General features: G+C 69.0%; 53 protein-coding genes and 2 pseudogenes (2 of these 55 running past the window's edge). 28 read left to right on the forward strand and 27 right to left on the reverse strand.

Annotated elements, in window-relative coordinates:
* Positions 1 to 735 carry the 5' portion of a UDP-N-acetylmuramate dehydrogenase gene (locus QJS31_RS15745; protein WP_282781641.1) on the reverse strand. 477 nt of this gene lie to the left of the window's left edge, so only the first 735 of its 1,212 coding nucleotides appear in the window; the start codon lies at positions 733 to 735; the stop codon falls past the left edge of the window.
* Positions 736 to 803: 68 nt separating this feature from the next.
* On the opposite strand from QJS31_RS15745, the gene QJS31_RS15750 reads away from it, so the two are divergent.
* The 3 genes from QJS31_RS15750 to QJS31_RS15760 are packed head-to-tail and all read left to right on the forward strand — an operon-like array spanning position 804 to position 2,603.
* The gene (locus tag QJS31_RS15750; protein WP_282781624.1) at positions 804 to 1,289 is read left to right on the forward strand and encodes a DUF2505 domain-containing protein; all 486 of its coding nucleotides are present in this window, start codon (positions 804 to 806) and stop codon (positions 1,287 to 1,289) included.
* A gap of 31 nt (positions 1,290 to 1,320) precedes the next feature.
* A complete protein-coding gene (locus QJS31_RS15755; RefSeq protein ID WP_282781627.1) occupies positions 1,321 to 1,836 on the forward strand; it encodes a DUF2505 domain-containing protein in 516 nt (171 codons plus the stop codon).
* Positions 1,806 to 2,603 carry a class I SAM-dependent methyltransferase gene (locus QJS31_RS15760; RefSeq protein ID WP_282781629.1) on the forward strand — a complete coding sequence of 266 codons (798 nt, stop codon included), beginning with the start codon at positions 1,806 to 1,808 and terminating at the stop codon, positions 2,601 to 2,603. The genes QJS31_RS15755 and QJS31_RS15760 overlap by 31 nt, the downstream gene beginning before the upstream one ends.
* A gap of 211 nt (positions 2,604 to 2,814) precedes the next feature.
* Here the strand turns inward: QJS31_RS15760 and QJS31_RS15765 are convergent, their stop codons facing one another.
* On the reverse strand, positions 2,815 to 4,320 hold the full coding sequence (locus QJS31_RS15765; RefSeq protein WP_282781631.1) for a hypothetical protein: 1,506 nt from the start codon (positions 4,318 to 4,320) through the stop codon (positions 2,815 to 2,817).
* A gap of 102 nt (positions 4,321 to 4,422) precedes the next feature.
* Positions 4,423 to 5,025, reverse strand: coding sequence for a hypothetical protein (locus tag QJS31_RS15770; RefSeq protein ID WP_143983707.1), 603 nt, complete (start codon positions 5,023 to 5,025; stop codon positions 4,423 to 4,425).
* A gap of 112 nt (positions 5,026 to 5,137) precedes the next feature.
* On the opposite strand from QJS31_RS15770, the gene QJS31_RS37375 reads away from it, so the two are divergent.
* A complete protein-coding gene (locus QJS31_RS37375; protein WP_372341682.1) occupies positions 5,138 to 6,679 on the forward strand; it encodes an LmeA family phospholipid-binding protein in 1,542 nt (513 codons plus the stop codon).
* A 341-nt stretch (positions 6,680 to 7,020) separates the two neighbouring features.
* Here the strand turns inward: QJS31_RS37375 and deoC are convergent, their stop codons facing one another.
* Positions 7,021 to 7,680 (reverse strand): deoxyribose-phosphate aldolase, encoded by a 660-nt coding sequence (gene deoC / locus QJS31_RS15780; protein ID WP_282781632.1) that lies wholly within the window; start codon positions 7,678 to 7,680, stop codon positions 7,021 to 7,023.
* A gap of 71 nt (positions 7,681 to 7,751) precedes the next feature.
* Between deoC and QJS31_RS15785 the strand changes: the two genes are divergently transcribed.
* Both QJS31_RS15785 and purU read left to right on the forward strand, forming a co-directional pair.
* Positions 7,752 to 8,312: a GNAT family N-acetyltransferase gene (locus tag QJS31_RS15785; protein ID WP_282781633.1), complete on the forward strand. Its 561-nt coding sequence runs from the start codon at positions 7,752 to 7,754 to the stop codon at positions 8,310 to 8,312.
* A 58-nt stretch (positions 8,313 to 8,370) separates the two neighbouring features.
* Positions 8,371 to 9,258, forward strand: coding sequence for a formyltetrahydrofolate deformylase (gene purU / locus QJS31_RS15790; RefSeq protein ID WP_282781634.1), 888 nt, complete (start codon positions 8,371 to 8,373; stop codon positions 9,256 to 9,258).
* Between the two features lie 165 nt (positions 9,259 to 9,423).
* Here the strand turns inward: purU and QJS31_RS15795 are convergent, their stop codons facing one another.
* From QJS31_RS15795 to QJS31_RS15820, 6 genes are all read right to left on the reverse strand, one after another.
* Positions 9,424 to 10,437: an alpha/beta fold hydrolase gene (locus tag QJS31_RS15795; RefSeq protein WP_282781636.1), complete on the reverse strand. Its 1,014-nt coding sequence runs from the start codon at positions 10,435 to 10,437 to the stop codon at positions 9,424 to 9,426.
* Between the two features lie 246 nt (positions 10,438 to 10,683).
* The gene (locus QJS31_RS15800; protein ID WP_306357022.1) at positions 10,684 to 11,706 is read right to left on the reverse strand and encodes an alpha/beta fold hydrolase; all 1,023 of its coding nucleotides are present in this window, start codon (positions 11,704 to 11,706) and stop codon (positions 10,684 to 10,686) included.
* Between the two features lie 139 nt (positions 11,707 to 11,845).
* Positions 11,846 to 12,142, reverse strand: coding sequence for a DUF2516 family protein (locus QJS31_RS15805; RefSeq protein ID WP_029926177.1), 297 nt, complete (start codon positions 12,140 to 12,142; stop codon positions 11,846 to 11,848).
* 606 nt (positions 12,143 to 12,748) lie between these two features.
* Complete coding sequence (locus tag QJS31_RS15810) at positions 12,749 to 13,408, reverse strand: heparin-binding hemagglutinin (RefSeq protein ID WP_306357023.1); 660 nt, start codon at positions 13,406 to 13,408, stop codon at positions 12,749 to 12,751.
* A complete protein-coding gene (locus QJS31_RS15815) occupies positions 13,405 to 13,944 on the reverse strand; it encodes a helix-turn-helix domain-containing protein (protein WP_282780609.1) in 540 nt (179 codons plus the stop codon). The genes QJS31_RS15810 and QJS31_RS15815 overlap by 4 nt, the downstream gene beginning before the upstream one ends.
* Positions 13,945 to 14,069: 125 nt before the next feature.
* Positions 14,070 to 15,323 carry a DUF445 domain-containing protein gene (locus QJS31_RS15820; protein ID WP_029926183.1) on the reverse strand — a complete coding sequence of 418 codons (1,254 nt, stop codon included), beginning with the start codon at positions 15,321 to 15,323 and terminating at the stop codon, positions 14,070 to 14,072.
* A 236-nt stretch (positions 15,324 to 15,559) separates the two neighbouring features.
* Here QJS31_RS15820 and QJS31_RS15825 point away from each other — a divergent pair, with 236 nt between their 5' ends.
* The 7 genes from QJS31_RS15825 to QJS31_RS15855 all read left to right on the forward strand — a co-directional run bounded on the left by QJS31_RS15825 (position 15,560) and on the right by QJS31_RS15855 (position 22,601).
* A complete protein-coding gene (locus QJS31_RS15825; protein WP_051037801.1) occupies positions 15,560 to 16,252 on the forward strand; it encodes a TetR/AcrR family transcriptional regulator in 693 nt (230 codons plus the stop codon).
* A 211-nt stretch (positions 16,253 to 16,463) separates the two neighbouring features.
* Positions 16,464 to 17,909 (forward strand): AarF/ABC1/UbiB kinase family protein, encoded by a 1,446-nt coding sequence (locus QJS31_RS15830; RefSeq protein WP_282780611.1) that lies wholly within the window; start codon positions 16,464 to 16,466, stop codon positions 17,907 to 17,909.
* A gap of 22 nt (positions 17,910 to 17,931) precedes the next feature.
* A complete protein-coding gene (locus QJS31_RS15835) occupies positions 17,932 to 19,173 on the forward strand; it encodes a trans-acting enoyl reductase family protein (protein WP_282780613.1) in 1,242 nt (413 codons plus the stop codon).
* 271 nt (positions 19,174 to 19,444) lie between these two features.
* Positions 19,445 to 20,140, forward strand: a complete 696-nt coding sequence (locus tag QJS31_RS15840; protein ID WP_282780616.1) for an ESX secretion-associated protein EspG — start codon at positions 19,445 to 19,447, stop codon at positions 20,138 to 20,140.
* Between the two features lie 98 nt (positions 20,141 to 20,238).
* Entirely contained in the window at positions 20,239 to 21,090 is an 852-nt protein-coding gene (locus tag QJS31_RS15845; protein ID WP_306357024.1) for a polyphosphate kinase 2 family protein, read from the forward strand.
* Positions 21,091 to 21,249: 159 nt separating this feature from the next.
* Positions 21,250 to 22,035, forward strand: a complete 786-nt coding sequence (locus QJS31_RS15850; RefSeq protein WP_306357025.1) for a thioredoxin domain-containing protein — start codon at positions 21,250 to 21,252, stop codon at positions 22,033 to 22,035.
* On the forward strand, positions 22,032 to 22,601 hold the full coding sequence (locus QJS31_RS15855) for a vitamin K epoxide reductase family protein (RefSeq protein WP_306357026.1): 570 nt from the start codon (positions 22,032 to 22,034) through the stop codon (positions 22,599 to 22,601). The genes QJS31_RS15850 and QJS31_RS15855 overlap by 4 nt, the downstream gene beginning before the upstream one ends.
* On the opposite strand, the gene QJS31_RS15860 is transcribed toward QJS31_RS15855, so the two are convergent.
* A complete protein-coding gene (locus tag QJS31_RS15860; RefSeq protein WP_306357054.1) occupies positions 22,598 to 23,692 on the reverse strand; it encodes a S1C family serine protease in 1,095 nt (364 codons plus the stop codon). The genes QJS31_RS15855 and QJS31_RS15860 overlap by 4 nt on opposite strands.
* 128 nt (positions 23,693 to 23,820) lie before the next feature.
* Here QJS31_RS15860 and QJS31_RS15865 point away from each other — a divergent pair, with 128 nt between their 5' ends.
* The 3 genes from QJS31_RS15865 (at position 23,821) to QJS31_RS15875 (ending at position 26,504) form a co-directional block, all read left to right on the forward strand.
* Positions 23,821 to 24,873: an NAD(P)-dependent alcohol dehydrogenase gene (locus QJS31_RS15865; RefSeq protein ID WP_282780626.1), complete on the forward strand. Its 1,053-nt coding sequence runs from the start codon at positions 23,821 to 23,823 to the stop codon at positions 24,871 to 24,873.
* Between the two features lie 74 nt (positions 24,874 to 24,947).
* Positions 24,948 to 26,159 (forward strand): AI-2E family transporter, encoded by a 1,212-nt coding sequence (locus QJS31_RS15870; protein ID WP_306357027.1) that lies wholly within the window; start codon positions 24,948 to 24,950, stop codon positions 26,157 to 26,159.
* 129 nt (positions 26,160 to 26,288) lie between these two features.
* Positions 26,289 to 26,504, forward strand: a complete 216-nt coding sequence (locus QJS31_RS15875; protein ID WP_029926201.1) for a hypothetical protein — start codon at positions 26,289 to 26,291, stop codon at positions 26,502 to 26,504.
* A gap of 132 nt (positions 26,505 to 26,636) precedes the next feature.
* On the opposite strand, the gene QJS31_RS15880 is transcribed toward QJS31_RS15875, so the two are convergent.
* The 6 genes from QJS31_RS15880 to QJS31_RS15905 all read right to left on the reverse strand — a co-directional run bounded on the left by QJS31_RS15880 (position 26,637) and on the right by QJS31_RS15905 (position 33,292).
* Entirely contained in the window at positions 26,637 to 26,837 is a 201-nt protein-coding gene (locus QJS31_RS15880) for an antitoxin (protein ID WP_282780631.1), read from the reverse strand.
* Between the two features lie 184 nt (positions 26,838 to 27,021).
* Positions 27,022 to 29,340 carry a 5-methyltetrahydropteroyltriglutamate--homocysteine S-methyltransferase gene (gene metE / locus QJS31_RS15885; protein WP_306357028.1) on the reverse strand — a complete coding sequence of 773 codons (2,319 nt, stop codon included), beginning with the start codon at positions 29,338 to 29,340 and terminating at the stop codon, positions 27,022 to 27,024.
* Between the two features lie 209 nt (positions 29,341 to 29,549).
* Complete coding sequence (locus tag QJS31_RS15890) at positions 29,550 to 30,422, reverse strand: 3-hydroxybutyryl-CoA dehydrogenase (RefSeq protein WP_306357029.1); 873 nt, start codon at positions 30,420 to 30,422, stop codon at positions 29,550 to 29,552.
* A 451-nt stretch (positions 30,423 to 30,873) separates the two neighbouring features.
* On the reverse strand, positions 30,874 to 32,163 hold the full coding sequence (aceA, locus tag QJS31_RS15895; RefSeq protein WP_282782638.1) for an isocitrate lyase: 1,290 nt from the start codon (positions 32,161 to 32,163) through the stop codon (positions 30,874 to 30,876).
* Positions 32,164 to 32,654: 491 nt separating this feature from the next.
* Complete coding sequence (locus QJS31_RS15900; protein ID WP_143983692.1) at positions 32,655 to 32,888, reverse strand: hypothetical protein; 234 nt, start codon at positions 32,886 to 32,888, stop codon at positions 32,655 to 32,657.
* Positions 32,888 to 33,292 (reverse strand): hypothetical protein, encoded by a 405-nt coding sequence (locus QJS31_RS15905; RefSeq protein ID WP_306357030.1) that lies wholly within the window; start codon positions 33,290 to 33,292, stop codon positions 32,888 to 32,890. Before QJS31_RS15905 ends, QJS31_RS15900 begins: the two co-directional genes overlap by 1 nt.
* A gap of 217 nt (positions 33,293 to 33,509) precedes the next feature.
* Between QJS31_RS15905 and QJS31_RS15910 the strand changes: the two genes are divergently transcribed.
* A complete protein-coding gene (locus tag QJS31_RS15910) occupies positions 33,510 to 36,143 on the forward strand; it encodes a tetratricopeptide repeat protein (RefSeq protein ID WP_306357031.1) in 2,634 nt (877 codons plus the stop codon).
* A gap of 42 nt (positions 36,144 to 36,185) precedes the next feature.
* Here the strand turns inward: QJS31_RS15910 and uraH are convergent, their stop codons facing one another.
* The gene (gene uraH / locus QJS31_RS15915; RefSeq protein ID WP_282782642.1) at positions 36,186 to 36,533 is read right to left on the reverse strand and encodes a hydroxyisourate hydrolase; all 348 of its coding nucleotides are present in this window, start codon (positions 36,531 to 36,533) and stop codon (positions 36,186 to 36,188) included.
* Positions 36,528 to 37,124: pseudogene (uraD, locus tag QJS31_RS15920) on the reverse strand (2-oxo-4-hydroxy-4-carboxy-5-ureidoimidazoline decarboxylase); the annotation flags it as partial. The pseudogene uraD and the gene uraH, both read right to left, overlap by 6 nt.
* Between uraD and QJS31_RS15925 the strand changes: the two are divergent.
* Positions 37,099 to 38,157 (forward strand): NTP transferase domain-containing protein, encoded by a 1,059-nt coding sequence (locus tag QJS31_RS15925; RefSeq protein ID WP_306357032.1) that lies wholly within the window; start codon positions 37,099 to 37,101, stop codon positions 38,155 to 38,157. The pseudogene uraD and the gene QJS31_RS15925 overlap by 26 nt on opposite strands.
* A gap of 2 nt (positions 38,158 to 38,159) precedes the next feature.
* Positions 38,160 to 39,200: an XdhC family protein gene (locus QJS31_RS15930; RefSeq protein ID WP_282782628.1), complete on the forward strand. Its 1,041-nt coding sequence runs from the start codon at positions 38,160 to 38,162 to the stop codon at positions 39,198 to 39,200.
* Here QJS31_RS15930 and QJS31_RS15935 read toward each other — a convergent pair.
* The 7 genes from QJS31_RS15935 to QJS31_RS15965 all read right to left on the reverse strand — a co-directional run bounded on the left by QJS31_RS15935 (position 39,193) and on the right by QJS31_RS15965 (position 45,859).
* A complete protein-coding gene (locus QJS31_RS15935) occupies positions 39,193 to 40,293 on the reverse strand; it encodes an ABC transporter substrate-binding protein (protein WP_372341680.1) in 1,101 nt (366 codons plus the stop codon). The genes QJS31_RS15930 and QJS31_RS15935 overlap by 8 nt on opposite strands.
* 66 nt (positions 40,294 to 40,359) lie before the next feature.
* A complete protein-coding gene (locus QJS31_RS15940) occupies positions 40,360 to 41,199 on the reverse strand; it encodes an ABC transporter permease (RefSeq protein WP_306357033.1) in 840 nt (279 codons plus the stop codon).
* Positions 41,196 to 41,957, reverse strand: a complete 762-nt coding sequence (locus QJS31_RS15945) for an ABC transporter permease (protein ID WP_282782624.1) — start codon at positions 41,955 to 41,957, stop codon at positions 41,196 to 41,198. Before QJS31_RS15945 ends, QJS31_RS15940 begins: the two co-directional genes overlap by 4 nt.
* Complete coding sequence (locus QJS31_RS15950; RefSeq protein WP_282782622.1) at positions 41,954 to 42,760, reverse strand: ABC transporter ATP-binding protein; 807 nt, start codon at positions 42,758 to 42,760, stop codon at positions 41,954 to 41,956. The genes QJS31_RS15945 and QJS31_RS15950 overlap by 4 nt, the downstream gene beginning before the upstream one ends.
* Before the next feature lie 78 nt (positions 42,761 to 42,838).
* Positions 42,839 to 43,243 (reverse strand): hypothetical protein, encoded by a 405-nt coding sequence (locus tag QJS31_RS15955; protein ID WP_282782620.1) that lies wholly within the window; start codon positions 43,241 to 43,243, stop codon positions 42,839 to 42,841.
* 428 nt (positions 43,244 to 43,671) lie between these two features.
* The gene (locus QJS31_RS15960) at positions 43,672 to 44,613 is read right to left on the reverse strand and encodes a hexose kinase (protein ID WP_306357034.1); all 942 of its coding nucleotides are present in this window, start codon (positions 44,611 to 44,613) and stop codon (positions 43,672 to 43,674) included.
* A gap of 79 nt (positions 44,614 to 44,692) precedes the next feature.
* A complete protein-coding gene (locus QJS31_RS15965) occupies positions 44,693 to 45,859 on the reverse strand; it encodes an N-acetylglucosamine-6-phosphate deacetylase (RefSeq protein ID WP_244961487.1) in 1,167 nt (388 codons plus the stop codon).
* Positions 45,860 to 46,406: 547 nt separating this feature from the next.
* Between QJS31_RS15965 and QJS31_RS15970 the strand changes: the two genes are divergently transcribed.
* Entirely contained in the window at positions 46,407 to 46,847 is a 441-nt protein-coding gene (locus QJS31_RS15970; RefSeq protein WP_282786247.1) for a DUF4254 domain-containing protein, read from the forward strand.
* 473 nt (positions 46,848 to 47,320) lie between these two features.
* Here QJS31_RS15970 and QJS31_RS15975 read toward each other — a convergent pair whose 3' ends face one another.
* Positions 47,321 to 48,886 carry an ATP-dependent DNA ligase gene (locus QJS31_RS15975; protein WP_306357035.1) on the reverse strand — a complete coding sequence of 522 codons (1,566 nt, stop codon included), beginning with the start codon at positions 48,884 to 48,886 and terminating at the stop codon, positions 47,321 to 47,323.
* A 93-nt stretch (positions 48,887 to 48,979) separates the two neighbouring features.
* On the opposite strand from QJS31_RS15975, the gene ramB reads away from it, so the two are divergent.
* The 8 genes and pseudogenes from ramB to QJS31_RS16015 all read left to right on the forward strand — a co-directional run.
* On the forward strand, positions 48,980 to 50,389 hold the full coding sequence (gene ramB / locus QJS31_RS15980; protein ID WP_282776885.1) for an acetate metabolism transcriptional regulator RamB: 1,410 nt from the start codon (positions 48,980 to 48,982) through the stop codon (positions 50,387 to 50,389).
* A 218-nt stretch (positions 50,390 to 50,607) separates the two neighbouring features.
* Positions 50,608 to 51,888 (forward strand): urea ABC transporter substrate-binding protein, encoded by a 1,281-nt coding sequence (urtA, locus tag QJS31_RS15985; RefSeq protein WP_282776884.1) that lies wholly within the window; start codon positions 50,608 to 50,610, stop codon positions 51,886 to 51,888.
* A gap of 75 nt (positions 51,889 to 51,963) precedes the next feature.
* Complete coding sequence (gene urtB / locus QJS31_RS15990) at positions 51,964 to 52,848, forward strand: urea ABC transporter permease subunit UrtB (protein WP_282776883.1); 885 nt, start codon at positions 51,964 to 51,966, stop codon at positions 52,846 to 52,848.
* A complete protein-coding gene (gene urtC / locus QJS31_RS15995; RefSeq protein ID WP_282776881.1) occupies positions 52,845 to 54,035 on the forward strand; it encodes an urea ABC transporter permease subunit UrtC in 1,191 nt (396 codons plus the stop codon). Before urtB ends, urtC begins: the two co-directional genes overlap by 4 nt.
* Positions 54,032 to 54,853 carry an urea ABC transporter ATP-binding protein UrtD gene (urtD, locus tag QJS31_RS16000; RefSeq protein ID WP_306357036.1) on the forward strand — a complete coding sequence of 274 codons (822 nt, stop codon included), beginning with the start codon at positions 54,032 to 54,034 and terminating at the stop codon, positions 54,851 to 54,853. The genes urtC and urtD overlap by 4 nt, the downstream gene beginning before the upstream one ends.
* Complete coding sequence (gene urtE / locus QJS31_RS16005) at positions 54,853 to 55,545, forward strand: urea ABC transporter ATP-binding subunit UrtE (protein WP_282776877.1); 693 nt, start codon at positions 54,853 to 54,855, stop codon at positions 55,543 to 55,545. The genes urtD and urtE overlap by 1 nt, the downstream gene beginning before the upstream one ends.
* A 13-nt stretch (positions 55,546 to 55,558) precedes the next feature.
* A pseudogene (locus QJS31_RS16010) lies at positions 55,559 to 55,858 on the forward strand (GntR family transcriptional regulator); the annotation flags it as partial.
* 105 nt (positions 55,859 to 55,963) lie between these two features.
* A protein-coding gene (locus QJS31_RS16015) for an FCD domain-containing protein (RefSeq protein ID WP_372341799.1) crosses the window boundary here: on the forward strand, positions 55,964 to 56,811 show its 5' portion. Its footprint extends 22 nt past the window's final position; the window shows 848 of its 870 coding nt (coding positions 1–848); it begins with the start codon at positions 55,964 to 55,966; its stop codon lies beyond the right edge, outside the window.

The raw sequence follows: 56,811 nt of genomic DNA on the forward strand, positions 1-56,811 counted from the left end.
CTCGCGATAGCGCAGGGGTGCGCTGGAACCGTCGGCACGCAGGGCGAATTCGACGGCCAGCACGACCGCGTGATCACTGTGCTTGAGCACCGAGGTGCGATAGCCGAAACCGAGCTCGGACGGCTGCACCCAGGTGATCTCGCCGGACGCGCGATCCAGCAGCCGCACGCGCGTGAGCAGATTCGCGACCTCGACGCCGTACGCACCGACATTCTGCACGGGGGTCGCACCGGCGGAACCCGGGATGCCGGACAGGCATTCGAGACCGCCGTACCCGGCGACCACCGTCTCGGCCACCACGGCATCCCAGTTCGCACCCGCCTCGGCGATTACGCGCACCACATCGCCCCCACCTGGCACATCGGTCACGCCGATCCCACCGGCCGCGGGTGTCGCGACGACCGCACCGGTCTCGGCATCCGTGCGGATGGCCGCAGCGCGCGCATCGTTCCCGGCGACGGCGGCAACGGCGTCGTCCGCGCCCGTCAGGATGCGCACTCCCGCATTGGCGATGCGCACCACCACGCCCGGGAACCCCTCATCCGCGACGAGGAGGTTCGAGCCGCCCGCGACCAGCAGCACCGGGATGTCGGCGGCGTCCAGGGCGCGGACCGTCGCCACCAGCGCCTCCGTGGTGGCGCAATCCGCGACGGGGGCCGGGCCGCCCACCCGCAGGGTCGTCAGCTCCGCCAGCGGCACCGCATCGCGCAGTCGCGCGCCGGTCGTCGCCAGCATGTCCCGCAGGTGCTCGAACGGCACCACCCGAGAAGTACGCACAGGCACAGACGGTAGCGTGTCCCCCCATGGCGACACCTCTGGCCTTCACCGGGCGCTCCGCCCACTCCGCCGCCTCCGTACGCGCGGCCTTCGCCAATGAGCAGTATTGGAAGGACCGCGTCGAGCAGGTCGGCGGCGTCAACGCGCGCATCGAATCCATCGCCATCGACGGCGAGCGGGTGCACGTGGAGCTCGTCCAGACCATTCCCCCCGCGGATCTGCCCGCCCAGATCACCGCGATCAAACCGGACGGGCTGGTCATTCCGCGGACCGAGGTCTGGAACGGCTCGTCGGGCACCTTCACCGCGCGGGTCGACGGCGCGCCCGCCGAGGTGAGCGGCACGCTCACGCTCAGCGCGGACGGCACCGGCTCCAGCTACGTGGTCGACGGCAGTATCGAGGTCAAGATCCCGCTCTTCGGCCGCAAGATCGAAGCCGCCATCCAGGAGAACCTGACCGACCTGCTGGTCCGCGAGGCCGAGTTCACCGACAATTGGCTGTCTTCGCACTGACCGCGGCTATCCGCCGGTAACCTCACCGCTCATGGCCCGCCGACTCGACTACTCCGCCCGCTATCCGCTGCACACCACCGAAGAGGTCTACACGGCTCTGTCCAGCCGCGCCTACTGGGATGCGCGGATCGAGGAGATGCGGAAATACTCACCCAACGACGTGGTGAACCTGACGGCGGGCGACGACGGCATCGACGTGGTGCTACGCCATGTGCTGCCGCGCGACATGCTGCCGCCCATGGCGCAGACCGTCATGCGCGGTGATATGACCATCACCCGCACCGAGCACTACGACCCCTTCGGACCCGAGGTGCACGGCACCTATACAGCGGAAATCCCGAACGGGCCGGGCACGCTCGGGGGGAAACTGCACCTGTTCCCCACCGAGATCGGCTGCACCCTGCGCATCTCCTCCCGGGCGCAGGTGCACATCCCGTTCTTCGGAACCAAGCTCGAACAACTGCTGCTCGTGAACCTGATCGACCTGTTCCGGGCGGAAGCCGAAATGACACAGCGGTGGCTGGACGAGCTGAAACCCGTCCACTAGCCAAGCCCATCGGCACCATCACGCGCGGCACCACCGGCATCAACCGGCTGCGGCGCGGTGACCGGTGGCTGGTCCACGACGAACTGGTAACCGGGCGGCTACTGGCCGCGACGCGGCCGCTGGTCGTGGACCTCGGCTACGGGGCCATGCCGGTCACCACGCTGGAACTGGCCGCGCGGCTGCGGACGGTGCGCGCCGATATCCGCGTGGTGGGGCTGGAGATCGACCCCGATCGGGTGGTGCCCGGCCGCGACGGCGTCGAATTCGCGCGCGGGGGTTTCGAATTGGCGGGCCTGCGGCCGGATCTGGTGCGGGCCTTCAATGTGCTGCGGCAGTATCCGGAATCGGCCGTGCCGGGGGCGTGGAACACCATCCTCGGCAATCTCGCGCCCGGCGGGCTGCTACTGGACGGCACCTGCGACGAACTCGGGCGGCGGTGCGCCTGGGTGCTGCTCGACCGTGCCGGACCGCTCTCACTGACCCTCGCCTGGGATCCGTTCGATATCGAGAAACCCTCCGACCTCGCCGAACGACTCCCGAAAGTCCTGATCCACCGCAATATCCCGGGCGAACCCATCCACACGCTGCTCAGCGCCGCCGATCGGGCGTGGGCCCGTGCCGCGCCGCTGGCGGTGTTCGGGCCGCGGGTGCGGTGGCGGCACGCAGCGGAACTGTTACGGCAGCAAGGGTTTCCGCTGCGGGGGTATCGGCGACGGATGCGCGACTGTGTGCTGTCGGTGCCATGGGCGGACGTCGCGCCGAGGTGAGTGGAATCCGGCGAGCAGCCGGACCGGCGTGCGGGGGCACCACCCGTGCAGGCCGCACCACCCGTGCAGATCGGCACCGCGCGGATGGCGGTGAGCAGCCGCTTGTGGGTGGCCGACTCCGTGTGGACCGGGACCGCAGCGGCGCGGAGTCGAGCGAACGGCGGACGCGGAGTCGAGCGAACGGCGGGCGCGTAGTTCGGCGAGGGTGTCGTCAGCGCGGGCGCAGGTGGCGTTCGCCGAAGTCGCGCACCGCGTCCAGGCAGCCGAGCAGGGTGGAGGGAGCCAGCAGGGAACTCGGCTGGAAGGGCTGCCGCCACAGGCCGCCGTGCGCGGCACCGGTGGTGAACAGGGCTTCGGGGTTGGCCTCGGAGTCCTGGGCCGGGTCGAACAGGTCGGCCACCAGTTTGGCGGCCAGCAGGACGCGGGCCGTGGACGGTTCGAAGACCTCGATGCCGTAATGGTCGACGCCGCGCAGTGTGATCGGGCGCAGCGTGGCCTCCCGAATATCGGTGGGCCAGGCCGGCGGAGCGACCGTATACGAGACCGTGCCACCGGCGGCGCGGGTCAGCACCGCGCGCCAGCGCGGAAGACGCTGGGCCAGGGCGTAATCCGGGCCGAGAATGGTCGGGAGATTGTCGAACAGGCCCCATTCCGCGCCGTCCTCGGTGCGGACCGGCTCCGGATAGTTCGGGTGATACACCGGCCAGGGGGTCACGCGGCGCAGCGCGTCCTGCACCGTGCCGCGCACTCCCCCGCCGGTCGAGCGCTCCCGCGCCGCCGCCAGCACCGGCGGGGGCACCGCGTAACAGTCGGTGGACGCGCCCAGATAGGCGAGCGCGGTATCCGGGCGGGCGCGCCGCACCGCCTCGGCGAGTACATCGGCCGCCGCGGACAGCCGCACCCCGGCCGCGCCCGGATTGCTCGCATACAGGCCCAGCACCGGGCGGGCGTCGGCATGGGCGAGAATCCAACGAACCAGCGTCGGAAAGTGTTTGGTGAGATCCGCGCCGGGGCCGGACTCGGTGAGCGGGAAACGCAGCGAGCCCGCGCGCGATCGCGCCACGGCGTGCAGGCGATCCCAGCGGGAGCGGCCCGGACGGTCCACCGCCAAAACATCCGCGCCCCAGGACAACAGCGGCCGCAGGGGCGCGAGATGCGCGGACGCGCCCACCACCGTCAGCCGGAAACCGGGCAGCGGCAGCCACTCCGGATGGTCGATGACCCGCTCCACCGCTGTCGCGAAACCGGGCTCCACGATGCCGTCGCGCTGCCAGCTCGCCAGCTGCCGCCGTAACCGCTCCTCCGCCAACACCTCTCCGCGATACGGCACCTCCAGCCGCCGCACCGGCTCGGCCGCACCGTCCACGCGTCCGGTGGCCAGATCCGTATCGTCGGCCTCCACGGCCACGTTCACCGACCGCAGCGCGGTCACCCGACGGCCCGCCGCGAACCGCAGCATGGTGCGCAGCGACGCCAACCCCTCCTGGGCGATACCCAGCGACATCGCCGGCGCGGACACCGCCAACGCCGTCACACCGCGAAACACCCCGCGATATCCGCGCCGCCAATCCCGGGACGTCTCCACCGACTGCGCCAGATCCGCGTCGAACCGCCGTACCGCATCGGCCACCACCGCGGCGGTGAACATATCGGCGACCCGATCCGGCGGCCCCGGGGGAAAGCTCAGATCCCACGCACCACAGCCGACCTTCCCCATGATCAGTCACCATGCCACGAACCGGATTCCGGCGCGACCCCGCCGACGACGCGACCCCCACATGCCATGACCTACCGCTTCGGACTCGCCATGCCGCAGTGGTCAGGCGCGGGCGAGGGCGCGGTGCAGGCGGGCGGCGGTGAGTGGGGGGAGGGCGGTGCAGGCGGTGCGGATGTCGGTGCTGGCGCAGCGGTCGATGGCGACCGCGTCGGCCACCACTTCGTCGAGGGCGGATTGGCCGATGCCGGTCTCGGCCAGATCGAGGACCGTGCGCAGCGGGGTGGTGACCAGGAACGCGCCCGCCGACTGGATGTCGGAGCGGGTGAGGGCGCGGCGCAGGACCACCAGGCGGGGGGAGAGCGGGAAGCGGCCCACCCCGGCGGAGATGTGGACGTAGCGGGGGCGCAGCCGACCCAGACCGTGCAGTTCGGCGGCGCTGTGGTGGGAGACCGCGGCGGCGCCGTCGAACCAGGCCGACCACATCGCGTACTCGTCGAGCGGGCCGTCGGGCCAGTCGGTCAGGCGCAGCAGGCCCACTCCGGCCCGGGACACCGTGCCGTCCCGCAAACCGTCGCGGACCTGGACCTCGCAGCCGGTGCGCAGCACCTGCCGGGTCGTGAAATACCCCGCGTGCCGGCCGGCCAGCTGCCGCAACGCCTGCCATCCGCGCCCGAAATCCCGCTCCGCTGCGGCTTCCCCAGCCATGTGAAACAGGTTACGCCGGGGGTTGTGCGTTATGTCACATTCCGCCCAGGTTCGGTCAACACCTCATCGGAAGCACAGAGCCCGCACAGAAACCTCGGGAAGAATCGCCCCCATGAGCTCGAAACCCACCTCGGACGACGCGGCCGAGCGCGATACCGGCGCGCCTCACGCCTCGGACCCGGACGCCACCCTGGTCGGCGGCACCGGAAACGAAGTGAGCCACGAGCCGGGCACCGCCCTACCGGACACCACCGCCGAACACAGACCCGAAGCATCCGGCAGCGACCACGCCACCGAGGTCCCCGGGGGCGGCGCGTCCGACTCCGCACCGCCGCGAGCATCGGGCGCGACCGTAACCGACGACACCACCAAGGCATTCGGGAGCGGCAAGTCGGTATCCGACTCGGCACCGACCAAGGTCCTCGGCGCACACCAGGGCGTCGGACAGGACGACACCACCGTAGCGTTCGGCGGCCGTGCGTCCGTGTCTGACTCGGCACCGACCGAGGTCCTCGGCGCGAACACGACGGCAGCCGGAAACAACGACACGACCAAGGCATTCCCCGGCCGTGTGTCCGTGTCCGACTCGGCGCCCACCGAGGTACTGGGCAACTCCCCCGATGCCGCGTACCCGCAGCACGCCGGAATGCGCGGGGCGCAGGAGAATCCGACCGATCACCGCACCGAGGTGCTCGCCCCGACCGGCGGTCCGAATCCGTCCGGCCACCAGGACACTTCTGGCCACCAGGACACTGCGGTGCTCGGCTCGACCGGCGGTCCGTACCCGTCCGGCCGCCAGGACACCGCGGCGCTGGGACCGTACGGCACCGAGACCTTCGACGCGGCCGCGCTGGCGGCGGGCGCGGCACCCGGCGGCGAACAGCAGCCGCCGACCACTCCCCCGCCACCGGTGGGGCCGAATGCCGCTGGCTCCGGAGGAGGTTCGTCCTGGATGCGTGGTCGCACCCTGCTCATCGTCGCCGTCGTGGTCTCGCTGCTCGCCATCGCCGCCCTGGCCGGTGGTGAGGCCTACGCGCGGCGCACCGTGGAGAACTGCATCACCTCCCAGTTCGAACAGGAGATGGGGTCCAGGATCGACGTGTCCTTCGGGGCCAAACCCATGCTCATCACCATGTTCGACGGCAAGGTGTCGTCGGTGACGGTGAACAGCGACGACACCAAATTCGGTCCCGCCGTGGGCATGGTGGTGCACGCGAAGTTCAACGACATCGAGGTGGTGGACAACGGACGCGGCGGCGGCACCATCGGCAGCTCTTCCGCCGACGTCACCTGGAGCAACGACGGCATCTCGAAAACCCTGGGCGGCTTGGTGTCCGGCGTCGAGTCCAATCCGACCAAGGACACGCTGACCTTCGCGGTGCTGGGCGGACTCGCGGGCCTCGAGGTCAAGCCCCAGGTGGTCGGCGGCAGGGTGGAGGTCACCACCGAAGCGGCCTCGCTGCTCGGCTTCGGCCTGCCCACCGATCTGGTCGAGGGCATCGTCGACCTGATGGCGGAGAGCCTGCAGAGCTACCCGATGGGGCTGCAACCCACCGAGGTCCAGGTCACCGACAGCGGCCTGCGCGTGCTGCTCGCGGGCGGCAAGACCGAACTGCCTGCCGCGCAGGGCGATTCCTCCGACTTCCGCTGCTGACACAGCCTGTTGAGATGCCCGAGTTGACGGGTGTTTCGACAGCGCCATTCTCGGGCGTCCGGCACTCACACCGCGAGCGGGTGTGTGCCGGCTCCCGCGTCCAACGGGCCGGTTGCACCGGCACCCGCAGGATGCCGGAGCGACCGTTCCTGCTCGCTGGCACTCCCTCGGGCTGCGGCGGTGAGCGTTGTGCGGCGGAACGCGCTCACCGCGGTAGATCACGCCCACCTGGGGATCGCACCTGGTCTGGTGCCGTGGTGCGCGACGATTCGTCGCCGCAGGGTCGGGGCCGCGGGGTGGGTCAGGGCGGCCGCGTGATCGAGCCAGCCCGCGAGGTCGGGTCAGTCCGGGAACCCGGCCAGCACCTCGCGTGAGCGCGACAGCCCCAGCCGGGTAGCCCCCGCCGCGATCAGCTCCGCCGCCGCCTCGGCGGTGCGGATGCCGCCGCTGGCCTTGACACCCAAACGGTCGCCGACCGTCTCGGCCATCAACCGCACCGCGTGCGCGCTCGCCCCACCGGAGGGATGAAAACCGGTGGAGGTCTTCACGAAATCGGCTCCGGCGCGTTCGGCAGCCCGGCAGCATTCCACGATCGCGGCATCGGTGAGAGCCGCCGATTCGATGATCACCTTGAGCAGCGCGCGGTCCCCGATGGCCTCGCGCACCGTGATGATGTCGCCCAGCACCGCGTTGAAATCCCCCGCCACCGCCGCGCCGACGTCGATGACCATATCCACCTCGTCCGCGCCCTGGTCCACCGACAACCGCGCCTCGGTGCCCTTGACCAGCGAATGATGCTTACCGGACGGGAAACCCGCGACGGTGGCCACCGCCAGACCGGGGGCGCGCAGCGGCAGCATGGACGGCGACACGCAGACCGCGAAGACGCCGAGGTCGCGGGCCTCGTCCACGAGCGCGGCCACCTGCGCGGCGGTCGCCTCCGGTGCGAGCAGGGTGTGATCGATCAGTGCCGCGACGTCCCGGCGGGAAAGCTGTGCCATGGGCTGTGAGTTTGGCATATCGGTGGCAATTTCATTGCGAGTGCGGACCGCTGTCCCGCACACTCGTAGGTGTGCTGATTCGTCGCGAGCGTCCGGGCGACGTCGCCGCCATCGCCGCGGTGCACCGGAACGCCTTCGCCGCCCAGTACGCCAACGCCCACGGCGAGCCCTGGCCGGACGATGGCGCACCGGCGGCCCTCGCCGATCCCCCCGAGGTCGATCTGGTGCGGCGGCTGCGCGACAACTCCGGATGGATGCCCACGCTGACCATGGTGGCCGAGATTCAGGACCGCGTGGCCGGCCATATCTGCCTCACCCGGGCCGCGGTCGGGCCGTTCCCGGTGCTGGCGCTGGGCCCGATCGGCGTACTGCCGCAATTCCAGAGCGGCGGCATCGGCGCGGCCCTCATGCACGCGGCGCTGGGCGCGGCCGACGCACTCGACGAGCCCCTGGTGGGCCTGCTGGGCAGTCTCGACTACTACCCGCGATTCGGCTTCGTGCCCGGTGCGCGGCTGAGCATCGTGCCGGACAATCCCGAATGGGCGTCGCATTTCCAGGTGCGGCCGCTGAGCGCGTACGAGGACGAGATCAGCGGCGAGTTCCGCTACGCCGACCCGTTCTACGAATTGTGAACCGGGGCGGCTCGCCCCTGACGGAGGTCACAGTGCCGTCCCTGGGAGGATGGCCGGTATGAGTTCTGCCGCTGCCACCGATGATCGGCGCTATGTGCTGACCCTGGGCTGCCCGGACCGTCCGGGCATCATCGCCCGGATCACCTCCTTCATCGCCGACTTCGGCGGGTCGATCGTGGAGGCCGGCTACCACTCCGATTTCGAGACCGGCTGGTTCTTCACGCGGCAGGCCATCGAGGCGGCCACGGTGCCGTTCGGCCTCGACGAACTGCGTGACCGGTTCACCGCCGTGGCGGCCGAACTGGGTCCGGAGACCGAATGGCAGGTCCACGACTCCGGGGCCAAGCGCCGCGCCGTCCTGCTGGTCAGCAAGGACGGGCACTGCCTGCACGACCTACTCGGCCGCGCCACCATGGGCGAACTGCCCGCCACCATCGAGGCCGTGATCGGCAACCACCCCGACCTGGCCGCCATTACCGAGGCGCACGGCGTGAAATTCCACCACGTGCCCTTCCCCAAGGACCCCGCCGACCGCGGCCCGGCCTTCGAGCAGGTGCGCGAACTGGTGGACGTGCACGATCCGCACGCCGTGGTGCTGGCCCGGTTCATGCAGGTGCTGCCGCCGGAACTGTGCGAGCACTGGGCGGGGCGCGCCATCAATATCCACCACAGCTTCCTGCCGTCGTTCGTGGGCGCGCGCCCGTATCACCAGGCGTTCGCGCGCGGCGTGAAGCTGATCGGCGCGACCTGCCACTACGTGACGGCCGAACTCGACGCGGGACCGATCATCGAACAGGACGTCATTCGCATCGACCACGCCGACACCGTGCGCGATATGGTCCGGCAGGGGCGCGATATCGAGCGCGTGGTGCTGGCGCGCGGGCTGCGCTGGCACCTCGAGGGCCGGGTGCTGGTCCACGGCCGTCGCACCGTCGTCTTCTCATGAGGGGTGATCCCCCGCCGCCGGTAACGGCACGGCAGCACGACGTTCGCCGGTAAGGCCTTCGCCGCCGCGCCCACGAACCCGTGTGGGGCGCAGCGGCGAAGGCGCTCGACAGCACAGCGGCGAAGGCGCGCGACAACACACGGCCGACAGCGCGCGAACCGCGTCTTATCCGGCGGCGGCGATACGTCCGCGACGGCCGATGCGAATAATGCGGTCGACCTCGGTATTGAACTCGTCGACGGCCTCGATATTCGGCAGGTGGCCGGTCGGCAGGATCACGTAGCGCTCCAGATTGCCCGCCGCCGAGAGGGTGTCGGCGATCTCGCGGGAGTGGATCTCGGGAAGCAGCCGGTCGTGCGAGCCCGCCATGACGGTGGTGGGTACGCACAGATCCGCGGCGGCGCCGTTGATATCCAGGTCGATCAGGCCGCGGGCCACGGCGGCGCGCACCGACGGACGGCACGAGCGCACGATGGACAGACCGAAGGCCGCCTGGTCGGTGGTGGCCGACGGAGTCAGCAGCCGCGACTTGGCGATCAGGTTCACCGCCGGGCCGCCCGGCAGTGGAACCGGCGTGCCGAACAGCGCCAGCGCCATCAGTCGCGGCGCCGGAATCAGATCGTTGAACAGCGGAATCACGGTGGCGCGGGCGGAGATTCGGCCCGCCGCGGTGGTGGCGAGCAGGACCGACCTGGCCCGCTGCGCCACCTGTTCCGGGTAGTGCTTGGCCCACGCCTGAATGGTCATGCCGCCCATGCTGTGTCCCACCAGCACCGCGCGCTGGCCGGGACGCAGCACCGCGTCCAAGATGTCGGAGAAGTCGTCGGCCAACTGGGCGTCGCTGAAACCGCGCGTGCCCAGGTCGCTTTCGCCGTGGCCGCGCTGATCGAAGGAGACCACTCGGTAGTCACCGGCGAAGGCGTTGATCTGCGGGTACCAGTACTCCAGGCTGCACGACCAGCCGTGCGCGAAGATCAGCACATCGCGATCGGCCGGGCCGTAGGCGTGCACGCGCAGCTTCGCGCCGTCGCGCGTGGTGACGGGAATGACGTCGGGGGCGATTCGCGGTGCGTTGAACGACTCGGTCGCGTACGTCCGAGCCCGCAGTCTGGCCCGGTACGGGGCGGTCAGCGCGTCGGCCCGGAGGTCGGTCACCGCTTCAGGCAGCTTCACCAGCATGAGCACTCCTTTGTGTCCTACGGCACACTACCCAGCAAGCACCGGTGCTAGCAATAGCAAGCACCCGAATCGTGACACTCGGTCGTATGCGGCCGCCCTGATTGATTACCCGTTCCGCCGCAACGGCATTCGTCCGGAAAATCGGGGCGACTGTTACCTACAACACAGTTTCGTCCCCGAATATGCCGGTCCCGAGATGCCGAATGCCCGCGCGCGCACGGGCATCCGCGCTCCCGCGCGAGCGTTCTACGCGCCGACGGCGGCCGGAATCGTGAAGGCGGCCTTGGCAACCCGAGCCAGTTCGGCGTTGAACCGCTCGTATGCCTCGACATTGCCGAGATGACCGGTGGGAAGTATGCGGTAGCCGTCGAAAGACCCCACCTCACGCAGCATGTCGACAATGCGCTCGGAATGCACCGGCGGGGTCATGAAATCGAACTCGCCCGCGATGACCGTGGTCGGCACGGTGAAGTTCAGCGCGCCCCGACCCACATCGAGGTAGGACAGCAGGGTGCCGAAGCGACCGCGCACGGCCGCCGGGCAGGAACGCACGATGTTGTGCGAGAACAGGGCGATATCGCCGACCGCGGCCAGCGTCATGATCTGGCGGCGCAGTACCCAGGGAATCGGCACGACCGGCGGCAGCGGGAGCGGAGCGCTCAGGGCCAGCAGGCCGATCAGGAAGGGGAGGCGGCGGGCCAGTTCGGGGCCGAAGCTCGGCACCACCGTGGTCTCGGCGATCAGATCCGCGGACGCGGTATTGGTGAGCAGCACGGCCGCCGCACGGGCAGGCACCTGCTCGGGATGGCGACCGGCCCACGCCTGCATGGTCATACCGCCCAGGCTGTGACCGACCAGGACCGCGCGTTCGCCGGGGCGCAGGGTGGCCTCCAGTACGGCTTGGAGGTCGTCGGCCAGCAGGTCGGTGGTGAGCGGGCTGCGGCCGCGCTCGCTCTCACCGTGGCCGCGCACGTCGTAGGCGACCACGCGGTACTCGCCGGCGAAGGCGTTGATCTGAGGGTTCCAGTATTCGAGGCTGCACGTCCAGCCGTGCACCAGGACGATGGTGTCGGCGTCGGCGGGACCGTAGACGTGCGCCCGCAGCCGGGTGCCGTCGGCGGCGGTCACCGTGACGGCTTCGTGGGGCGCGGACGGGGTGTTGAGCGCCGCGGTCTCGTAGACCCGGGTCCGCAGGCCCGCCCGATGGGCGAGCATCAGGTCGCGAACCCGCCCCGCAAGGTCCGCTGGTGTAGGCAGCTTTGCCCGCATAGGACACTCCTTTGTGTTACTGCTAGATACAGTAACTCCATCGGAGGCCCGCTTGCTAGTGCAAGCACTAAAAAAATTCGGGTGCCAGCAGTCCACACAGGACCGCCGACACCCGGCAATTTCTTCGCGGAGGCCCGCCCTACCAGCGCGGACCGCGCTGCACCTCGTCGACCTTGGGCCGCACATCGGCCAGATACACGCCACTGGCGACCACCGCGATGATCATCAGCAGCCCCACGCCGCCCTGCGCCAGCAGCACGAACAGCAGCGCGCCGCACAGAATGCCGACCCACGCGGGCTTGCTCAGCTTGTCGACGGCCGTGAACGCGTCCGGGCGCTGCCGAACCGCGTGAATCAGCGCGAAGAGGGTCATACCGAGCGCACCCAGCCACAGCAGCAGAAAAATCATCCCGGTAATCGAAGTCACCCCACCCATGATACGAGCAACACCGCCACTGCACCGGCCCGAAATCACCGGTCGGACATACCGGATTCGCGCCGCCCCCGAGTGCCGCCCAGCATCTGCCGTCGTGAGGACTATCGCCTGGCGCATCTCCGCCAACACGCTGCTTATTGCCCGCGTGCGCGCGGTGGCTGTGGGACCTTCTTTCCGACGCGGAACGCGATCCTGGCGGTCGCGCTGGCCATTCCGCTCGCGTTCGTCATCGGCCTGGATGTCACCCTGACGGTCTGGTTCCCGCAGGATCAGCGCCGCACACCGGTCGGAAATCGACCGCGCCGCCGACTCCAGCACTGCCGCAGATCAGGCATCGCGCCCGCACGGTTAGCGCATCGCGCTCTCGCTGCCCGACCCACGGCGGCTTTGCGCCGCCCCAGCTCGGTCGCGGCCGCGGCGCTCGCGCTGCCATGGGCCAGCTGGCTCTCGCGCTGCCATGGGCCAGCCAGACGGTGACACATCACGCCCGCGCTGACTGCCGCACCTCGCGGCAGGTACGGGCGCACCGACAGCGAGGTCCGGGCACGCCGACGGCGGCCTCCGCGCATCGTCATGTGCGGAGGCCGCCGGAACGGGGTGTGCCGCTTACTTCTTGGCGGCGGGGGTGGCCTTCTTGGCCGGGGCCTTCTTGGCGGGTGCCTTCTTGGCCGGGGCCTTCTTGGCGGCCGGGGTCTCGGCGGGCTCGTCGGTCACCTTGACGACCTCGGCCTCGACGGTCTCCTCGAGCTCCTCGGCCTGCTCGGCCGCGCGGCCCAGCAGCGGGCCGACCTGGTCCTGCACCTTGCCCAGCACGTCCTCGGTGCGGGTCACCAGGTCGCTGTAGAAGCTCTCGACCTGCTCGAAGCGCTCCTCGAAGGTCGGGTTGGCGCGCAGCCGCTCGACCGTCTCCTCGCCGCGGGCGGCCAGGTCGGCGTACAGGTCGAGGACCTGGTGGTAGTACTGGTCGGCGAGGCGGCGCAGCTCCTCGGCGGTGAGCTTCTCGCGCAGCTCCGCGAGGTCGTCCGGCAGCTCGGAGGGCAGCGAGGACACCCGGGTGCGGATGGTCTCGATCTGCTCCTGCACATCGGCCGGCAGGTTGGCGAAGCGCTCGCGGGCCTCTTCCACGCGGCCGGACACGTCGGTGGCGGCGACCTGCTCGCGCACCTTCTCGACGATGTCCTTGACCTGCGCGTACACGGTGTCGCCCGCGCCGACGCCGGCGTACAGCGGCTTGGCTACGGCGGTGGGAAGCTTGGTTTCGGTCATGGTTGCTCGTTCTCCTGGCGTGGCGGAACTTCAGTGATGCGGTGCGGAACCTCGTTGTCCCTGTCTCCCCCGGGAACGCCCCCCTTGTGGTCCGTCGCGTCCCCTCGGTCCTCGTTCGCCGCGTTTTCCCGGCGGAACGATTCGTAGATGTCCAGGAGCACCTGTTTCTGGCGTTCGGTGATCGCCGTCTCGGCCAGCAGGGCATCCCGGACCGGGCTGTGCGGCCTCTGCTCGAGGTACCCGGCCCGCATGTACAAGACCTCCGAGGACACCCGCAGACCCTTCGCGATCTGTGCGAGCACCTCGGCGGACGGGTTGCGCAATCCACGCTCGATCTGGCTGAGGTACGGATTGCTCACCCCCGCCAGCGCGGCGAGCTGACGCAGGGAGACCTGCGCGGCCTCGCGTTGCGCCCGGATGAAGCCCCCGATGTCGTGCGCCGCGTTGGCTACGCGGCCCTTGGCATCGCCGCCGTCGTCGGACGTCTCCGGCGACGGGTCGATGTTCGGGTTGGGAACCTCGGGTTCCTGTGCCATCACTCACCTTCCGGCGGTTGTGGGGTCAATTCTAAGTCAGGGTGCTAGCTCTTGCAAGCACCCCTGCTAGCACCTATTCGGCAAACACTTGGCCGCCATATCTAGGCATTTGTCCAGTTTTGTCGTCAGCCTTGGAACAGCAGATGCGATATGGAATAAATCGCCAGGCCCGCGAGCGATCCCACCACCGTTCCGTTGATCCGGATGAATTGCAGATCGCGGCCCGCCTGCAATTCGATCTTCCGGCTGGCCTCCTCCGCATCCCAGCGGGCAACCGTGTCACTGACCAGCGTCGCGACCTCCTGGCCGTAGTTGGACACCAGATAACGGGTGCCCCGCTCGACCCAGCCATCGACGCGCTCGCTCATACCCGGCTCGTCCACCAGCCGCTGACCCAACTGCTGCACATTGTCGGCCACCTTGCGCCGCAGGGTGGAGTTCGGGTCCTCGGCCGACTCCAGGATCATCCGCTTGGCCGCCCGCCAGGTGGCATGCGCCATACCGGTGATCTCCTCCCGGCCCATCAGTTCCGACTTCACCCGTTCGGCCTTCTTGATCATCGCGTCGTCGAATTGGAGATCGTGCGCGAATTCGGAGAGGAACCGATTCGCCGCCTGCCGCACCTCATGATCCGGCTGCGAGCGCACCTTCCAGGTGAATTCCACCAACTCCCGATAGATCCGCTCGGCCAGCAGCGTGTTGACGAACTTCGGCGCCCAGCCCGGAGCGTCGCGTTCGACGATGCGGTCGATGGTCTCCTGGCTGCCCAGCGCCCACTGATGCGCCCGCTCGGCCAGCAGGTCCAGCAGCGGCTGCTGCCGGTTGTCGGCCAGCAGCTCGTCGAGCACCTTGCCGATCGGCGGCCCCCACAGCGGTTCGGCGATGCGCTTGACGATGGTGTGGTCGATGACCTGCTCGACATCCTCGTCGCGCAGCACGCCGATGACTGCCCGCAGAATGGTGGCCGACTCCTCCGCCACCCGTTCGGCATGCTCCGGATTCGCCATCCAGCGGCCCAGGCGCAGCGAGATCTGGGCCGAATTCACCTTCTCCGCCACCACGTCCGGGGACAGGAAGTTGGTGCGCACGAAATCACCGAGGCTCTCGCCGAGCTGATCCTTCTTCTTGCGGATGATGGCGGTGTGCGGAATCGGCAGGCCCAGCGGATGCCGGAACAGCGCCGTCACCGCGAACCAGTCGGCCAGCGCGCCGACCATGCCCGCCTCGGACGCGGCCCGCACATAACCGACCCAGTCGCCGCCCGCGCCACGCGACTCGGTCCAGCGGCAGAAGAGATAGATGATCGTCGCCACGGCCAGGAAGGCGGTGGCGACCAATTTCATCCGCCGTAGGTCGCGCGCCTTGCCCTCTTCGTCCATGAGGTCGGCGAAGGCCCCGGTCGGCGCGCTCTTCTTGGTCGGTTCGAGTACCCCGGTGCTGCCGGTGGGTTGCTCCATATGTTCCATTCTGCGGTGTCGCGCCGACTGCGCCCGGCTACCGGGCCGCGCCCGAACCGCGATATCGGGCGCATGCGAGGCTTAAGCTGAAGGGGACCAGCACCGGAACGCGAGCGAGGGAGTCGACGCTGACCACGAAGGAGACCGTGAGCGCCGCCATGGACACCACAGCGCGCCCCGGCCGCGTGGACGGCCGCAAGCGACGCTGGCAGCAGCACAAGATAGATCGACGCGAGGAACTCGTCGACGGGACCCTCGCCGCCATCCGCAAGCGCGGTGGCGATGTGGGCATGGACGAGATCGCCGCCGAGATCGGCGTGTCCAAAACCGTCCTGTACCGATACTTCTCGGACAAGCAGGATCTGACGCGGGCCACCATGGAGCGGTTCATCGAGACCACGCTCATGCCGCGCATCTACGAGGCCATCAGCGACGACCTCGACGAATATCAGCTGGTACGCAATACGCTCGCCGCCTACGTGCACACGGTGGACGCCGACACCGACGTCTACCGCTTCATCATGGGCAACGGGGCCTCCACCGACACCTCCACGCTCGCCGACTTCGAGAAGTTGTTCGCGCAGGTGGTGGCGGCGGTCATCACCGACAAGGCGATCGACCGGGAGGTCGATACGCGCGGGGCGATGCTGTGGGCGTACGTCCTCGTCGGCGGTGTGCAGCTGGCGACGGACTGGTGGGTCACCAATCGCACCATGTCGAGTGAGGAGATGCTCGACTACCTCACCATGATGGCGTGGAGCGCGATCGAGGGCATGATCCGCGCGGGCGGTTCGCGGGAGTGGTTCAACGCCCAGGAGCATGTGCTCCCGGATCCGGAAAACCGGGCCTGACGGGCCGATCCGGTTCCTGCCGACCGAACTTTCCACGGAGCGGAAATCCGCACGGCAACAATCCGCACCGAGGTAGTCCGTTCGGCAGACACACGGTGCTAGGCCGGATCGAGGCCCTTTGGTTAGTCTGATCAACGGCGGGCACGAGAGTGCGGGAACAGCCGCCGAGTCGGCACCAACGGGGGCGCCGACACCTTCTGGAGGGTCACCTATGGCGAAAGAGCTGCCCACATCCAGGCTGGCGCGGGGGACGAAGCTCGGTATGGCGGTCGCCGGTAATGCCTTGCGCGCACAGAAGACCCGGCGTTCCATGCGGGGGCGTTCGGAGGCCGTCCGCGCCCGGATGGCCGAGGAGTCCATGATCCGGGCCACCGAACAGATGGTGATGGTGCTGGGCACCATGAAGGGCGTCGCCATGAAACTCGGGCAGATGCTCTCGGTGCTCGACCTGGATCTGGTGCCGCCCGAACACCGCGACCGCTTCCAGCGCCGCCTCGCCGTGCTGCGCGACAGCGCGCCCACCGTGGACTTCGACGTCATGCGCGCGGTCATCGAGGAGGACTACGGCAAACCGCTCGACCAGGTTTTCGCCACCTTCGAGCCGGAACCGATCGCCGCCGCCTCCATCGGACAGGTGTACCGCGCCACCCTGCACGACGGCCGCACCGTGGCGGTGAAGGTCCAGTACCCGGGTATCGACGCGGCCGTGCGCGCGGATCTGAAGAATCTGGCCATGTTTCGCCGCGTCCTGCAGTCGGCCATGCCCTGGGTGACGCCCGCGGTCCTGGACGAGCTGCGGCTGAATCTGGAGAGCGAACTCGACTACGTCGCCGAGGCCGATACCCAGCGCGAGATCGCGCGGCTGTTCGCGGGGCATCCGTTCATCGTCGTACCCGACACCATGCCGGAGCTGTCCACCACCCGGGTGCTGGTGAGCGAGTACTTCGCGGGCCGCGGCTTCGACGAGATCCGGCAGCTGCCCGATGCCGAGCGCAATCGCATCGGCGAGATCATCTACCGCTTCTACGTGGGTTCGCTGTTCACCTTCAACGAATTCTGCGGCGATCCGCATCCGGGCAATCTGCTGCTCGGCGATGACGGGCGGGTCGCCTTCCTCGATTTCGGGCTGTTCAACCGGATGGATCCCGAGCACGTCCAGTTCGAGATCACCTGCATCCGCGCCGCCGCCGAGGAGCGCGCGGAGGATCTGCGTGACCTCATGGTGCAGCGTGGCGTGATCGAGTCACCCGAGGAGATAACGCCCGAGGAGTGCCTGGAATACGTGCTGGCGGCCTGCGAGTGGGCGCTCATCGACCAGGAGTTGACCATCACGCCCGAGCTGGCCTCCGGGGCGTTCGTGCTCGCGGTGGATCCGCGGGCCAGTGAGTTCGCGGGGATGAAACAGCAGAATCTGCCGCCGGAGCACCTGTTCTCGCGGCGCGCGGATTTCCTCACCTTCGGCATGCTCGGGCAGTTGGAGGCCACCAACAACTGGCACCGCATCGCCCGCGAATGGCTCTACGACGACGAACCGGTCACCGACCTGGGCAAGGCGCATCACGCCTGGCTGGCGACCCGCCCCGCGCCGGAGCCGAAATCGAAGGGCGCGCCCGCCAAGAAGAAGACCACCCGCAAACGCACCACCACCAAGGCGTGAACCGCCGCATGAGGAGAAGGCAATGGCCGATCGGGAATTCGACCTCGTACTGTTCGGGGCGACCGGCTTCGTAGGAAAACTGACCGCGGAATATCTCGCCCAGGCCGCGCCCGCGGGCGCGCGCATCGCGCTGGCGGGCCGTTCGGAAGCGAAGCTGGCGGCGGTGCGCGCCGAACTCGGTGCGGCCGCAGCGGACTGGCCGCTGGTGATCGCGGATTCGTCGGATCAGGCATCGCTGGACGCGCTGGCCGCGCGCACCAAGGTGGTGGTGACCACGGTCGGCCCGTACCTGCGCTACGGTCTGCCGCTGGTGCAGGCGTGCGCCGAGAACGGCACGCACTACGCCGATCTCACCGGTGAGCCGCTGTTCATCCGCGAATGCATCGACCGCTTCGGCGACAAGGCCGCCGAGACCGGTGCGAAGATCGTGAATTCCTGTGGCTACGACTCGATTCCGTCGGATCTGAGCGTGTACCAGCTGTACCGGCGCAGCGTCGCGGACAATACCGGCGAGCTGACCGACACCACGCTGGTGGCGTGGCTCAAGGGCGGAATGAGCGGCGGCACGGTGGATTCCGGGCGGGCCATGATGGAGGCCATCGCGGCCGACCCGGCCAAGGCGTCGATCATGTCGCATCCGTATTCGCTCAGCCCGGACAAATCCCTGGACCCCGATGTGGGCCGCCAGACCGATCAGGCGCTGGCCCGGGCGTCGAGCATCGATCCCAGCCTGGACGGCTGGGTGGCGACCTTCGTGATGGCCGCGCACAACACCAAGGTGGTGCGCCGCAGCAACGGCCTGCTCGGCTGGCCGTACGGCAAGAACTTCCGCTACCGGGAGGTCATGAGCGTCGGATCGTCCACCACCGCACCGCTGGTGGCCGCCGGGGTCGCGGGCGGCATCGTGGCGACCATGGCCGCGGGCGCGGTGCTGTCGCGCGTCGCGATGGGGCGCAGGCTGCTCGACCGCATGGTGCCCAAGCCCGGCACCGGACCGAGCGAAAGCGCCCGCCGCAGTGGGTGGTTCACCATGCGCACCTTCGCGCACACCACCTCCGGGGCGAAATACGTGTGCACCTTCGCCGGTCAGGGCGATCCGGGCTATCAGGCCACCTCGGTCATGCTCGGGCAGTCGGGGCTGGCGCTGGCCTTCGACACACTGCCGGAGATCGCCGGAATCCTCACTCCCGCTTCGGCCATGGGTGACGCGCTCACCGAGCGGCTGCGCGCCGCCGGGATGACCGTCGAGGTCGAGACCGCCTGATCCGGCGGCGCCTCCGCATGCGGGGGCGCCGCCCGCGGGACGACCGCGCTTCCGTCTGCCGCGCGGTATCCAAAATGGATATCCAAAATCGGAATCCATAGTGGGCCAGGTCACATTCGAGCAACTTCCGGATCCACACACCGATTCGGGAGCTCCGGTAGGGTCCCCAGCGGGACGCAGGGGTGCTCGCAGAAAGGGGAACGCCCTACATGTCCGCATCGGACGTCGGGAATCGCTCGGCACATCCCGGCTACCAGGGGGAACGCCTGCCGTGAACACCAAATGGCTGCTGACTCCCGAGGAGTTCAGCCTGATCTGGACCCGGGAGACCCGACAGGACCGCCGCCCCTATCCGCTGCACACCATCCCCACGCCCGAAACCCCGGATACCGCACAGCGTTTGCGGCACCGGTTCCTGCGCCGCACCGATCCGGAACTCACGGCCGCCCTCATGCTGTGCGCCCGCTCCGACGCCACCACCGTCACCCTGTTCGGCGAGCGGACCGCGGGTCCGGCCGTCCGCGCCTTCGCCGCGGTGGCGCAGCAGCGCGCCGGAGTGCTGATCGGCCTGCCGGACGCCGTGAGCGTCATGGTGTGCCCGGCCGAGCGCCTGGGCCGGGAGCTGGTGGAGGCCGTCGGCTCCGCACCGGCCGGTCGCCTCGCCCCGTTGCGGGAACCCCAGGACGCGGTGCTGCGCGATGCGGGCGGCCATCGCTGCGCCGAACACGAAACCCGGGGTGACGCAGCCCTTTTCCGCCGCAAACTGAACGAGCCGGTGGACGGGCGCGGTTTCATCACCGTGTCGGTGGCTCCGGCCAATCCGCTGTCCCCGCCCACCCGGCATCGCACCTGGCTGGACTTCTCCGACGACGGCCGCTATCTGCTCACCACCGATGCCGACCTGACGCTGACCCCGGTGAACGATGAGGACTTCGCCGCCGCGCTCATGCACATGGCTCGGCTGTGAATCCTCCGGTTCCGGCGACAAGCGGGTGAACGCTTGGCAACGGGTGGATTTCGGCGAGTCCGCCACGCGGGGCCATCCCGCCGTGCTACATCTCAGAGATGGCGAAGTCGACTACCTGGTCTGTTCCGGTGACCAAGGCCCTGCGGGCGAACGGTACGAAGGTCAAGAAATTCGACACCTCGGCCACCCCCGGCTTCAAGGGCGACAAGAAGGCCGGGGAGAAACTGCTCGCCGAGCGGGCCGTGGTGCTCTCCGATCTCCAGGAACGCCTGTACGCCAACGGCCGATCCGGCGACCAGCGCAGCGTCCTGCTGGTCCTGCAGGGCATGGACACCGCGGGCAAGGGCGGCATCGTCCGGCACGTCATCGGCTCGGTCGATCCGCAGGGCGTCGACCACGCCGCCTTCGGCGTGCCGACCGAGATCGAGCGCAAACACCACTACCTGTGGCGCATTCGCAAGGCGCTGCCCCGCCCCGGCCAGATCGGCGTCTTCGACCGCTCGCACTACGAGGACGTGCTCGTGGTGCGCGTCCACGAACTGGTCCCGCCGGAGGTGTGGGACAAACGCTATGACGAGATCAACAAATTCGAGCGCAAGGTGGTCGACGGCGGCACCACGATCATCAAGGTCGCCATGTTCGTCTCGCTCGACGAGCAGCGCAAGCGCCTCATGCAGCGCCTCGAACGCACCGACAAGTATTGGAAGTTCAACCCGGCCGATATCGACGAACGCGCCTACTGGCCCGCCTATCAGGAGGCGTACCAGGCCGTTCTGGACCGGACGAATACCGAGTACGCGCCCTGGCATCTGCTGCCCGCCGATCACAAGTGGTATTCGCGCCTGGCCGTCACCGAATTGCTCATCGACGCCCTCCAGGGCCTGAAGCTGGAATGGCCGCCCGCGAATTTCGATATCGAGGAGCAGAAGCGCCGACTGCTGAAGTCCTGACGCGCTGCCTACCAGGATCTCGCGTACCAGGAATCTCTCAGGTTCACCCGCCATGATGGCGCTCGTGTGTGTCTGGTCGCGGCCGTCAGCGGTCACGCAAATCTCGCGGTCCCGGCCGTACGATGCAGGCGCAGGGGTCCGAGGCGACAGAAAGGCGTGGTGAACGCACAGGTGAGCAAGCAGGATCTTCGGAAGAACCCGCTCGCGGCGGCGCAGCGGTCCGACCGCAATCGCAAGATCGCCATTCAGGTGGTGGTGGCCGCCGTGCTGGTGGGCCTGGTCGCGGCGATCATCATCGGCATCGCCATGGGCCGGGAGGACAAAGACGAATCCACGGCCTTCAACCCGACGCTCGGCTTCGATTCCAGCCAAGGCGCGGTGCCGCCGAACCTCACCCCGGGTGGCGCCATTCGGGTCGGTGACGCCGACGCCAAGGTGAAGATCCAGGTGGTCGCGGACCCGCAGTGCCCGGCCTGCGCCATGTTCGAGAAGGCCAACGGCGAGGTGCTGGAGCAGTCGGTGACCGACGGCACCGCCGCGGTGGAGTACAACATCATCTCGTTCCTGGACCGCGCCTCCAGCAACCAGTACTCCTCGCGCGCCGCCAATGCGGCGTACGTGGTGGGCACCACCGATCCGTCGAAGTTCCAGGGGTTCCTGGCGAAGCTGTTCGCCGCGCAGACCCCCGAAGGCGGCGGTCCCGGCCTCACCGATGATCAGCTGATCGAGATCGCGACCTCGGCCGGTTACACCGATCCCGCTGTGGCGCAGGCCATTCGGGACAACAAGTACGCCGCCTTCGTGCAGGCCGAGACGCAGGCCGTCTTCGACGCGGGGGTCAAGTCGACGCCGTCGGTGTACGTGAACGGTGAGCAGGTGCAGACCCAGCAGGAGTTGATGACCGAGGGCGGGCTGCGACCGGTGATCGAGGCCGCGGCGAAGTGATCATCACGGCTACGCCCAAGGCCGCCTGGGCGCTGTTGATCGGCGGCCTGGCGGGCTGGATCGCGTCGATCGTGCTGACGGTCGACAAGTTCAAGCTGCTCACCGATCCCGGGTTCAAGCCGCTGTGCAGTATCGACCAGGTGGTGGCCTGTACCACCGTCATCGAATCGGATCAGGCCTCCGCCTTCGGTTTTCCCAACCCGCTCATCGGCATCGTCGGCTTCTCCGTGGTGGTGACGCTGGCGGTGCTGGGCATCGCCGGAATCGGCTTCCCGCGCTGGTTCTGGGGTGGCCTGTGGTTCGGGCTGGTGCTGGGCATGGTGTTCATCGGCTGGCTGATCTTCCAGGCGGCGTACCGGATTCACGCCATGTGCCCGTGGTGCATGGTGGTGTGGGCGGCCACGCCGGTGCTGCTGGCCGTCACCACCGGGCAGCTGTTCGAGCGGTCCCGGGGAATCCTGCAGATCGTGGTGGAGTGGCGGTGGACCGTGGTCGCCGTCTACTACGCCGTGGTGGTGCTGATCCTGTTCCTCCAGTTCCAGGACTACTGGCTGGATCTGGTCTAGTTCGGCGGCCCGGCGCTCAGCGTCACGTATACCGTGCGCTGCCCGCCGGGCCCGGTCAGATCCAGGCGCACAACGTCATTCGGCTTCCGGAAATTGAGGGCGGCGCGCAGCGCCGTGGCCGTGGCGATGCGCTGACCGTCCACGGCGACGATGACCTCCCCCTCGGTGAGGCCCGCGGCATGGGCGGGGAGGCCGTGGATGGCGAGGTCGATGCGCGCACCGCCGTCGCGGTCGTCTTTGGTGAGAACGCCGAGAGTGGCGGTCGGTCCGACCTGTACGGTGTCGGTGGAAGTGCCGGAACGGATCTGCCGCACCACGGCCATGGCGTCGTCGATGGGCACGGCGTACCCGCTCGGGTCCCGGCCGAGCAGCTCCTGCACCTCCCCCGACGCGGCGGTGACCACGCCGACCACCGCCCCGTACCGGTCGACCAGCGCGCCGCCGGACTGCCCCGCGCTGACCGCGCCCGCGATCTCGATCATGCCGGTCAGGTTCTTGCGGGACAGGTCGGCCGAATCCCGGGCCACGATGGCGCTGTCCAGACCGGTGATGGTGCCGCCCACGGCGGTCGGTGCACCGGTGCCGCCCGCATTGCCGATGGCGAGCACCTCGTCGCCGATCCGCAGCGGCATAGAACTGCCCAGCCGCGCGACCGGCAGCGCGTCCGCGCCGGAGAGTTCCAGCAGGGCAATATCGGCGCTCGAGTCGTAGCCGAGCACGGTGGCCGGGTATTCCGCGCCGGTGCCGATATCGGTGACCCGCACCCGCTCCGCGCCCTTGATGACGTGATGGCTGGTGAGCACCTGACCGTCCGCGGTGAGTACGATGCCCGATCCGGCGGCCCCGAGCCCGAAGGGCCGCACACTCGCGTTCACATTGACCAGTGCGGGCTCGACAACCTGCGAGACCACCGTGGCGTCCAGCGGCGGCAGCGGCGGACCGAGCAGGCTGTGCTCGACGGCATCGGCTCGGAATGGCCAGCGGGGCAGCTCCCCCTGGTAGCCGAGCAGCGCACCGACGGCCAGGACGGCGGCGACCACCAGCGCGAGGAACCGTCCGGCCCCGGTTCGCTCCCGTTCCCGTTCGTGCATCGCCACCCGCCTCCTGTGTGCCCGTGGGCCCGGCGTTTGTACTTCCAGTAGTACCAGCACAGCGCACCGGGGTGACATAACAGACGAAAGGTTGGCTCATCGTGGCATGCGGGAGTAGGCATGTAGCTATGACCACAGCTGCCGCCTATGCCGTTTCCGCACCGGATGGCCACTTCGAGAAGGTCGCCATCGAACGCCGTGAACTCGGCCCGCACGACGTGCTGATCGATATCGAATACGCGGGTATCTGCCACTCCGATATCCACACCGCCCGCGACGAATGGGGCGGTGCGAAGTATCCGTGCGTGCCCGGCCACGAGATCGCGGGCCATGTCGCGGCGGTCGGCTCGGCCGTGACCAAGTTCCAGGTCGGCGACCGAGTGGGCGTGGGCTGCATGGTGGATTCCTGCGGGAAGTGCGAACCCTGTCTGGCCGGGGAGGAGCAGTACTGCGTCCCCGGCGCGACCATGACCTACAACACGCCCGTGCCGGAGGAGTTCCAGCCGGGCGGATACACCCTCGGCGGGTACTCGACCCAGATCGTGGTGACCGAGAGCTTCGTGGTGTCGATTCCGGAGGGCATCGGGCTCGATGTGGCCGCGCCGCTGCTGTGCGCGGGCATCACGCTGTTCTCCCCGCTGCGGCACTGGAACGCCGGTCCCGGCAAGCGCGTCGCCATCATCGGCATGGGCGGGCTCGGGCATGTCGGGGTGAAGATCGCGGCCGCCATGGGCGCGGAGGTCACCGTGCTCAGCCATTCGCTGAGCAAGGAGGCCGACGGGCGCACGTTCGGCGCGCACCACTACTACGCCACCAGCGACAAGCAGACCTTCCGCGACCTGCGCAGCCACTTCGACCTGATCATCAATACGGTGTCGGCCGATCTGCCCATCGACAGCTACCTCAAGCTGCTGCGCCTGGACGGCACGCTGGTGATCCTGGGCCTGCCCGAGAACCCGCTCCAGGTCAAACCGTTCACCATCGCGGGCTACCGGCGCTCGCTGGCGGGCTCCATGATCGGCGGCATCGCGCAGACCCAGGAGATGCTGAACTTCTGCGCCGAGCACGGCATCGGCGCGGAGATCGAGACCATTTCCGCCGACCGGATCGACGAGGCGTACGAGCGGGTCGTCGCCAGCGATGTGCGCTATCGCTTCGTGATCGACACGGCCACCATGTGAGCTCCGCCGACCGGCGGATGACACGCGGCGGTCCGCGCCGCCACTGACACCGGTTCACGGCTACGTTGGCCGTTGTGTCCGACCATGAAGGTGTGCCCGAGCAGGCAGGCCGTCCGCCCGAGAGTGGCGACGAGACCGCGCGTGTCCCCGTCTCCTCCGTGCTGCCGGGGTGGCTGCCGCGAGCGTATCTGCTCGCGGCGGTCACGGTGGCGGCGCTGGTCATCACCTTCTGGATGTTGCAGCAGCTCAAGGGGCTGCTGACGATTCTGGTCGTCTCGCTGTTCCTGGCCTTCGCCATCGAACCGGCGGTGAACTGGCTGGCGGCGCGCGGCTGGAAGCGCGGACCCGCCACCGGGGTGGTGTTCCTGGGCGTGCTGGTGGTGTTGGTCAGTTTCGTCTGGACGCTGGGCGAACTGGTGGTCGAGCAGGTGTCGTCGCTGGTCGACAATGCGCCGCAGTTCGCCGATGACGCGGTCAACTGGATCAATTCGACCTTCCACACCGACTATTCGGGTACCGATATCCAGCGCAAGGCCGCCGAGATGAGCACCTCGCTGGAGAAGTACGTGGTCGGGCTGGCCGGGGATGTGTGGGGTATCGGCACCACCGCCGTCGGTGTGCTGTTCCAGGCCCTGGGCGTCCTGCTGTTCACCTACTATTTCGCCGCCGACGGGCCGCGGTTCCGCAACGCGGTGTGCTCGCTGCTGCCGCCGCAGAAACAGAAGCATGTGCTGCGCGCGTGGGATATCGCGGTGGAGAAGACCGGCGGATACCTGTACTCCCGAGCGCTGCTCGCCCTCGCCTCGACGCTCGCGCACTACGCGGCCATGCGGGTGCTCGATCTGCCCTCGGCGTTCGCGCTGGCGCTGTGGGTGGGCGTGGTCTCCCAGTTCATTCCGACGGTGGGCACCTACCTGGCGGGTGCGCTGCCGGTGATCGTCGCCCTGGCGCAGAGTCCGCGCACGGCGCTGTGGATACTGCTGTTCATCGTGCTGTACCAGCAGTTCGAGAACTATGTGCTGCAACCGCGGATCACGGCGACCACGCTGGACATGCATCCGGCGGTGGCCTTCGGGGCGGTGCTGGCGGGCGCGGCCCTGTTCGGCGCGACCGGGGCGCTGCTGGCCATTCCGGTGACGGCGACGGCGCAGGCGTTCATCGGCGCGTATATCCGCCGGTACGAGGTGAACGAGCCGACGGATTCACTGAAAACCGGTGGTGCGCAGCGCAAATCGTGGCGGGAACGGCTACGGCGACCGCATCCGGCTCCCGCGCGGAAGGACTGAGCCCGAATGTCGGCACGGATACACAAGCAGCGTTCAGACGCCGACAGACCCGAGGGCCGTTTCCCCGGAACATGGTGTGCACCGACGGAAGCCACCTCCGGCACCGTCACCGACGAAACGGAGCACCCGATGTCCCTGACCGCCAAGCGCATCGCCATCGCCCTCGCCACCACCGCCGCCGCCCTCACCTCGACCGCGGGCATCGCCGCCGCCGACCACGGCGACCGCAACGACCGCGGCTACCACTACTACTGCGACCGGGACAGCCGCGGCTACGACCGCGACTACTGCTGGAAGCACTACGGCGAGTGGGGCCACGACCACAAGCACAACGGCGGCTACTGAGCCCGCGCATGCGCCCGCACCCGGCCGGACCGACGGTCCCGGCGACGGCCGCTCCGGCGGCGCGAACGGCGGTGCGGCGGTAGCGAACCCGGCGGCAACGCGGCCGCCGGTCGCTCAGCGTCGAGCACCTCGCTACGGCTTGCCCGCCTGTTCGCGCAGCGCCTTCTTCGCCGCCTCCTGCGCCGTATCGACCTGCGACGCGTACTTGCCGCCGGTCTTCTGGTCGATCACATCCCCCGCCTTGTCCACCACCGGCTCCAGCTTGTCTGCATGCTGCGCCGCCAGATCGGCGGCCTTCCCCGCGGCATCCTTCAAGTTGTCGAACAATCCCATGTCGCCTCCTACCTCGAAAACGTGCCAGAGCAGGCTAACCCGCGCATGCCGCCGCGGCGCGCACCTCGCTGCACCTCGCAACGGTGACCTTGACCTCGAGTGCACTCGAGCTTCTAGGTTCGCACCCGCGGGCGGAGGCTGTGTCGACGCGACCCCGCTCCGTGCGCCGCTCGGCTGTCCGTGCCTACGCGGATTTCTCCGCGGCGGCGGCCTCCGCGCGGCGGCGGACGCGGCGGGCCGCGGCGACCAGGTTGCGCAGAGACGGATCCAGCTGCCAGTGGTGGCGGGTCTTCAGGCCGCCGTCCGGATTTGCCCAGAGGCGCTGGGGTGTCACGGCTTCCGCGGCGGCGGAGAGCAGTTCGTCCAGCTCGTCGATATCGGGGATGCGGGCGGAGCGGCTTTCGTAGACACCGGGGCCGACACCGTGGGACAGGCCCACCCCCTCGGCACAGTCCTCCTTCAGCGCGTTGAGCACCCATTCGATGGAGCGGGTGGCCACGATGGCGGTGACGTCGGCGTCGAGTTCGTCGATGGCCGCGACCACGTCCTCACGGCTGGAATAGCCGATGTGGGTGTGGATCTGGGTTTCCGGCTTGACGCCGGAGGTGGCCAGCTTGAACGCGCCGACCGCCCAGCGCAGGTACTCGGGGCGGCCCTTCGGGCGCAGCGGCAGCAGTTCGCGGATGGACGGCTCGTCCACCTGGATGATGGCGATCCCGGCCTTCTCCAGATCCACGACCTCGTCCCGGATGGCGAGCGCCACCTGGTCCGCCGTCTCGTACAGCGGCTGGTCCTGGCGCACGAACGAACGCGCCAGCATCGTGACCGGGCCGGTGACCATGCCCTTGACCGGCTTGTCGGTGAGCGACTGCGCGTAGCTGATCCACTCCACCGACATGGGCTTCGGCCGTGCCACATCGCCGTACAGGATCGGCGGTCGCACGCAGCGTGATCCGTACACCTGCACCCAACCGAAGTGGGTGGTGGCGAAGCCGTCGAGCAGCTCCGCGAAGTACTGGATCATGTCGTTGCGCTCGTGCTCACCGTGCACCAGCACGTCGAGACCGATGTCCTCCTGCAACCGGATGGTGGACTCGATCTCGGCCTCGATGCGCTTGCGGTACTCCTCGTAGGACAGTCGCCCCTGGCCGAGGTCGTAGCGCGCCTGGCGAATCGCGGTGGTCTGCGGGAAGGACCCGAGCGTGGTGGCGGGCACCAGCGGCAGGTTCAGCCGCTCCTGCTGGGCCACGCGGCGAATCTCGTACGGCTCGCGCTCGCGCATATCCGGGGTGATGTTGTAGACCCGGTGCCGCACCGCGTGCTTCTGCTTGAAGTGCACCTCACGCGGACGCTTGCGCCACTTCTCCGACGGACCCTCGGTAAGCGCCTTCGCCAGCGAAACCACTTCCAGCACCTTCTGTTTCGCGAAGGCCAGGCGCTCGGCCACATGCTCTTCCAGCTCGTATTCCACGAGCAGGTCGTAGGGCACGTGCAGCAGCGTGGTGCCGGTGGAGACCACCAGATCCGGGCACACCTTGGAGATGGCGTTGAGGTATTCCAGCGTCACGTAGCGGTCGGCGCGCCACACATTGGTGCCGCTGATGACGCCCGCGTACAGCCGCTTGCGTTGAATGCCGGGGATTTTCGCGAGTTCGTCGGGCGTGATCCGGTAGCTGGCCAGATCGAGGCCGATGGCCTCCACCTTGGTGCGCGCCAGAATCTCCAGCGCTTCCCCGAAATCGCCGTACTGTCCGGTCACCAGCAGCCGCGGCCGCAGCGGCGCCTTGGACAGCCGCTCATAGGTCTTCTCGAACAGTTCCAGCGTGGACGGCGAGCGCTCGCTGGTGAAGCACGGCTCGTCGAGCTGCACGCAGGTCGCGCCGCGCTTGGCGAGCACCTCGAACAGCTCCTCGTACACCGGCAGCAGCCGGTCCAGCAGCTCCAGCTTGTCGAATTCGGTCTCGCCGGGCACATGTCCGGTCTTGGACAGCAGCAGCAGCGACAGCGGGCCGAGCACGACCGGCCGCAGTTCGATGCCGTGCTCCTTGGCGCGGTCGAACTCGTCGAGCAGCGCCTCGGGGTGCAGTGAGAACCGGGTGTCGGCGTCCAGTTCGGGCTGCCGGTAGTGGTACTGGGTGTTGAGCAGGCGCACCAGTTCCAGCGGCGGCAGGTCCGGGCGGCCGCGCGCCATCAGGAAGTAGAAGTCGAGCGGGTGCAGTTCCTCGCGATACGCCTCGAACCGCTTCGGCACCGCGCCGAACAGCAGCGCGTTGTCGAGGATGTGGTCGTAGTAGGAGAAGGTGTTGCCGGGGACCTGGGTGAGTCCGGTGGCGGCCAGCTCGAGGAACTGGCTCTCCTGGATCTCCCGCCCGACCGCGAGCAGGGCTTCCCGAGACGAGGAGCCCTGCCAATAGGACTCCAGAGCACGCTTCAGTTCTCGGTGCGGTCCGATCCTCGGATAACCCAGAATGCTCGATCCGAAGCCGTCGGTGAGGTTGACCATGAGCGGGATACTCCCTTCCGAGCTGCGGACTCCCCCGCCTCTCCGTGTATTCAGCGCCCAGCTAAGAGCCGTCACCCGTCATGCACGCGTGCCTGCGGTAGGCGCGAATCAAACTTTGGACGTACCCGACAAGTTACCCGCACGTTCCGAGATCAGCTGTCACGGATTCGTACGACCGTCGTGCGGGTAACTGCGTCGGAGACTCGGATTCAGCGCTTGTCGTAGTGGTAGAAACCCGCGCCGGCCTTCTTGCCGAGCAATCCCGCCTCGACCATGCGCATGAGCAGCGGGGGCGCGCTGTAGAGCGGCTCCTTGAACTCGGCGTACATGGAGTCGGCGATGGACTTCACGGTGTCCAAGCCCACCAGGTCGGTCAGCGCCAGCGGCCCCATGGGGTGGGCGCAGCCGAGCACCATGGCCTTGTCGACGTCTTCCTTGGTGGCGAAACCGGATTCGACCATGCGGATGGCCGAGAGCAGGTACGGCACCAGCAGCGCGTTGACCACGAAGCCGGAGCGGTCGGCGGAGCGCACGACCTGCTTGCCGAGCACGTCGGAGGCGAACGCCTCGGCGCGCTTGGAGACCGAATCGCTGGTCTTGAGGGTGGTGACGAGTTCGACGAGCGGCAGCACCGGCACCGGGTTGAAGAAGTGCATGCCCACGACCCGCTCGGGGTTGTTGGTGGCCACGGCGATCTTCATGATCGGGATGGAGGAGGTGTTGGAGGCCAGCACCGCGTTGGGGTCGGTGACGACCTTGTCCAGTTCGGCGAAGATGGCGGTCTTCACGTCCTCGTTCTCCAGCACGGCCTCGACCACCAGCTGGCGGTCGGCGAAGTCGCCGAGGTCGGAGGTGAAGCGCAGGCGCCAGGCGGCCTGCTCGCGCTCCCGCTCGGTGATCTTGCCGCTGGAGACGCCGCGATCCAGGGACCGCAGGATGCGGGCGCGGCCCGCGGCGGCCAGCTCTCGGGTCTGTTCGAACACGAGCACATCGACGTGTGCCCGGGCGCAGACCTCCGCGATGCCCGCGCCCATCTGTCCGGCGCCGATGACTCCGACGCGCTGAATCTTCTCGCTGCTCACGTCCCGCTCCGTTCCGCCTCCCCGCAACTGCTGCGGGCGGCTGATTGCGATTGCCTGCCGGATACCGCGCCTCCACGGTGCCCGAGAGTCAAGCTGTGTGAAGGCGTCGGACTGATGATGACCCTGCGCCTTCTTAAGGTCTTTCGCTATCCAGTTATAGGTAAATGCCCTCCCCGCCGGGGCTGTCGACGGGAAGGGCGGGGAACTCCGTCGGGGGATCGTGCGATCCCCCGACGGGTTCGATATCCCCGAAGCGGCGGAGGTTGTGATGCGACTACCGCTTCGAAGGCTGTCCCGAGATCAGTGACGCGAGGCGACAACTGATCTCGTAAGGACGGGGTAACTCACCGGGTACGCCCGAAATCGGGTCGGCACCCGACCGCCGGCACGGATTGCTCACCGCCAACGGCTCTCTGCTGCCCGCTGAAGGCGCGGAGAGGCGGACGAGCTCTCAGTGGAACTGGCCCTCTTCGGTGGAGCCCTTCAGCGCCGCGGTGGAGGTGTTGGGGTCCACGGTGGTGGCGATGGTGTCGAAGTAGCCGGCACCGACCTCACGCTGGTGCTTGATGGCGGTGAAGCCACGCTCGGCGGCGGCCTTGAACTCGCGCTCCTGCAGGTCGACGAAGGCGGTCATGCCCTCGCGGGCGTAGCCGTGGGCCAGGTCGAACATGCCGTAGTTGAGCGAGTGGAAGCCGGCCAGGGTGATGAACTGGAACTTGAAGCCCATGGCGCCCAGCTCGCGCTGGAACTTCGCGATGGTCGCGTCGTCCAGGTGCGCCTTCCAGTTGAAGGACGGCGAGCAGTTGTAGGCCAGCAGCTGGTCCGGGAACTCACTGCGGACGGCCTCGGCGAACTTGCGGGCGACCTCGAGGTCCGGCACGCCGGTCTCCATCCAGATCAGGTCCGCGTAGGGGGCGTAGGCCTTGGCACGCGCGATGCAGGGCTCGATGCCGTTCTTCACGCCGAAGAAGCCCTCGGCGGTGCGGGTGCCGTCCAGGAACTCGCGGTCGCGCTCGTCCACATCGGAGGTGATGAGGGTGGCGGCCTCGGCGTCGGTGCGGGCGATGATCACCGACGGCACGTCGGCGACGTCGGCGGCCAGACGCGCGGAGGTCAGGGTGCGGATGTGCTGCTGGGTGGGGATGAGCACCTTGCCGCCCAGGTGGCCGCACTTCTTCTCGGAGGCCAGCTGGTCCTCCCAGTGCACGCCGGCGGCGCCGGCGGCGATCATGGCCTTCTGCAGCTCGTAGGCGTTCAGCGCGCCACCGAAGCCGGCCTCGGCGTCGGCGACGATCGGGGCCAGCCAGTTGGCGACGGAGGTGTCACCCTCGACCTTGGCGATCTCGTCGGCGCGCAGCAGCGCGTTGTTGATGCGGCGAACGACGGACGGCACCGAGTTGGCCGGGTACAGCGACTGGTCCGGGTAGGTGTGGCCGGAGAGGTTCGCGTCACCGGCGACCTGCCAACCGGACAGGTAGATGGCCTTCAGGCCGGCACGGACCTGCTGCACCGCCTGGTTACCGGTGAGGGCGCCCAGGGAGTTGATGTAGTCCTCGTTGTTGACGAGATCCCAGAGGATCTCGGCGCCGCGACGGGCGAGGGTGTGCTCCTCGACAACGGTGCCCTGCAGCTTCACAACCTGCTCGGCGGTGTAGTTGCGGGTGATGCCCTTCCAGCGGGGGTTGGTGTCCCAGTCCTTCTGGATCTCTTCGGCGGTCTTCGGAGTGCCGACAGTCGACATCTGTGACTCCACTTCCTGATTCGGTCTCGGGTGCCCCCTGAAGAGTTCGAACTCTCGCGGTGTCCGAACTCTGCTGGAGCGGCAATTTGCAGGCTTGCAAGTCCTGCGGTGGTTACTTCCACACGATGGCACAGGAAAAAATCGCCGTCTACCTGTTGCTAATGCGAATCTCAGCTAGCTTCCGATCATAGTTTGCTAACTCTGCGAAATTTGCGTGCGAATTGCCGCACCCCATCCTACTTGCCGGTAGCCCTGACGTGCGGTTTTGCATAACGCCCGTACTGTTTCGGTGATTCGGGCCACCGACACCCGACACGCCCGACCGCGGGTTCATGTGAGCACGTTCACACCACGCATCGCGTCGGACCGGTGTGGGGGCGGCCACTTTCCCGACCCCGGACGCGGCGGCCAACGCCGATCCCTCCTCGCGAGCGGATGCTGTTCGCGCAGGGAGAACCGGCGCGGCCTGTCCCACTGACACGCGCCCAGCTTCAACCCGGCGGGACCGCACCGGTCGTCGCCGGACAGAACGGATAGCAGTCGGCCGTCACCGGCGGGCTGCCCGAGGTGTCGGGGAGCGGTCCGGTGCCGGCGGCACCGCAGTTGCCGACGACCACCAGCAGTACCAGGACCGCGAAGCCCACCACCGCGACGAACAATCCGGTGAACCAGGCCGCGTTGGTGCGCGGCAGCGGGAACAGCATCGGCCCGAATCCCAGCAGCATCACCGGCTGACCTCCTCGCGCGTGCGGCCGTGGCGGCAGATCCGATCGGGTGCCGTCGCGGCGCGCCCACCGGAACAGGCCGCACCGGGCCGCAGGGGTTTCGGTTCGCCGTCGCCGACGCGCAAGGCCAGCAGGCACATGACATCGGTGACGGTGAGGCCCAGCATTCCGGCGTGCAGCGCCGCGATCTCGCCGTCGAATTCGCCGCCGGGGCGCAGCAGACCCATGAGGATCATCTCGGCCAGCACCACACCGGCGATGGCCTGTTCCCGGGTCAGCCGCCGCGAGGTCGGCAGGTACGACAGCACCCACCGGCCGCGCTGCGGTTCCGGCACGTCGACCCGGAAGGCGACCTCGTGTGCCACATCGCTGGTGATCAGCCAATCCGAAGCGGTAATCGCCATCGACCCATCCCTTCTCGCTCGACCCGTCCCGCTCGGGGTCCGGATCCGGTGATGGCTCAATGGTCGCGAGCTGGAACCGCATGGTGAATCTCAGCGATCGGCCGGATTTCTTGGCGGTGGACAGGCCCTTGACCAGGTGAAATTTCAGCGGTACCAAGGAAATATTCACAATGGTCGACCGCACTTCTCGTACGGCGGCCGCTCGGGGAGGCACACCGTGTCACGAAACGGTGATTCCGACGACTACGGGGCGGAAACACGAAAGCGCCTGCGCGGCATTCTACTCGGTACCGGCCTGGCCGAACACCAGGTGGTGGAACCGCTCGCGGCGGAATTGCAGCGCAACGGCTGCCGCCCGCGCAAGGCGTGGCGGCTGGCCAACGGGTACACCCTGGAAGCCGCCGCGCGCGAATACAACCGGAGCACCGGGGACGACCGGGCGGCGATGACCGCCGCACGCATCTCGGAATTCGAGTCCTGGCCCAGGAGCCGCGGGAACGGGCGCGAACGGCCGCGACCCACGGTGGCCACCCTGAAGGTGCTGGCCACCGTCTACCGGACCAGCTGGGAGCAGCTGGTGGATGTGGCGGATCTGGCGAAGATGCCGGGGCGTGACATCACCGGCTACCGGGATGCGGTGGCCCGGCGCTGCACCGCGCCGCCGGTCCTGGACGACCACGGATTACCAACGGACATAGTGCCTTTCATCGGCCGCCACGATCAGCGCGCGGAACTGCACCGACGGGTGCGCGAGCATGCGGGCGGGCGCGGACCGGGGGTGCACGTGGTGAGCGGCCTGGCGGGAGTGGGCAAGACGGCCCTGGCCCGCTACCTGATCGAGGAGTATCGGGATCGCTACCCGGACGGCTGGATCTGGGAGGATCTGCGCGGACACTCCGACGGCCGCACCCCGCGCACACCGGCGGGCGTACTCGAACAGCTGCTGCTGCGACTCGGGGTCCCGCCCGAAACCATCGAGAACGACGCGGCCCGCCGCGCCGAACGCTGGCGGGCCGAGATGCGCGGCCGCCGCATGCTCATCGTCTTCGACAATGCGTTGGACAGCAAGCAGGTTCGCGATCTGCTGCCGCATGCCCCCGGCAGCTTCGTACTGATCACCAGCCGCCACAAGCTGACCGGGCTGTCAGGTGCGGCCCCGCTGCAACTGGATGCCATGGGCACCGCCGAGGCCGAGGAACTGCTGGTGCGGCTCAGCCATCTGCCGCCCGGCTACGACGTGGGGGCGGTGCGCCGCATTCTGGAGACGGCCGGGCGGCTGCCCCTGGCGATCCGCCTGGTCGCCGGGCAGATCGCCCACCACGGACCGGAGATGCTCGCCGCCGCCGACCGGGACTTCCAGCAGTTGACCGACCGGGTGCAGCACGCGCCGATCGGGACGCCGTCGGAGGAATCACCGGCCGCGCCCATCCTGGACTTCTTCGCCGCCGAGGGCGAATCCCTCGCCGCCGCATTCGAATTGTCCTACCAGCGACTGTGGGATCCGGAACTGCGCCGCGCGGTCCGGCTGCTCGGGCTGTTCCCCGGTTCGGAGATCACCGCGGAGACACTGGCGCCCATGGCGGATGTGCCGCCGCTGGCCGCGAACGCGTTGATACGCCGCATCTTCGAGGTCGGGCTGTTGGATCCGGCCGTGAACGGCCCCTCCGGGCAGCGGTACCGGATCCACGATGTGACCCGGCTGTTCGCGCGCAAGCAGGCCGATCAGGAGGATCTGCCGAGTGAGCGCGCCGCCGCCATCGGGCGACTGGTGCGGTACTGCCTGACCATTGCCCGGCGGGTGGGCGCGCCCCGCCCCTTCGACCTGGCGGGCAGTTTCCCGAATGTGCCGGGCCCCGGCCCCTCCAATGCGGTCGACCGGGCCCGGGAGTGGCTGACCGCGGAGAAGGAGGTGCTGCTCGGCTGCATCCGGGTGGCCGGTCCGACGGCGGAGGCCGGGGAGCTGGCCCGCCTGCTGGCCTCGCATCTGTCCGGGCTGGGGCACTGGTCGGACGCGCGCTGGCTGTTCGTGCGGGCGCTGGACGTGGCTCGGGGCGACGGGGACGCCACGGCGGAATGCGATGTGCTCTACGGGCTGGGCACGGTGCACCGGCTGGCCTGTGACTACGAGACAGCCTCCAAGTGTTTCCAGGAGGCGCACGCCATCGCCGCCCGCATCGACGACCCGCTGCGGATGGCATCGGGGCTGTGGGGCTATGCCGAGGTCACCAGGCATATCGGGGATTACGACCGGGCGCGGCACGCCTACGCGGACGCGCTCGGCATCGCGCGGCAGTTGCAGAACCTCGAATTCGAGGGCGATTCGCTGCGTGGGCTCGGGCATATCGAACGCATGGGCGGCGATCCGGCGGCGGCGCGGCACTACTACGAGGCGGCCCTGGAGATCGCCGCGCAGATCGACGACGACTACAGCCGGGGCTGGACGCTGTGGGGACTGGGCAATGTGATTCGCATGGCGGGCGATTTCACCACCGCCCGTGCGCATTTCGAGCAGTCGCACGAGATCGGCGGCGAGCTGGACGATGCCCTGCTGGTGGCGGACGCCCTGCGCGGGCTGGGGCACACCGAGCGCGATCTCGGGGATCTCGATGCGGCACAGGGCTTCTACTCGGATTCCCTGGATGTGGCGCGGCGCAGCGGCGATCCGCACGGCGAGGCCGACGCCTGGCGGGCCCTGGGCGGGATCGCGGCCGGGTCCGGTCGGCGGCATCGTCCCCGCGCCTGCGAATTCCTGCGCAGATCCCTGGCGCTGTACGAGAGCATGGGGGTGAAGGCGCTGGCCGAGCAGGTGCGGGCGGATATGCGCCGACTCGACTGCGACAGCCACGCCTAGCCGCGTCGCCGATGCGCCACCGAGCGGTCGCCGCCCGCCGCCTCAGCTGCCCCGGTAGGTCGAATAGGCGAAGGGCGAGAGCAGGATCGGCACGTGGTAGTGGCGTTCCTCGGCAATGGTGAAAGTGATGGTCACCTCCGGGTAGAAGCTGTCCACCGCCTGGGCGGCGAAGTATTCGCCGGTCTCGAACCGCAGCCGGTAGGTGCCCGTGCCGAGCGTGCCGCCGAGTCCTTTGATCCGGCCGTCGGCGTCGGTGGTGTCGGCGGCCGATGCGGCTCCGACGGCGTCGAACAGGGTCACCCGCACCCCGGCGGCGGGGCGGCCGCGCACCGCGTCCAGGACATGGGTGCTCAGCGTCGCCGCCGCGGCGTGCTGCCGGCCGGTGTCCATCAGGTGGCACAGGCGGAGTCGATTGATCTCGGCGAGTTGTTCGCGCACGATGCGGCGCTCGGTCGGCGGGTCGTTGGCCAGGCGCTCGGTGAGGATGTTCAGCAGTTCCGCGGGGGTGCGGCCGCTGGCGCGCACCAGGTAGACGTGCCCGAACCTGTCCTCGTAGGTGCGGTTGCCCGCGACGATGGCGGCGCGGACGCGGTCGTCGGCCCCGGCCATGCCCGCCTGTTCGCGGGCCGAGGCGGCGTTGTCGGGGCGGTCACCGATGCGGGGGTGTCCGGCGAGGGCCCGGTCGATCTCGTCCTCCGGCAGTTCCGCCAGCGCGGCGTCGGCGGCGCGCAGCAGCTCGTCGAGGGTGGCGAACGGCCTGCGCTCCGCCACCCGCGCGGCCCATCGGGGCGACGCGCACACCGTCAGCAACAGTTCCGTGGCCGCTGTCTCGTCGAGTGCGGCGAATTCCTCGAGGCCGATCGCGTTCTCCGTCATCGCCCTCCAGCATCGGCCACGCGCCGCCCGGTCGCCAGTCGGGCGGCGGCCGCGCCCGTCGCGCGTTACGGTCGGCGGCATGAATCGCGGACGGTGCGACGGCATCCTGCTGGCAGCCGGTGCCGGTACCCGCTACGGCATGCCGAAAGTGCTGGCCGAGGACGGTGCGTGGCTGCGCGGCGCGGTCCATGCCCTGCACGCGGGCGGCTGCGAGCGGGTGTACGTGGTCCTCGGCGCGACCGGACCGCCGCACCGCCGACCCGCGGATCCCGACGCCATCTCCCTCAAACGGCGATGGCAGGTATCGCAAACCCACGGCATCCTCATCCCGCCCGCCGCCCGACCGGTATGGGCAGCCGATTGGGAAACGGGCATCAGCGCTTCGCTGCGCGCGGGCCTGGCCGCGGTCGCGGGGCACCCGGCCATCGCGTGCGCACAGGCCGGAGCCCGGCGCGAGGACCGGGCGATCACGCAAGCGGATGCCGGAAACACATCCGGCCCACCGGATATAGCGCGGGCGCGCGCCGAGACCACGCACGAGTCGGACAGCGCGACCGCGTCCTCCCGCCCCGAGGCGGCAGACTCCCGGCCGCCCGTGACGGGGATGAGCCGGACGGCCGATGCCGAGGGTACGGCGAGCGCAGCAGGCGCGACAGGCGCAGCAGATGCGGCATACTCCCGGCCGCCCGTCACAGGCGGGAGCCGAGCGGCCGACGCCGAGGAGGCGGCGGATACAGCGGGCGCGACGCGCTCTGCGGAAACGGCAGGCGCATCAGGCGCGGCGGGCGCATCAGGGGCGACAGGCGCGGCGGCCGCATGTGGCGACCTGCCCGAGTTCGTGGCGATCATGCCGGTGGATACGCCGGATGTCGGGCCGGAGGTGGTGGCTCGGGTGATCGCCGCCGCGCGGGGGGCCGGGAGCGGGTTGGCGCGGGCGGTGTTCGACGGGCGGCCGGGCCATCCGGTGGTGGTCGGTCGGGGTCATTGGGCGGGCGTGACTGTGGCGTTGACCGGAAAATCGGGCGCGGCCTCTTATTTACGCGAACGAGCCGATATGGTGTGCGTCACGTGTGGCGATGTGGCGACGGGGTGGGACCACGACTATCCCCGGCACGCACACACGCCGAGTGGGAGCTGATGATGCGGGATATCGTCGAGGATCTGTTGCGCGTGTGGCACAGCGGCCGCACCGCCGGATTGGCCACCCTGGTGCGTGCGGTGGGATCGACGCCGCTGCCGGTCGGTTCGGCCATGATGGTCGACGCGGAGGGCCGAGCGTTCGGATCGGTGTCGGCGGGCTGCGCCGAGGCCGAGGTGTACCAGGCCGCCGTGGAGGCGGCGCAGACCGGACGCCGGGCCATGCACCGTTTCGGCCCCGCCACCGGCATGGACTGCGGCGGCACCCTGGATGTTTTCGCGGAGCCGTTCTCGCGCAACCATTTTCCCGAGTTTCCGACGGTGGCCGCCGATATCGCGGCACAGCGCCAGGTCACCGTGTTCACGGTGGTGTGGCATTCGGACCCGGATGTGATCGGCCAGCATCTGGTGACCGACCGCAAGCACGGCACCGAACTGGTCTCCCTGCCCGACTCCGATGTGTTCGTCTCCTCCTTCACCCGGCCGCCGCGCCTGATCCTGGTGGGGGCCAACGCTTTCGCCGCCGCCCTGGCGACGCAGGCGCGCCTCGTGGGCTACCGTGTGACGCTCTGCGACGCGCGCCCCACCTTCGCCAGCCCCGAGGCGTACCCGCAGTGCGAGGTGGTGGTCGACTGGCCGCACCGCTATCTCAACGCCCAATCCGCGGCGGGCGAGATCGACGGCAGCACAGCGATAGTCGTGCTCTCCCACGATGCCAAGTTCGAGATCCCGCTGCTCACCGTGGCACTGCGACTACCCGCACTCGGCTACCTGGCCGCCGTGGGTTCCCGCCAGGTCCACGCGCGCCGCCTGGAGGCGCTCCAAGCCGGCGGCTTCGATGCCGCCACACTGGCCCGCCTGCACGCTCCCGCGGGCCTGGACCTGGGCGGCCGCACCGCACCCGAAGCCGCCCTCGCCATCACCGCCGAACTCCTCGCCGCGCGCAACGGAACCTCCGCCGCTCCCCTGTCCGTCCGCACCGGCCCCATCCATTCCGCCACCGCCGCCGAGGCACGCGGACCCGAAAGCCATTCCCTCACTTGAGGTCCGGCTGCTCCGCATAGATCTCCGCCAGCACCGACATATCGAACAGGCGATCCGCCTCGATATCGATCCCGGATTTGCCCAGCGCGGCGATATTCCGCTCGATCAGGTCGTCGGTCATGGTGAACAGCCCGTTGGCCGCGGTGTCGGCGGATACCACCAGGTCGTTCTGGGCGATGGCCTCCTCGGTCTGCTCCGCCAGGTCGAGTTGCAGGTCCTTGCCGTAGACCTCGACGGCGAGCCGGGCTCCTTCCGCCGGGTCGGCGACGGCATCACGCCAACCCTTGATCTCGGCGGCGAGGAACGCCTTCAGCTTCTCGCGCTCGTTGTCGATGGTTTCCTGAGTCACGGTGAGGGTTTCGGCGACCAGCGGCAATCCGAAGTCGGCGAACAGGAAGTTGGTGTTGGCGAAACCCTTGGCCGCCAGAATGATCGGCTCGTTGGTCACATAGCTGACCCAGCCGTCCACCTCGCCGTTGGCCAGCGGCGTCGGATCGAACTGCGCGGGCACGATGGTCACGTCGTCGGGACGCATCCCGTTGGCCGTCAGCAGTGCGGCGAAGATGAGCTGGTTGGTGTCCTGCACGCCGATCCGTCGGCCCTTCATGTCCTGCGGTGATGCGATGGGGTTGCCCGCCGCGCTCACGATGCAGAACGGGTTCTTCTGATACGTCGCGCCGACGATCTTGGCGGGTAGACCCTCCAGCACGGCGGGCGCGGTGGTCTGCGGCGCGGACATGCCGAGCCAGATCTTGCCGGTGCCCAATCCCGCCTCCACGGAGGTGCTGGCCGCGCCACCCGCCACCAGATTCACCGAGCCGAATCCCGCCTCCTGGAAATATCCTTTCGAATCGGCGAAGTATTCACCGGCGAATTCGATGTTCTTGATCCAGGACAGCTGAATGGCGACGGTGCCGTACTTCGATCCGTCGGGTGTGGTCCCGTTGGCGGGTCCGGCGGCGTCGTCACCGCAGGCGGCGAGCAGCCCCGCGCCGCCCAGCGCGGCACCGGTGAGGGCGCTGTACCGCAGGAACGAGCGGCGATTCAGCATGGGCAGTGCGGTGGCCGGAACCGGCCGGGTCACGCGAGTCATACGCGAAATGTAGGGCCCTTCGATTTCCGATTTTTTGCTGTCGCGGCACGGAATGTATGCGCCGCGTTAACTCGTGTATCGATCGCGTCCGGTGTCCGGAGCGAAGCGGGCCAGCACGAGATTCTCCAGCACGCCGACCACCGCGTAGACGAAGACGGATACCAGCGTCACCACCACGATGGAGGCCCACAGCCGGTTGTACTGGAAGGTGGGTATGGCGCGAATCAGGCTGGCGCCCAGCCCGGTCCCGCTTCCCAGCCATTCGCCGAGCAGCGCACCGATGAGCGCACCCGGCACCGCCACCCGGGCCGCCGCGAAGACCGAGGGCAGGGCCGCCGGTATCGCCACCGTGCGCAGGGCCGTCCAGCGGGAACCGCCGTACGCCTCGACCAGCTCCATCGCCTGGCGCGGCGCGGAACGCAGCCCGGTCATCATCATGACCAGCGCCGGGAAGAAGACGACGATGGCGGCCAGAACGGTCACCCCCAGCAGTCCGCGCCCGAAGACCAGCACGATGATCGGTGTGAGAGCCACCAGCGGGACCGACCGCAGCAGCATGGCCACCGGCAGGAACGCCTGCGCCGCCGCGGGCACGGTGACGAACAGCGCCGCCACCATCAGTGCCGAGCCGAGCCCGGCGAGGAACCCGATTCCGGCGTCCCGCAGCGTGATACGCAGATCGGCGAGAATGGCGTCGCGGGCGCTCGGTGCGGTCGGCCCGCTCACCAGATAGGTCCACACCTCGGTCGGCGACTTGCCCACCAGCCCGACCTGCGGGAACAGTGCCAGGAAGGCGTACCACAGCGCTATCAGCAGGACCAGCGAGACCACCAGGGGCGCAAGAAATCCCACCACCTGCCGCAGGGTGGCGCGGGTGCGGGGCGCGTCCGCGCGCACGGTGCTCATCGCGCCTCCGCCCGTGTCCACGGCACGGCGAAGCGTGCGACCAGCGCCACCACCGCGTATCCCACGCCCGCCAGCGCGGCGGCGGCGATGGCCATGCCCCAGGTGCGCGGCACGTTGTAGGCGTTCTGCGCGGCGGTCAGCGCGACGCCGATGCCGCTGTCCACCCCGCCCAGGTACTCCCCGATGATGGCCCCCAGCACGGCCGACGGCGCGGCGATCCGCAAGGCCGCGAAGGTGTTCGGCAGGGCGGCGACCAGACGCACCCGGCGCAGCTGCTGCCAGCGGCCACCGCCGTAGGCGCGCACCAGGTCCAGGCTGGCGCCGTCGGCGGAGCGCAGCCCGGCGACGGTGCCGACCATGGTGGTGAAGAAGCAGTACATGGCGGCCAGGAAGACGGTCGGGGTGCGCCCGCCGAAGACCACCAGGATGATCGGGCCGAGCGCCAGCAGCGGGGTGCAATAGCTCAGGATGGCCAGTTGGGTGGCGAGCATTTCGATGGGCGGGATGAGAATGACGAGCACGGCCAGGATGATCGCCAGCACGTTGCCCCACAGGAAGCCCTGTAGCGCTCCCCAGGCGGTGATGCGGAAATTGGGGCCGTAGAGCGCCCAGCCGTCGGCGTACATGGTGTGCGCCACCTGCCACGGGCTGGGAATGGTGCCGCCCGCCACGCCCGCTGCGGCGGCCAACCACCAGATGCCCACCAACGCGGCGATTCCCGTGACGCCGCCGAGCTTCTTCGCTGTGTTCCAGTTCATTCCGTCACCCCGCCGTGCCCGCTGCCGCCGAACAGCAATTCCGACAGGTAATCACACAGTTTGTGGAATTCGGGGCTGCGCATCATCTCGGGCGTGCGCGGACGCGGCAGGTCGATGTCGACGACCTCCACCACGCGTCCCGGGCGCGGGCTCATGACCGCCACCTGGTCGGAGAGGAAGACGGCCTCGCCGATGCCGTGGGTGACCATCAGCGTGGTGGCGGGCTGCTCGGTCCAGATGCGCAGCAGTTCGAGATTGAGGCGCTGGCGGGTCATATCGTCGAGCGCGCCGAAGGGTTCGTCGAGCAGCAGCACGGTGGGTTTCACGACGAGGGCGCGGGCGATCGAAACCCGCTGCCGCATACCGCCGGACAGCTGCGCCGGTTTGGCCTTCTCGAATCCCCGGAGGCCGACCAGTTCGATCAGGTCGGTGATGAGGTGCGGGTTCGGGGTGATACCCGCGACCTGGAGCGGCAGTTCGATATTGGCCGCCACGCTGCGCCAGGGCAGCAGCGCCGCATCCTGGAACGCGATCCCCAGTTCGTGGCGGCCGCGCAGTTCGGCCGGGGTGAGCCCGTTGATCCGGGCGGTGCCCGCGCTGGGCTCGTCGAGGCCCGCGAGTATGCGCAGGATGGTCGACTTGCCGCAGCCGGAGGGGCCGAGCAGGGACAGGAACGCGCCCCGGCCGGTATGCAGGTCGACCGTGTCGAGGGCGTGTACGGTGCGGCGCCCGGCCCGGAAGCTCTTGCTCAGTCCACCGATGTGGATTCCGGTCCCCACGGTCGTGCTGTCTGCCGAACTCATGCGCCAACGGTAGGAGGCCGGAGTTGCGCCGATATTGCGTAGCGCGCGGCTACATTGCGCGAGCGTTACGAGTGCGGCTCACCAGGTCGGCTCGAACCAGTCGCGGGCCTCGCGACGGAAGAGCAGCATTATCACGGCGAGTGCGGCGACAATGCCGAGCGGGCCGGGCGGGCGGCCGTCGGTGATGGACGGAACCGTCCACAGCATATTGAGCACCGCCAGCAGGATCGCGGCGATGCGCACCGACTGGCCCTCGGAGTTGAAGGTGAGGCCCACCAGCCCCAGCAGGAATCCGGGTACGAACGGCAGCGCGGTCGTCACCGCCGCCTTGGTGCCGAGCAGCCATCCGGAGGCGGCGGTGCACGCCATGCCGACCACCGCGAATCCCAGCACGATCACCTGAGCGGCCCGCACCGAGCGCGGCATCCGGTACTCGTATTCGGTCGCCGCCGAGGACTCCGGCGGAAACCACTGCTCGGACATCGACTCCTCCCCTGCCGCAGGTGACCTGCCATGCCGGGAAGCCGCGAGCCGAACCGCCCGCCCGGCACGGCGACTCCGAGCGCCAGACTAACCCGCCGACCGGCCGGTTCCCTGCCGCCACACCGGAGCCGAATGCGTCACCCCCGGCACGGGCGGTGATGGAACCGAGGCGCGTCCGACCACCGCGGGCACCCGCCGAATCCAGCGCACCCGGTAGCTCACGATGGATGCGGAGAACACCGGTGCGGCTGGACAGAGGCAGTACACCGGCCGCGAGTAGACACGGCATACCGACCCGGGCGAAGGCAGCACACCGACGCGGGCCGAGGCGGAACGCCGCTGCGGGCGGCGGTATACCCGCCGGGACAGCGGCCACATACCCGCCAGGGCAGCGCAAGCCGAGGCGGAACGCCGGGGTGGGCGGGTTGTCAGGGGGCGCGGACCGCTGCCAGTTCGGTGACCCGGACCGTGGGGGCGAGCCGGTCGCGCAGCGCGCGGTCGATCTCCCCGGCGACCGGGATGACGACGGCGGCGGCCGAGGTGGCCACCGCATCGGTGAGCAGGGTGGGCCAGTCGGGTTCGCGGGAGCGGGCCAGCCCCGCGATGACGGCTGCCGCGGCGGCGTCGCCCGCACCGGTGGGATTGCCCGCGAGCGGTTCGGGCAATGCCGCCGACCAGGCCCGGGCCGGGGTGACCGCGACCATGCCCGCACCGCCGCGCGTGACGATCACCGCGCCGACACCCCGCGCGACCAGCGGATCGACGGCGGCCATGATCTCGGCGGGCGTGGTCGCCGGCATACCCGTGAGCCGTTCCAGCTCTTCGGTATTCGGCATGAGGACGACGCCGGGCACACCGGCCGCGAGTTCCAGTGCGGGCCCGTCCACATCGCAGACCACGGGTACGCCCGCGTCGGTGGCCAGCCGGGCCAGCTCCGCGGGAACGCTCACATCCACCCCGCCGGGCAGCGATCCCGCGATCACCACGCCGCTGCTGTCGGAGAGCAGCCCGCTCACCCGCACCCGCAGCTGTTCCACCGCGTGCGCGTCGGAGATGCGGGCCCCGGGCTCCCACAGCGCGGTGGCGGTGCCGTCGTCGGATTCGCTGATCACCACCGTGCGCCGCACCCAGGGCAGCGCGTGCACGAAATCCACCGGCATCTCCAGTTCGGCCGCCGCCGCGAAGGAGTGGTCGGAGAATCCGGTGGCCCGTGCGTAACGGCCGAGCTGGTTGAGCACCCGGGTGACATTGATACCGCGGCCCCCGATGCGCTGATCGACCGATCGCACCCGATGTGCCCGGCCACGATCGAAACGCTCGACCCGATAGGTCATGTCGTAGGCCGGGTTCATGGTCACGGTGAGGATCACCCTGATTACTCTGCCTGTCTCGCGGGCCGATGCAAGCCCTTGCTTCGAATAGGGGCCACGTCAGCGCGTGCGCCCCCGATCACGACAGCCAACGGCCCCGTCGCAGCACCCGCCGCAGTCCCAGTTCGTCGTCCACCACCAGAACGTCCGCGTACCGGCCGGGACACAGATCGCCGACCTCGGTCAGCCCCAGCGCGATCGCCGGGGTGAGGCTCGCCGCCCGCACCGCCTCGGCCAGCGATACCCCGCATTCCCGCACCGCCCAGGAGACGCCCTGGAGCAGATGCGAGGTGCCGCCCGCGATGGCGCCGTCCTCCGTCCGCGCCACGCCGCCGCCGACCTCCATCTCGCGCGCACCGAGCCGGTAGCGCCCGTCGGGCATTCCGGCGGCCCGCATGGCATCGGTGACCAGCGCGATCTGATCCTCCGCGACGGCGAAGACCATGGTGCCGAATCCGGCGTCCACATGGACTCCGTCACCGATCAACTCCACGACGATCTGCCCGCGAGAGGCGGCGGTGAGCGCGGCGGCGCCCGCACCGGACGCGCGATGGTGGATCGGCGGCATGCCATTGCCCACATGGGTTACCGAGGTGGCGAACCCATTGGGGCGCAGGGCCTTCGAGAAGGCGTCGAAGTCGGCCTCGCTGTGGCCGAGGGCCACCACCGCGCCACGGTCGGCGAGCATCCGGGCCACCGTGTCGAACCCGGGCAGTTCGGGGGCGAGTGTCATGACGCGCAGATGTCCGCCCGCGGCGTCGAGCAGTCGGGAGGTGAGTCGCGGATCGGGTGCGAGCAGGTGGCGCCGGTCGTGTGCGCCGCAGCGGGTGTCCGCCAGGAACGGCCCTTCGACGTGGATGCCGCCGATCATGCCGACGGCGGCGAGTTCGCGCAGCATGGCGACCTGCTCCACCATCTCGTCGGCGGGCGCGGAGACGATGCTCGCGAGAATCGTGGTGGTGCCCAGCGCGTGGTGGTATTCGGCGGCCGCCGTCGCCTCCTCGGCGTCGAGGGTGTCGAATCCGTGCCCTCCCCCGCCGTGGTTGTGCATGTCCACCAGGCCCGGCAGCAACGTGCCGACCGGCAGCGGGGTGGGCGAGTAGGGCCGCTGCGCCTTCCAATCGGTGAAGGATCGCACGGCGGTGATGCGTTCTCCGGAGACCGTCACCACACCGTCCTCGAACGGATATCCGGCGGAGACGACCCGGCCCCGCAGGTGCAACTCGAGATGTAGTTCGGCACTCACTGCGACGCCCCGTACTTCTTCGTATTCATGACATTCCCCCGTATTCGGCGAACGATGCGGTCCCCGACAGACCCGCATATGCGCCGAGAGACCCGATGCGTGCGTGGGGCGAATTCGCCACCCCGCACGATCGGGTCCGGGCGCACCGGATGAACCATACCGAGCAGTCCATCGGCGGGTGTGGCCACCACGTCCGATACCGCCACAGCGGCCCGCGGACCTCGGTCGAACCGGGCGCGCGCACCCGATGCCGAGCCATCCCGTGCATCCACCGTCTCCTCATCCCCTCCCACCGTATGCGCACAGCCACATCCGCACGCGCCCTTGGGAATACAACACCTCGGCGGTGACAAAGACCACCGGTGCCCCGATTGCGGTGCACCGACCGCCGACCGGTGGCGATCCGGTCGGACCGCACCGATCGTCGACCGACGCCGTGCAGCCCGCCGGAATGGACGAATGATCATGAACGGCGCTGCCGACAACGATCTCAGCCGGGGCGAATTTCGTTGCCAATCGGAGATATTCACGTAGCAGGATGGCCGCCGTGCTCCCGCTCCCAACCAAGAACCTGCTGCTGCGGGCCTGCCGCGGCCTGCCTCCCGACGACCATCCGGTGCTGCGGTACGCCGGCCTACTCGCGGATCTGCACGAGCGCCGCCTAGCCGCCCGCCCCGGCGCGACCTCCGCCATCGACCACCACCGCGCCCGCCTCGTGCACGATATCGACCGCTGGGTCGCCACCGCGTCGCCGAAGGCCGAGAGAGACGCTCGCCTGCACACCGAGACCGTCGGCACGGTCGTCGACCGCCTGGCCCAGTTCTCGGCGCTGGCCTATCTCACCCTGACCACCTGCCCCGACGAGGCCGTCCACGACGCCTCCACCCGCCTCACCGAACTCGCCACCGCCTACGAGGACCTCGCCCAGGACATCGCCGCGGGCCGCCGCCGCCTCCCCAACCTCCTGGTCGACAGCGAATACGAGTAGCCCGGCCGATCCGGCGGGCACCCACCCGGCCGCGCACGCCATCGGCGGCGCCCGCGAGGGGGTGGGCGCCGCCGACCGTGCGGCGGATGGGTCGAGGCATGGGCGACCCATCCGGTCGGCGGGCCGTGCGCGCGGCCCGGGTGAGCGCGCTGGGTAGGCAGCGCATGGGAGGCACCCACCCGTCATCCCGCAGCGCCCTGATGACCGACCCACCGACACTTCCAACCCTGCCCCGCCAACCTGGCCCTACCCCCAAGATCCCCTGTGAGTCCGCTGTGCACCGCTCGGCACCCGAACGGCACGCGACAGCGGAGGCGGCAGCCACGCACTGCCGACCGAACCCTCCCGCACGACGGTCGATGGAGCCGCGCGGCGCGCCCAGGCACCTCATGGAACCGCACCGAAAAGCGGGTGCGCGGCCGCGTGCGGCAGCGGGAACCGAGGTGCGGTGCATTCGCCTGCGGGGTGGGGGCTCAGGTGGGGCGGGTGCCCGGGAGTAAGGCGCGCACGGTGTCGATGGTGTCGGCTTGGGCGGGTTCCTTGTCGGGGCGGTAGCGGACCACACGGGCGAACCGCAGGGCCACGCCGCCGGTGTAGCGGGTGCTGGCCTGGACGCCGTCGATGGCGATCTCCACGACCAGTTCGGGGCGGAGGTAGACCGTGGTGCCGTCGCGGTCGCGTTCGTGACGCGGGAATTCAGCGGTCTGCCAGTGCAGCAGGGCATCGGTGAGGCCCTTGAAGGTCTTGCCGACCATGACCGGCTCGCCGCCGTCCGGGTCGCGGGCGCCGAGATGCAGGTTGGACAGGTATCCGGTGCGGCGGCCGTAACCCCATTCCGCGCCGAGGACGATGAGGTCCAGCGTGTGCGTGGGTTTGATCTTCTGCCAGGCGCGTCCGCGCCGCCCGGCGGCGTACACCGAATCCAGGGATTTGATCATGATCCCCTCGTGTCCGGCGGCCAGCGCACCGTCGAAGTACTCGGCGGCCGCCTCCGCGTCCGGGGTGATGAGCGCCGGAATGCTGTGTCCGGGAGCCACTTTCGTCAATGCGGCGCGTCGGTCCCGCAGCGGTGCGTCGAGCAGGTCGACCCCGTCCAGGTGCAGGCAGTCGAAGAAGTACGGGTGCAGCAGCAGATCGCGGGTCGAGTTCGCCTGCGCCAAGCCCGGATCGCTCGCCACCAGCGCCGGGTCGGAGGCGAAGCGACTCATGGTCTCCTGGAACGGACGGGGCCGCCCGGCATCGTTCAGCGCCAGCGTCTCGCCGTCGAGCACCACGCTGGTGCAATCCAATTCCCGCACCAGCCCGACCAATTCGGGCACCCCGGCGGTGATGTCGCGCAACGTGCGGGTGAACACCCACACCCGCTCACCGTCGCGGTGCACCTGAATCCGCGCCCCGTCCATCTTGTGCTCGACGCTCACCTCACCCTCGAACTCCGCCATGGCCGCGTCCAGCGCGGAGCCGGGCGAGGCCAGCATGGGTTGCAGCGGCCGTCCCACCTCCAGCCGGAACGCCGCGAGCGCCGCCGCCCCGCCGGTCGCGGCCGCCACCGCCGTCACCGGTAGCCGTCCGGACAGCATGTGCGCCCGCCGCACCGCCGCCACCGGGACCTCGAAGGCCGCCGCCACCGCCTCGGCGACCACCGCCGTCAGCGCCCCCTGCCGCAATTCCCCCGTCAGCAGCCGCAGCAGGAAATCCCGTTCCTCGGCGGTCGCCGCCGACAGCAGGTCCACCAGCAGTTCCCGCCGCCGCACCACCGATCCGGCCCCGGCGGTGGCGGCGAGTTCGCTCAGCACGCGATCCACCCCGCCGACCGTGAGGGTCGGCTCCGGCGCCGGGTCCACCGCGACAGCGGTCAGCGTGCGCCAGCCCGCCCCCACCCGCCCCTGCCGTAGATCACCCGAAACCCACGCCACCACCTGCGCCAATTCATCCACCGTCACCCGCTGGAGCAGCGCCGCGAGCGTGGCGATCTTGGACTTGCGCGAGGTGGTCGCGCGCACCGACGCCGACGCCCGCACCACTTCCGACAACAGCACGGATTCGACGGTAACCCGGGGGTGTGACAGATTGCTCAACAGTTCTGTGAAATTCCCATTGGCAGCCCTGCTAACCCGGCCTAACCTGGACATATGGCCAAGACTTACGTCGGGGCGCGCCTACGGCAGCTGCGCACCGAACGGGGGCTGAGCCAGGTCTCTCTCGCCAAGAAGCTGGAGATCTCGGCGAGCTACCTGAACCAGATCGAACACGATGTGCGTCCGCTCACCGTACCGGTGCTGCTGCGGATCAGCGAGGTGTTCGGCGTCGACGCCAGCTTCTTCTCCTCCCAGGACGACACCCGGCTCATCGCAGAACTCCAGGAAGTCGTGATGGACCAGGAACTCGGCATCGAGGCGGACGCCGCCGAGATCGCCGACATGGTGTCCGCGCACCCGACGCTGGCGCGCGCCATGGTGAATATGCACCGCCGCTACCGCAATACGACCGCGCAGCTGGCCGCCGCCACCGAGGACCGCTTCGCCGACGGCAGCGGCTCCGGAGCCATCTCCCGCCCGCACGAGGAGGTGCGCGACTTCTTCTATCAGCGGCAGAACTACATTCACGAATTGGACACCGCCGCAGAGGAACTCGCCACCCGTATGCGCTTCCACGGCGGCGATCTCAAACGCGAGATCGCCCGCCGCCTCACCACCGCGCACGGCGTGCAGATCGTGGAGCGCATCGACCTCGGCGAGGGCGTGCTGCACCGCTACGACGAGGAGAACCGCCGCCTGGAGATCGCGCCGCACCTGTCCGGCGGCCAGCGGGTTTTCAAGCTCGCCGCCGAACTCGGCTACCTGGAATGCGGCGAGCTCATCGAAAAGCTGGTCGAGGAAGGCAATTTCACCAACGACGAGACCCGTGTGCTGGCGAAGCTCGGACTGGCCAACTACTTCGCCGCCGCCACCGTGCTGCCCTACACGCATTTCCACGAGGTGGCCGAGGACTTCCGCTACGACATCGAGCGCCTGTCGGCCTTCTTCACGCAGAGTTACGAAACCATCTGTCACCGCCTGTCCACCCTGCAACGCCCCAAACTGCGCGGCGTCCCGTTCTCCTTCGTGCGTGTGGATCGCGCGGGCAATATGTCGAAACGGCAGTCCGCCACCGGTTTTCACTTCTCGTCGAGCGGCGGCACCTGCCCGCTGTGGAATGTGTACGAGACCTTCGCCTACCCGGGCCGCATCATGACGCAGATCGCCCAGATGCCCGACGGTCGCAAATATCTCTGGATCGCCCGCACGGTGGAGCGCCGCGCCACCCGCTACGGCGAGCCGAGCAAGACCTTCGCCATCGGCCTGGGGTGCGAACTGCGCCATGCCACGCGCGTGGTGTACGCCGACGGCCTGGATCTGCACGACCCCAAGGCCACCCCGATCGGCGCGGGCTGCCGGGTCTGCGAGCGCACCAACTGCCCGCAGCGCGCCTTCCCGCCGCTGGGCAAATCGCTCGACATCAGCGAGCACCGAAGTTCCATTTCTCCGTACGTGATTCTCTGACCAGGTAGGACCCGTTTTCTCACCGCGCGATCCGGCCGCGGTGAGGAAGAATTCACCCGTACGCAACCTGGGAAATCGGACAGACATCGAGAGACATTCGGGCGCAACACTTCCCGTTTACCGTTCACGCCACGAATACAGCCGCTGTATACGCGGCTCGTATTCGTCGCGGCATGTCACTTGCCGCGGTACACCGTGAAGTGAGAAGGGTCCGCCCCATGCAAGATTCTCGAGACCTCGGCCGAGATACGTCCCGGCGCCTGCGCAAGGCGATCGCCGTTCCGACCGCGGTGGCGCTGTCCGCGCTGCTGCTGGCCGGATGCGGCTCCCGGGACACCGATACGGCCTCGGGCTCCAATGCCACGTCCTGCGTAGACACCAGCGCCCCCACCATCAAGGTCGGGTCACTGCACTCGCTGACCGGCACCATGGCCATCAGCGAGGTCACCGTCGCCAACTCCACCAAGATGGCGGTCGACGAGATCAACGCCGCGGGCGGCGTGCTCGGCAAGCAGATCGAGCTGGTGCTCGAGGACGGCGCCTCGGACCCCAAGACCTTCGCGGAGAAGGCCGAGAAGCTGATCAGCTCCGACTGTGTGGCCGCGGTCTTCGGCGGCTGGACCTCGGCCAGCCGCAAGGCCATGAAGCCCAAGTTCGAATCGCTGAATTCGCTGCTCTACTACCCGGTTCAGTACGAGGGCCTGGAAGACAGCGAGAACATCTTCTACACCGGCGCCACCACCAATCAGCAGATCCTCCCGGCGCTGGACTACCTGAAGCAGCAGGGCATCACCTCGCTGTACCTGGTGGGCTCCGACTACGTCTTCCCGCAGACCGCCAACCGCGAGATCAAGGCGTGGGCCGAGGCCAACGGGATGGAGATCAAGGGCGAGGATTACGCGCCGCTGGGCTCCACCGACTTCTCCACCATCGTCAACAAGGTCCGCGGCGCGGGCGCGGGCGCGGTGTTCAACACCCTCAACGGTGATTCCAATGTCGCGTTCTTCCGCGAGTACGCCAATGCCGGCCTGAACGCCCAGACCATGCCGGTGGTCTCGGTCTCCATCGCGGAGGAGGAGGTGGCGGGCATCGGCGTGCAGAACATCGTCGGCCAGCTGACCTCGTGGAACTACTACCAGACACTGGACACCCCGGCGAACAAGAAGTTCGTCGACGCCTACAAGGCCGCCTTCGGCGCGGACAAGCCCACCTCCGACCCCATGGAGGCCGCCTACACCTCGGTCTACCTGTGGAAGAACACCGTCGAGAAGGCGAATTCCTTCGCGGTGGCCGATATCCAGGCCGCGGCCGACGGCGTGAGCTTCGATGCCCCCGAGGGCACGGTCGTGATCGACGGCGACAACCACCACATCACCAAGACCGCGCGCATCGGTGAGATCCGGGCCGACGGCCTCATCTACACGGTGTGGGACTCGGGTCAGCCGATCGTGCCGGACCCCTACCTGAAGTCCTACGACTGGGCCAAGGGCCTGAAGTAACCGACAGCCTTCGATGAGGGGCGGCCGGGCGTGGATTTCCGCGCCCGGCCGTAGAGGCGAAATCGAGGTATCGCAATGGATGTAGCTGTCGCACAGCTGTTCACGGGATTGAGCCTGGGCTCGATTCTGTTACTCGCCGCGCTCGGCCTGTCCCTGACCTTCGGTCAGATGGGCGTCATCAATATGGCACACGGCGAATTCATCATGGCCGGTTGCTACACGACCTTCGTCGTGCAACAGGTCATCTCCGCGACCGGCGTGGCGTTGATCGTCTCGCTGATCGTCGGATTCATCGTCGGCGGCCTGCTCGGCGCGGCCCTGGAGGCGGGCCTGATCCGCTTCATGTACGACCGTCCGCTGGACACCCTGCTGGTCACCTTCGGTGTCGGCCTGGTGTTACAGCAGTTGGCGCGCAATATCTTCGGCGCGCCCGCCAAGAACGTGGTCGCACCCGAATGGCTGACCGGCGGTATCGCCATCGCCGGGACGGTGGTCCCCAAGACCCGCATCTTCATCATGGTGCTGGCGGTGATCGCGGTGATCGCGCTCGCCGTCGCGCTCAAGGCCACCCCGCTCGGCCGACGCATCCGGGCCGTGGTCCAGAACCGCAGCCTCGCCGAGACTTCCGGCATCTCCAGCCGGTTCACCGACCTGTCCACCTTCTTCATCGGCTCCGGCCTCGCCGCCGTCGCCGGAGTGGCGCTCACCCTGATCGGCTCCACCAGCCCGACCATCGGGCAGAGCTATCTGGTGGACGCCTTCCTGGTGGTGGTGATCGGCGGCCTCGGGCAGATCAAGGGCACGGTCATCGCGGCCTTCGGGATGGGCCTGCTCAATTCGTTCATCGAATACTCCACCACCGCCTCGGTGGCGAAGGTGATCGTCTTCATCGTCATCGTCGTGTTCCTGCAGGTGCGCCCGCAGGGCCTGTTCACCGTCCGCACCAGGAGTCTCGCATGAGCAGCATCGGACGTTTCAGCGCGAATTCTTCCGTCAAACCACTGGCGGGCTTCGCCATCGCCGCCATTCTGCTGTTCGGCGTGGCACCGGTGGCGCTCAGCGATTTCCGGTTGAGCCTGCTGGCGAAGTTCCTGTGCTTCGCCATCGTCGCGGTCGGCATCGGCCTGGCCTGGGGGCGGGGCGGCATGCTCACCCTCGGGCAGGGCGTGTTCTTCGGCATCGGCGCGTACATCATGGCCATGCACATGCAGATGGCCGATGCCGCGCGCTCGGGTGAGGATGTGCCGGAGTTCATGGTGATCGCGGGCATCCCCGAATTGCCCTCGTACTGGCAGCCTTTCGCCTCGGCTCCGGTCGCGATCCTGAGCATTCTGGTGCTGCCCGCACTGCTCGCGGCGGCTCTCGGTTTCGGTGTGTTCAAGCGCCGGGTCAAGGGCGCGTACTTCGCCATCCTGAGTCAGGCGCTGGCCGCCGCGCTGGCCATCCTGCTCACCGGGCAGCAGACCATCGGCGGTTTCACCGGACTCAGCGACTTCCGCTCCTTCTTCGGATTCCGGCTCGACGATCCGGTGAACCGGCGGATGCTGTTCTTCATCGCGGCCGGTGCGCTGCTCGCGGTGGTCGCCATCGCGCGCCAGCTCATGCACAGCCGGTACGGCGAACTGCTGGTGGCGGTGCGCGATCAAGAGGAGCGGGTGCGCTTCCTCGGCTACGACCCGGCCAATATCAAGATCGTCGCGTATGTGGTGGCGGCCTTCTTCGCGGGGATCGCGGGGGCGCTGTTCACGCCCATCGTCGGCATCATCTCCCCGGCGGATATCGGGGTGGTGCCCTCCATCGCCTTCCTCATCGGCGTCGCCATCGGCGGGCGCACCACGCTGCTCGGTCCGGTGCTGGGCGCCATCGGCGTGGCGTGGGCGCAGACCACGTTCTCCGAGCAGTTCCCCTCCGGCTGGACGTATCTGCAGGGTGTGCTGTTCATCGTGGTGGTCGGCTTCCTGCCCGCCGGTCTGGCCGGATTCGGGCCGCTGGCGCGGCAGTTCGCGCAACGGGTGCGGCCCACGTCCCGGGCGACCGGCGACGCGGCGGCCTCGGACGCCGTTGTCGACGCCGGGACAACCACCGATGCTCCGGTCACGGGCGACCCCGAATCTCCGGCGGAGGAAGAGAAGGTGCAGGCACGATGACCACCGTCGCGCACGAACCCAAAATCGGCGGTAATGCCGGAATGGACAGCGAATACCTCGAAATCCGGGGACTGTCGGTGAGTTTCGACGGCTTCAAGGCCGTCTCCGATGTGGACCTGACCGTGCTGCAGGGCGATCTGCGCTTCCTCATCGGCCCCAACGGCGCGGGCAAGACCACGCTCATCGACGCCATCACCGGACTGGTCCCGGCCACCGGCTCGGCGCAGAAGTCCGGCCGGGAACTCATCGGCCGCAAGGTGCACCAGATCGCCCGGATGGGTGTGGGCCGCACCTTCCAGACCGCGAGCGTCTTCGAACAGCTCACGGTGCTGCAGAACCTGGATATCGCGGCAGGGGCCGGGCGGTCGGCGCTCACCCTGCTGCGACGACGCAAGTTGGTGCTGCCCGCCATCGAAGAGGCTTTGGAGACAACGGGTTTGACCGCCTTGCGGGACAAGCCCGCCGGCGTGCTCGCGCACGGACAGAAGCAGTGGCTGGAGATCGGCATGCTGCTGGTGCAGAACGCCTCCGTGCTGCTGCTCGACGAACCCGTCGCCGGCATGAGCGCCGAGGAGCGCGAAGAGACCGGAAACCTGCTGCGCCGCATCGGCGGTGACCGCGTAGTGGTCGTGGTGGAGCACGATATGGACTTCATGCGCTCCTTCGCCACCTCGGTGACGGTGCTGGCCGGGGGCCGGGTGCTCTCCGAGGGCACCGTGGCCGAGGTGCAGGACGACCCCAAGGTGCAGGAGGTGTACCTCGGCACCGCCACGGCGGCCGAGCACTCCGCCGCCACCGAGTCCGAGGAGGCACGCTGATGCTCGAACTAGCCGACATCCACACCGGATACGGGCGCACCGAAGTGATTCACGGGGTGTCTCTGACGGTTCCGGACGACGGGGTGGTCGCCATCATGGGCCACAACGGCGCCGGGAAGACCTCGCTGCTGCGCGCCGCCGTGGGCCTGCTGCCGACCAAGTCGGGACGGATCATCTTCGACGGCAAGGACATCACCAAGCTGCCGCCCTCCAAGCGGGTGCGCCACGGCATCGCCTACGTGCCGCAGGGGCAGCAGTCGTTCGGGCAGCTCTCCACCATGGAGAACCTCCAGGTGGTGGCGGACGGGCGCAAGCGCGGCAAGGAACTCGTCGCCGAGGCGCTGGACCTGTTCCCGGCACTGCGCGAGCTGCTGACCCGCAAGGCCGGGCTGCTCTCCGGCGGCCAGCGCCAGCAGCTGGCCATCGCCCGCGCGCTGATCACCGAGCCGAAACTGCTCATCCTCGATGAGCCCACCGAGGGCATCCAGCCGTCGGTGGTGGCCGAGATCGAGCGCACCATCCTCGATCTCACCCGACGCGGTGGATTGAGCGTGCTGCTGGTCGAGCAACACATCGGCTTCGCGCTGCAGGCCGCCCAGCAGTACTACGTACTGCGGTCCGGACGGATCACCTCATCCGGCGCGGGCGGCGCGGGAGCCGAAACCGACGTCCGCACGGCCATGGCCATCTGATCGGGCATACGGCATGGCGCGCAGGGGGCGTATTCCGTTGTCCGAGCGGGTGTACCGGGCGCTGCAGGGCGACCTGGCGGCGGGGGTGCTGGTGCCGACCGAACGACTCCGCGAGGAACGCCTCGCGGAGATCTACGGGGTATCCCGCACCCCCGTCCGCGAGGCCCTGGCGCGGCTGCTCGCCGACGGCCTGATCGAGCGGCTGCCGGACGGGCTCTACCCGTACCGGCCCCGCCTCGACGAACTGGCGGACCTGTACGAGCTGCGAATCCTGCTGGAATCGCACGGCATTCACCGGCTCCGCACGAGCGAACCGGTCGGCGTCGCGGCGGAGCCGAACCCGGTCGCGACCACCGTCGCCGCCGAGACGGTAGGGGGACCCGCCGCCAAGGCGATAGGGCGACCCGCCGCCAAGACGATAGGGCGACCCGCCGCCAAGACGGTTGGGCGGCCCGCCGCCAAGACGGTTGGGCGGCCCGCCGCCAAGACGGTTGGGCGGCCCGCCGCCGCGGGACCACCGGCGCGAACCACCGCCCCGCCGTCCGAACAGCCCGCCGTCACCGAACCGCCGAAGCAGTACGCAACCGCCGAGTCGGCGGCACACCCCGCTGTCGCCGACACAGCGGCACACCTCACGGCTGCGGAACGGGTGGCCGGGCCTGCCGTCGAACCGGAGGCCGAGCCGGGCACGGCCGTGGCCGCCACGACACGCGAGCAGCTCGCCGCAGCCGGTGGTTCCACCACGGCGAGAACCACGCGCGCGGAGCCGGTCCGCCGGACGCCGCCCGAACCCACCCCGTCGGTACGCGCCGTCGATACTGCGGAAGAGTTCCAAGCGGGGGTAGTTCACCCGACGACGAGCTCGGGAAGCCCACCGAGGGCACGGGGGGCACGGCCGCGCTACGACGCGGCGATGATCGAACGGGAGCTGGAGATCTGGCAGGATCTGCGCGCGTATCCGCCGCCACCGGGGGCGGAGCTCATAGCCGCCGACGAGCGCTTCCACTCCCGGCTGCTCGCGGCCTCCGGCAACGCCGCCCTCGCCGACGCGCTGGCGACAGTACACGCGCGGGTGCGGCCGATCCGGGCCCTGGACATCCCCACCCCGGAGCGGATCGCCGTCATGACCGCCGAGCACATCGCCATCGCGGAGCGGTTGCTCGCGGGCGATCTCGACCAGGGGCTGTCGGTGCTGGTCGCACACATCACCACCTCGCGCGACCATGTGCTGGCCCGCGCCGAGCACGCGCTGCGACTGACGAAACT

It is taken from the genome of Nocardia sp. CC213A, from assembly GCF_030766805.1.
Taxonomy (GTDB): Bacteria; Actinomycetota; Actinomycetes; order Mycobacteriales; family Mycobacteriaceae; genus Nocardia; species Nocardia otitidiscaviarum.

Coding starts and splice junctions, on each gene's coding strand:
- QJS31_RS15940 (WP_306357033.1), bottom strand. CDS start 41,199: ATGAGCACCGTGCGCGCGGACGCGCCCCGCACCCGCGCCACCCTGCGG.
- QJS31_RS15815 (WP_282780609.1), bottom strand. CDS start 13,944: ATGGCACAGGAACCCGAGGTTCCCAACCCGAACATCGACCCGTCGCCG.
- ramB (WP_282776885.1), top strand. CDS start 48,980: ATGGCCAAGACTTACGTCGGGGCGCGCCTACGGCAGCTGCGCACCGAA.
- urtD (WP_306357036.1), top strand. CDS start 54,032: ATGACCACCGTCGCGCACGAACCCAAAATCGGCGGTAATGCCGGAATG.
- QJS31_RS15805 (WP_029926177.1), bottom strand. CDS start 12,142: ATGGGTGGGGTGACTTCGATTACCGGGATGATTTTTCTGCTGCTGTGG.
- QJS31_RS15770 (WP_143983707.1), bottom strand. CDS start 5,025: ATGGCTGGGGAAGCCGCAGCGGAGCGGGATTTCGGGCGCGGATGGCAG.
- QJS31_RS15830 (WP_282780611.1), top strand. CDS start 16,464: ATGGCGAAAGAGCTGCCCACATCCAGGCTGGCGCGGGGGACGAAGCTC.
- aceA (WP_282782638.1), bottom strand. CDS start 32,163: ATGTCGACTGTCGGCACTCCGAAGACCGCCGAAGAGATCCAGAAGGAC.
- QJS31_RS15925 (WP_306357032.1), top strand. CDS start 37,099: ATGAATCGCGGACGGTGCGACGGCATCCTGCTGGCAGCCGGTGCCGGT.
- QJS31_RS15750 (WP_282781624.1), top strand. CDS start 804: ATGGCGACACCTCTGGCCTTCACCGGGCGCTCCGCCCACTCCGCCGCC.
- QJS31_RS15880 (WP_282780631.1), bottom strand. CDS start 26,837: ATGGGATTGTTCGACAACTTGAAGGATGCCGCGGGGAAGGCCGCCGAT.
- QJS31_RS15810 (WP_306357023.1), bottom strand. CDS start 13,408: ATGACCGAAACCAAGCTTCCCACCGCCGTAGCCAAGCCGCTGTACGCC.
- QJS31_RS15950 (WP_282782622.1), bottom strand. CDS start 42,760: ATGAGTTCGGCAGACAGCACGACCGTGGGGACCGGAATCCACATCGGT.
- QJS31_RS15845 (WP_306357024.1), top strand. CDS start 20,239: ATGGCGAAGTCGACTACCTGGTCTGTTCCGGTGACCAAGGCCCTGCGG.
- QJS31_RS15945 (WP_282782624.1), bottom strand. CDS start 41,957: ATGAACTGGAACACAGCGAAGAAGCTCGGCGGCGTCACGGGAATCGCC.
- purU (WP_282781634.1), top strand. CDS start 8,371: ATGAGTTCTGCCGCTGCCACCGATGATCGGCGCTATGTGCTGACCCTG.
- QJS31_RS15800 (WP_306357022.1), bottom strand. CDS start 11,706: ATGCGGGCAAAGCTGCCTACACCAGCGGACCTTGCGGGGCGGGTTCGC.
- urtA (WP_282776884.1), top strand. CDS start 50,608: ATGCAAGATTCTCGAGACCTCGGCCGAGATACGTCCCGGCGCCTGCGC.
- deoC (WP_282781632.1), bottom strand. CDS start 7,680: ATGGCACAGCTTTCCCGCCGGGACGTCGCGGCACTGATCGATCACACC.
- urtB (WP_282776883.1), top strand. CDS start 51,964: ATGGATGTAGCTGTCGCACAGCTGTTCACGGGATTGAGCCTGGGCTCG.
- QJS31_RS15865 (WP_282780626.1), top strand. CDS start 23,821: ATGACCACAGCTGCCGCCTATGCCGTTTCCGCACCGGATGGCCACTTC.
- QJS31_RS15905 (WP_306357030.1), bottom strand. CDS start 33,292: ATGGCGATTACCGCTTCGGATTGGCTGATCACCAGCGATGTGGCACAC.
- QJS31_RS15755 (WP_282781627.1), top strand. CDS start 1,321: ATGGCCCGCCGACTCGACTACTCCGCCCGCTATCCGCTGCACACCACC.
- QJS31_RS15935 (WP_372341680.1), bottom strand. CDS start 40,293: ATGACTCGCGTGACCCGGCCGGTTCCGGCCACCGCACTGCCCATGCTG.
- QJS31_RS15860 (WP_306357054.1), bottom strand. CDS start 23,692: ATGCACGAACGGGAACGGGAGCGAACCGGGGCCGGACGGTTCCTCGCG.
- QJS31_RS37375 (WP_372341682.1), top strand. CDS start 5,138: ATGAGCTCGAAACCCACCTCGGACGACGCGGCCGAGCGCGATACCGGC.
- urtC (WP_282776881.1), top strand. CDS start 52,845: ATGAGCAGCATCGGACGTTTCAGCGCGAATTCTTCCGTCAAACCACTG.
- QJS31_RS15955 (WP_282782620.1), bottom strand. CDS start 43,243: ATGTCCGAGCAGTGGTTTCCGCCGGAGTCCTCGGCGGCGACCGAATAC.
- QJS31_RS15825 (WP_051037801.1), top strand. CDS start 15,560: ATGGACACCACAGCGCGCCCCGGCCGCGTGGACGGCCGCAAGCGACGC.
- QJS31_RS15900 (WP_143983692.1), bottom strand. CDS start 32,888: ATGCTGCTGGGATTCGGGCCGATGCTGTTCCCGCTGCCGCGCACCAAC.
- QJS31_RS15820 (WP_029926183.1), bottom strand. CDS start 15,323: ATGGACGAAGAGGGCAAGGCGCGCGACCTACGGCGGATGAAATTGGTC.
- QJS31_RS15875 (WP_029926201.1), top strand. CDS start 26,289: ATGTCCCTGACCGCCAAGCGCATCGCCATCGCCCTCGCCACCACCGCC.
- QJS31_RS15795 (WP_282781636.1), bottom strand. CDS start 10,437: ATGCTGGTGAAGCTGCCTGAAGCGGTGACCGACCTCCGGGCCGACGCG.
- QJS31_RS15835 (WP_282780613.1), top strand. CDS start 17,932: ATGGCCGATCGGGAATTCGACCTCGTACTGTTCGGGGCGACCGGCTTC.
- urtE (WP_282776877.1), top strand. CDS start 54,853: ATGCTCGAACTAGCCGACATCCACACCGGATACGGGCGCACCGAAGTG.
- uraH (WP_282782642.1), bottom strand. CDS start 36,533: ATGGACACCGGCCGGCAGCACGCCGCGGCGGCGACGCTGAGCACCCAT.
- metE (WP_306357028.1), bottom strand. CDS start 29,340: ATGGTCAACCTCACCGACGGCTTCGGATCGAGCATTCTGGGTTATCCG.
- QJS31_RS15930 (WP_282782628.1), top strand. CDS start 38,160: ATGCGGGATATCGTCGAGGATCTGTTGCGCGTGTGGCACAGCGGCCGC.
- QJS31_RS15765 (WP_282781631.1), bottom strand. CDS start 4,320: ATGGGGAAGGTCGGCTGTGGTGCGTGGGATCTGAGCTTTCCCCCGGGG.